The following is a 57671-nucleotide window of genomic DNA, read 5'->3' as shown; positions in this document are numbered from 1 at the left end:
GACCGCCCGCCGGGAGCGGCTTCGGCTTTTGCAAATCCCAAATCCCGAACCCGAATCCCCGTCCTAGTGATACCCCTCCCCCGCGCGCACCTTGCCGCGAAACACGCGGTACGAGTACGCGGTGTAGAACAGCACCACCGGGATCATGATCGCCGCGCCAACCAGCACGAAGCCTTGGCTGGACGGCGGCGAGGCGGCGTCCCAGATGCTCATCGTGGGTGGCACGATGTTCGGCCACATGCCGACCACCAGGCCCAGGAAACCCAGCGCGAAGAAACATAGCGCCAGCACGAACGGCGCCACCTCGCGATTGGCCAGCACGGCACGCCACAGCCATGCGGCCACCACCACGGTGAGGATCGGCAGCGGCGACAGGTAAAGGAAGTTGGGCCAGGCGAACCAGCGATCCATCAGCCGTGAATCCAGGAACGGCAGCCACGCGCTGACCATGATCATGAACGCGATCACCGCCAGCATCAGCGGCCGGGTCAGATCGCGCGCGATGCGTTGCGGTCGGCCCTCGGTCTTCAGTACCAGCCAGGTCGCGCCGAGCAGGCCGTAGCCGAACACCAACGCCATGCCCGTGAGCACCGAGAACGGGCTGAACCAGGCAAACGCGCCGTGCAGGTACTTGCCGCCTTCCAGCGGCATGCCCTCGACGATGGCGCCCAGCATCAGGCCCTGCGCGAACGCGGCGACGACCGAACCCAGGTGGAACCCCACGCCCCAGATGCGCCGCGAACGGTGCGCGCGGAAGCGGAATTCGAACGCCACGCCGCGGAAGATCAGCGCGATCAGCATGGCCAGCACCGGCAGGTACAGGCTGGACAGGATGACCGCATAGGCGCGCGGAAACGCGGCCATCAACCCGGCGCCGCCCATCACCAGCCAGGTTTCGTTGCCGTCCCAGATCGGCGCGGCGGTGTTCATCATCAGCTCCTGCTGCGCCTCGTCATCGGCAAACGGCGCGAGGATGCCGATACCCAACACGAAGCCGTCCAGCAGCACGTACATCATGATCGCGAAGCCGATGATGAGGAACCAGACCACCGGCAATGTCGTGGAAAGTTCCATGCTCAATCCTCCCTGCGGTCGTCGACCGCCGCCAGCGGCCGCGCGGCCGTGGCATTGAAACTCACCCGTTCCGGCGCAGTGTCCGGCCCGGTGCGCAGTACCTTGAACAGGTACCAGCTGCCGAAGCCGAACAGGATCATGTAGGTCACGAAGTAGACGATCAGCGAAGTCAGCACGCTGGACGCGTGCACCGGGCTGGCCGCGTCGACCGTGCGCAGCACGCCGTAGACAACCCATGGCTGGCGCCCGATCTCCGCGGTGTACCAGCCGGTAAGCAGGGCGATGAAACCGGCCGGCATCATCGCCATCCAGCAACGCAGGTACCAGCGGCTGTCGAACAACCGTCGTCGCCACCACAGCAGCAGGCCGACCACCGCCAGCGCCAGCATCAGCAGGCCGAGGCCCACCATGATGCGAAAGCTGAAAAAGGGTGCCGCCACCGGTGGCCGGTCTTGCGGCGCGAAGTCCTTCAGCCCCTGCACCTCACCATTCCAGCTGTGGGTGAGGATCAGGCTGCCAAGATGCGGCACGTCGACGGCGTAATCGTTGCGCTCGGCCTTTTCGTCCGGCCACGCAAACAAGGTCAGCGGCACGCTTTTTTCGGTAGTCCAACGCGCCTCGATCGCCGCCAGTTTGGCCGGCTGATACTCGCGCACCACCAGCCCCGACATGTCACCGACAAGGATCTGCAGCGGGATCACGATCGCCACGAACGCCAGCGCACAACGCAGCATCAGCTGCGCCTTGTCCTGCCACACCCCGCGCAGCAGGTACCAGGCCGACACGCCGCCAACCACCAGGCCGGTACTCAGGAAGCAGGCCAGCACCATGTGCACCAGCCGCGTCGGAAATGAGGGATTGAAGATCGCCGCCCACCAGTCGGTGGCCTGGATCACCCCATCGACCATCGTGTAGCCCTGCGGTGTCTGCATCCAGCTGTTCGCCGCAAGGATCCAGAAGCTGGAGATCAGCGTCCCCAGCGCCACCATGCAGGTGGCGATGAAATGGGTGCGGTGGCTGACCCGGTTCCAGCCGAACAGCATCACCCCGAGGAAGGTGGCCTCGAGGAAAAACGCGGTCATCACCTCGTAGTTGAGCAGCGGCCCCAGCACGTTGCCGGCCACCGTCGACAGACCGGCCCAGTTGGTACCGAACTGGAAACTCATCACGATGCCGGAGACCACGCCCAGCCCGAACGATCCGGCGAACACTTTCATCCAGAAGAAATAGAGATCGCGCAACATCGCACTGCGCTTGCGCAACCAGAGCGCTTCCAGAAACACCAGCCAGCTCGCCAGGCCGATGGTGAATGCGGGAAACAGGATGTGGAACGACATCACGAAACCGAACTGGATTCGCGACAGGAATTCGGCGGTCGGCACAGTCATCTCCCGCGGGACGAATGGGCGGACTATAGGCTTGGCGATGTGAAAGCCTCACCATCGCGACGATTCGCCACGCCGTTGGTCGGCAGGGTCGCTCCCTTCTCCCTTCGGGAGAAGGTGGCCCGCTGGGCCGGATGAGGGTACGGTCGAAGACGAGTTCCCCACTCCTGCCGAACCCTCTCCCCAACCCCTCTCCCGAAGGGAGAGGGGCTTCATATCAGCGCATCGCCAACAAGGCTTCGATCTCATCCGCCCCGCGCGGCAGCGCGGCACTGAGCACCTCGTTGCCCTCGCGCGTTACCGCCACGTCGTCCTCGATGCGGATGCCGATGCCGCGCCAGCGCTCCGCCACCGAGAGATCGTCCGGCGCCACGTACAGGCCCGGCTCCACCGTCAGCACCATGCCCGGCTCCAGCAGGCGCGAGTCGCCGCCCACGCGGTAATCGCCCACGTCGTGCACGTCCAGCCCCAGCCAATGGCCGGTTTTTGCCGGGAAAAAGCGCCGGTAGCTGCCGCTGGCCACCGCCGCGTCGGCGTCGCCTTTCAGCAGACCCAGCCGGCACAGGCCTTCGGTCAACACCTGCACCGCCGCCGCATGCGCCGCATTGAACGGCTGACCTGGCCGCACGGTGGCGATGGCCGCCTGCTGCGCCGCCAGCACCACGTCGTAGAGCGCGCGTTGCGCGGTGCTGTAGCGGCCATTCAACGGAAACGTGCGGCTGATATCGGACGCATAGCCGTCCATTTCGGCGCCCGCATCAATAAGCAACAAATCGCCATCGTGCAGCGGCGCGCGGTTGGCGCGGTAATGCATCACGCAGGCGTTGACGCCGGCGGCCACGGTGGGAGCGAACGAGGCGACCGCGCCGTGGCGGCGAATCGTCCGCAGCAGCTCGGCCTCCACCTCGTATTCGTGCGTGCCGCCGCGCGCCACCTGCCAGGCCGCGCGATGCGCCTCGACCGCGATAACGGCGGCGGCGCGCATCAATTTCAGTTCGCCGCGCGACTTGTACAGGCGCAGGTCGTGCAGCAGATGACCCAATGCCGCGAATTCCTTGGGTACCACGCCACCGCCGCGCAATTGGCGCAGCCGGCGCATCCAGCCCATCAGTTGCGCATCGAATTCCGGCTCGCGGCCGAAGTGACAATAGACGCGCGCGCGCCCTTCGATCATGCCGGGCAGGATGTCGTCGATGTCCTCGATCGGAAACGCGTCGTCCATGCCGAAGTCGGCGACCGCACGCTCGGTGCCTACCGACTCGCCGTGCCAACGCTCATGCTCCGGATCGCGCTCGCGGCAGAACATCACCGCCTCGCCGTGCTGGCGACCCGGCAGCAGGGCCAGCACCGCGGCGGGTTCGGGCCAGCCGCACAGATAATGGAAATCGGAATCCTGCCGGTACGGCCAGGCCGCGTCGGCGTTGCGCATGCGCTCGGGCGCGGCCGCCAGCAGCAGCACCGCGTCGTCGCCGGCCATGTCCATCAGCTGCCGGCGGCGCCCGGCAAACTCGGCAGGGCTCAGCGCCAGCGAACCATCGCGACCGCTCGCGATGCCACCCGTGGACGCCGGATTCAATGAAGCGTGATTCAATGCAGCGTGCCGCTGGCCGGATCGCTGCCGGCGGTGCATTCGGTGTGCAGCAGCAAGGCGCCCACACGCACGAATTCCTGCACTTCGATCAGCGCATCCTCGTCTTCCTCCTCGTTCTGGAAGTCGAACGCGGAACCGGCAATCGTGCCCAGGTCGCGCAGGATCTCCTGCGCCTCGTCCGACAGCTTGGCGTGGGCCGGCGCGCCGGCGAGGCCGAAGCCGCCCAGGAAGCCACGGCACCATTCCACCAGCGCCTCGGCGCGTTCGACCAGCGGGCGGTCGTCTTCGGGCAGCAGCGGCTCGAAGCCCAGCTCGGGATCGGCCAGCTCGGTTTCGCTCTGCCGCGCCAGTTGCCGCAGCAGGGCGACGTCGTTCGCTTCCGGTGTCTCCACCTCGGCATCCAGGTGCAGCGCCGCCAGCACCGAGGTACCGCGCAGCGAGCCGCCGCCGGCCAGGTAGCCGCACAACGAGCCGTGCAATTCGCTGGCATCGGTGCCCAGTTGCAGGCGCATGATCACCGCGTCCAGTTGGTCATGACTGACCAGTTCGGTGTCTGCCATGGCGTACTCCTCTGAAGATTTGGCGGCCAGTTTAGTGCAGCCCACCGCGACCGCTTCATTCGTGTCGGCGACCCGCTGACTTCGCTGGGCGTACTGCTATAGTTTCACGCATGAATACGCCTGATGCCGTTCAGCATGAGATAGCCGCCCTGGCCGAGCAGCTCGATCGCCTGCTGGAAACCGTGCGGCGCCTGACCGAGGAAAACCGCAGCCTGCGCCACAGCCAGGAACAGCTGACCGGTGAACGCGCGGGCCTGATGGCACGCAACGAACTGGCCCGCAGCCGGGTCGAGGCGATGATCCAGCGACTGAAATCCCTCGAGAGCAACGGTTGATGAACACCCCTGTCAGTGATCCGGTCGCACTGCGTCTGATCGATCGTGAGTTCCTGATCGCCTGCTCGCCAGAGGAGCGCGAGGGGCTGCTGGACGCGGCGGTTTTCCTGGACCGCAAGATGCGCGAACTGCGCGCCAACGCGCGCGCGCCGAGCTTCGAGCGCCTGGCCGTGCTGGCCGCCATCAGCGTCACCCACGAGCTGATGGCCCTGCGCAAACAGCATGAGACGCAGGAACAGCGCCTCAGCGAAGGCCTGGCCACGCTACGGCACAAGCTCGATGCGGCGTTCGAGGAAAACCTGGTCAAGCGCTGAACCGCGGCCGTGCGCCGCACTCGCTTTCCGGCGACCAGCCTTCTAGAATCAACCCCGGCGTTTTCTGTGATGTGCGCCAGCACACTCTTACATTTGCCTTGTTCCTAAATACGGCCCCGGGTCGGCTTCACATCGGTTGTTGTGCATGTCCGCCACGTGCGGAAAGCCTCGAGACCATGTAGCCCTCCCACCTGATCCTCGTGGATCAAGGTCGTTTGGTGGGCAGCGGCATTGCGGTTGACGCCACCCTTTCGCGCCCCGTTCGTCAACCGACGAACGGGGCGCATTTCGATCGGAGACACGCGACCCGTGGACGCCCCCGCCCAACGCCGCGAACTTCGCCAGCAATTGGCCGAGCGCCGCCGCGCACTCACGCCGCTGGAGCGCATCACCGCCGCGCAGGGCCTGCGGCGCACGCTCGAACAGCTGCCCGAATACTTTACCGACGCCCGCGTGGCCGGCTACTGGGCCAGCAATGGCGAGCTGCCGCTGAACGTGGTGATCCCGCCGCTGGCTGCGCGCGAGCAGCAATTCCTGCTGCCGGTGATCGGCGCCGACAAGCAACTGCGATTCGCGCCGTGGCAGGCGGGCGACGCGGTGCAACCGAACCGCCACGGCATCCCCGAACCGGTGGCGCCGGCGACCTGGTTCGCGCCGTTCCAGCTTGACCTGGTGCTGGTACCGCTGCTGGGCTTCGACCGCCGCGGCCACCGGCTCGGCTATGGCGGTGGTTACTACGATCGCAGCTTTGCTTTCCTCAAGGATCAGGTCCGGCCCACCGAGCCGTTGCTGGTCGGCATCGGCTACGCGTTCCAGGAGCTGGACGCGATCGACGCCGAGCCATGGGACGTGGCACTGGATTTCATCGCCACCGAGCGCGAATTGATCGACTGCAATGGCGAACCCGACAGCAAGGTGAGCGCATGAACTACTGGTTGATGAAATCCGAGCCCGATGCGTTCTCCATCGACGATCTGAAACGCAAGAAACAGGAAGCCTGGGACGGCGTGCGCAACTACCAGGCGCGCAACTTCATGCGCGACGGCATGCGCCCGGGCGACCGCGTGTTCTTCTACCACTCCAACTGCGCCGTACCCGGCATCGTGGGCATCGCCGAGGTAGCCACCGACGCCTACCCCGACCCCAGCCAGTTCGACCCGAAAAGCCACTATTTCGATCCCGCCAGCACCCGCGACAAGCCGCGCTGGATGCTGGTCGAGGTGAAGTTCGTGAAGAAGTTGAAGCGCACGATCAGTCTGGACGAGCTCAAGAACGATCCGGCGCTGGAAGGCATGCCGCTGGTGCGCAAGGGCAACCGGCTGTCGGTGATGCCGGTCGATGCCGCCGACTGGAAATACATCCTCGCGATGGAATGAAAGGCCCGCGGGTGCAGCGAAGCTCGCCGCGCCGCCGGACCGTCGTCATAATGGGGTTTTCGCCGAGACGACATGCCCATGAGCAACGCCAACGAGAAGCGCCAGGCCGGTGAGGCCGCCATTCGCTACGTGGAGGATGGCGCCATCGTGGGCGTGGGTACCGGTTCCACCGTGGCGTTTTTCATCGAGGCGCTGGCCGATCTGCGCGACCGCATCCAGGGCGCCGTCTCCAGCTCGGAACAATCCACGGCGCACCTGAAGAAGCTGGGCATCCCCGTGCTCGACCTCAACGCCGCCGGGCCGTTGTCGCTGTACGTCGACGGTGCCGACGAATGCGACCCGCACAAGCGGTTGATCAAGGGTGGCGGGGCCGCGTTGACGCGCGAGAAGATCGTCGCGGCGGCGGCGCAGAAGTTCGTCTGCATCATCGATTCCAGCAAGCAGGTGGACCTGCTGGGCCGGTTCCCGCTGCCGATCGAGGTGATCCCGATGGCACGCAGCCTGGTCGGCCGCGAGATCGTGAAGCTGGACGGCCAGCCGGTGTGGCGCGACGGTGTGGTCACGGACAACGGCAACTGGATCATCGACGTGCACGGCTGGCGCATCACCGACCCGGTCGAGCTGGAGGGCAAGCTCAACCAGCTGGCCGGCGTGGTTACCGTGGGGCTGTTCGCACGACGTCCGGCGGACGTGGTGCTGGTGGGCGACCGGGAAATCTGAGGCGACGCCAACCCGTCACCACCGGCGCGCGTTGGCGCGCCGGTGGCCGCCGCTCAGGCCGGCGACGCCGGGTGGCGATGTTTGCCGAGCTTGATGTGGCGATCCTTCAGGCGCGCCTCGCGCAGCCGCCGCGCGTGCGCGGACAGGATGTCGCCGCGGGTGAGGATGCCCACCAGCCGATGCGGTGCCGTCTGGCTCACCACGATCAGCCGACCCACCTGCTCGGCCACCATGTGGTCGGCGGCTTCGCGCAGGGAATGGCTCTCTTTCACCATCACCGGCGGGCGCGTGACCAGCTCGCCCACGGTCAACGTGTAGTGCCATTGCGGGTCGAGCAGCGAGCGGCGCGTGAGCACGCCACACACCTTGCCGCTGGCATCCACCACCGGGAAACCCTGGTGCTGCGCCTCGGGCGCACCCTCGCTCAGCCAGCGGCGCACTTCAGCCAGGGTCTGGTCCGCGCGCAGGGAGAACACGTCGCGGGCGCACGCCGTGCCCACCGTCACCTGGTCCAGGTAATCGGCCGCGTATTCCGACGGCACGCGCACGCCGCGACGGGCGATCTTCTCGGTCATGATGGTGTTGCGCATCATCACCGCCGAAATCAGGTAAGCCGCCGTGCAGCCGCCCAGTAGCGGAAGCAGCGCCGCGGGCTGGCGCGTGGTTTCGAACGCGAACACCACGGCGGTCAGCAGCGCCCGCGACGAGCCGGCGAAGATCGCCGCCATGCCCACCAGCGCGGCGATGCCCATGTTCACATGGATCCCCGGCAACCAGTGATTGATGCCGATGCCGACCACGGCGCCGAGCGAGCCGCCGATCATGAACAACGGCGCCAGCGTGCCGCCCGACGTACCGCTGCCCAGCGCGATCACCCACGAGATGAATTTCAACGCGCCGAAGCTGAGCAGCACGGTGAGGCCGAAATGCCCTTGCACCAGCGCATCGATGTTGTCGTAACCCACGCCGAGCGTGCGCGGCTCGATCCAGCCGATGAAACCGGCGATCAGCGCGCCGATCGCCGGCCACCACATCCAGTGGATGGGCAGCTTGGCGAACAGGTCCTCGACCCCGTAGACGGCTTTGGTAACCCATACGGAGGCAAAACCCACCACGGCACCGATCAGCACGAAGCTGATCAACGCCATGCCGCCTGGCTCGGCCACGTTCGGCATCGGGAACACCGGAGCGGCACCGTAGGTGGCGTAGCGGATGCCGACCGCGGTGACCGTGGCCAGCGCCACCGGGATCAGCGAACGCGGGCGCAGCTCGAACAACAGCAGTTCGACCGCCAGCACCAGCGACGCCACCGGCGCGCCGAACACCGCCGCCATACCTGCGGCCGCACCCGCGGCCAACAGCACCTTGCGCTCGTTGGCGGTCACATGCAGCAGCTGACCCAGCAGCGAACCCAGCGCGCCGCCGGTGGAAATGATCGGGCCCTCTGCGCCGAACGGGCCACCCGTGCCGATCGCGAACGCCGACGACACCGGCTTCAACCAGGTCATCCGCGCGGGAATGTTCGACTCATTGGTGAGGATCTGCTCCATCGCCTCGGGGATGCCATGGCCCTGGATCGCGCGCGAGCCCCAGCGCGCCATGATGCCCGCCAGCAAGCCGCCGATCGCCGGAATCAGGATCACCCAGGCGCCCAACTGGTTGCCTGCCGGCGACAGCACGAACGAGCCCTCGCGCGCCGTGGGGCCGATCACGTCGGACACGCGCCCGTAAAACGCCACATCGGTAATCACGTTGATCATGAACATCAGCAGCTGCGCCGCCCAGGCCGCCAGGGCACCGAGTGCGATGGCGAGCACGCTGATCAACAGGATGCGGTGCGTGACCAGGGTGGACTTGCGCGGCATCTGCGCCGCATCCAGCGACAAACCCAGCGCCGGCGCCACCGGCAGTGCGTCGGTGCTGCCAACAGTACGTACATCGGCTTGACCCGGTGGCTTGCTTGTATCTGGGTTGGTCATGGTTTTCGGCGAGGCAAAGGAGTGAATGTTACTTTGTTACGGAAGGGGAGCAAAGGTGGAGTGGCTTTCAGAGCCGGGCGCGGGAGGGATGACACGTACGAAAAATGGACTGGATGATGGTGGAGATGGCTCTATTGGAGCGGCCGTTGGGCCATCTATGGGGCAACCTTGCTGCGCAGGGCCAGCTGCGGTTGGCCTGTAAGTACCAGACAAATTTGTCGGTTGCGAAGGCAGGATGCTGAAGCGAACATCGGCGCAGCAGGTGGCCCGAAGGGCGAGGCACGGGACGTGCCGAGTAATGTGGTTGTCCCCTGTTTCGCAACAAGAAGCCGACCGGGGGACAAAGTCCTGGTTTGTGTGGCGGCCTAGGATTGTTTGGCCCATCCATGGGCCAAACCCCGCTTTGCGGGGCCAGCCTGCGGCTGTCCAACAAGTTCCAGACAAAATTGTCGAACGTGGTTTGCCTCCTGTGTCCCAGTCAAAACAAAAAGCCCCGCCATGGGCGGGGCTTTTTGTTTTGGCTGGGAGACTAGGATTCGAACCTAGATAGACAGCGTCAGAGGCTGTTGTCCTACCGTTAGACGATCTCCCAATAACACGCGGTTCGGTGGGCTCTGACTGGTGGCACCGGACCGTGAAGCGTGGGCCTTTCGGCTTAGCGCTTCGAGAACTGGGTGGCGCGGCGGGCTTTGTGCAGGCCGACCTTCTTGCGTTCCACTTCGCGGGCATCGCGGGTCACGAAACCGGCTTTGCGCAGCGGCGACTTCAAGGCTTCATCGTACTCGATCAGGGCACGGGCGATGCCCAGGCGGATCGCGCCGGCCTGGCCGGTGATGCCGCCACCGGCAACGGTGACCGTGATGTCGAACTTGCCGGTGTTTTCGGTCAGTTCGAGCGGCTGGCGCACGATCATGCACGAGGTTTCGCGACCGAAGAACTGCTCAAGCGCCTTGCCGTTGACGACGATGTCGCCCTTGCCCTTGCGCAGGAACACGCGGGCGGCGGAGGTCTTGCGGCGGCCGGTGCCGTAATTCTGCTGGATTGCCATATCGATTCCTTAGATTTCCAGCGCCTGCGGCTGCTGTGCGGTATGCGGATGCTCGGCGCCGCCATAGACCTTGAGCTTGCGATACATCTCGCGGCCCAGCGGATTCTTCGGCAGCATGCCCTTGACGGCGATCTCGATCACGCGCTCCGGGTAGGTCGCCAGCAGGTCTTTCAGGCTGGTGGTCTTCAGGTTGCCGACGTAACCGGTGAAGCGGTGGTACTTCTTGTCGTCCAGCTTGGCACCGGTGACGTGCACCTGCTGCGCGTTGATCACCACGATATAATCGCCGGTGTCGCAATGCGGGGTGTATTCCGGCTTGTGCTTGCCGCGCAGACGACGAGCGATTTCAGTCGACAGGCGACCGAGCGTCTTGCCCGCGGCATCAACCACGAACCAGTCGCGCTTGACGTTGTCTGCATTGGCGCTAAACGTTTTCATTTCAAATACCTGGTATGCCGCCATGGAGGCGGTACGCGTCATCGGTGGATCAAAGGCGCGAGATGATAGCGGAGCCATCACTCGTGGCGCAAGCCCACCGACCGGCGGGCTGTGAGCTGGCAATGATAGCATGATGGGCATGCCGCTTGAAAAGTCCCCCACTCCCGGTTCGGCCAGGCGCATCGTCGAACTGGCCGACCAGTGCGTGCAGTGCGGCCTTTGCCTGCCGGTTTGCCCCACCTACCAGATGGATCGCAACGAGGCCGAATCCCCGCGCGGCCGCATCGCCATCGCCGCCGCGCTGGCGCGTGGCGAGGTCGAGCCCACGGCGGCGTTGCGCCTGCACCTGGATCACTGCCTGGGCTGCCTCGATTGCGAAAAGGTGTGTCCGGCCCACGTGCAATACGACGAGTTGCTGATCGAGACCCGCGCCCTGCTGGGGCCTTCCACGCGGCGGCCGCGCTGGTTGCTGAAGCTGCTGCAGCGCCCGGCATGGATGCGCGCGCTGCGTCGCCTCGGCCACGCGCTGGCGATGGATCGCTGGAAAGGCTGGCTGGCGCGACGCCTGCCGCGCGATTCGACCACGCGCGCCGCCTTGCTCACCTTGCCGACCGGCGCGGTCGCCGCACCGATCGATACGGAAATCGACGAAACCCGTTCGGGAACGCCGACGCTGGCGCTGTTCCCCGGCTGCGTGGCCAGCGTCGAGGACGCCGAAGCGCAGGCCGCCGCCGTAGTCCTGTTGCGTGCGGCCGGCTTCCAGGTGAGCGTGCTGCCGGCGTTCTGCTGTGGTGCGATGGATCTGCATGGCGGTGAGGCGCAATCCGCGGAAAAGGCGGCGCAGCGCGTGCGCGAGGCATGGCAATCCAGCGGCGCCAGCGGGCTGGTTTCGGTGACACCCGGCTGCCTCGGCAGCTTGCGTCGCGCATTGCCCGGCGTGGCGGTGACCGACCCCTTCGAGCTGCTGGCTACGCGCGCCAACACGCTGCGGTTTCGCCCGCTGGCACGGCGGATCGCGGTGCACCTGCCATGCACGCAGGTCAACGTGGCGCGCAGCGAGTCGGCGATGCTGTCGTTGCTGCGACAGGTTCCGCTGCTCGACGTGCAGCCGCTGCCACGCCCGCCGTACTGCTGCGGCGCGGCCGGCAGCCACATGCTGGAGTTCCCCGCCCGCGCCGCCAAGTTGCGCGACGACACGCTGGAGCAAGTCGCCTTGCTGGAGCCACAGGCTTTGCTGTCATCCAATATCGGTTGCCGCCTGCACCTGGCCGCCGGAGCCGACGGGCAGTGGCCGACGCAACATCCGCTGACCCTGCTGGCGCAGCAACTCGATACCGATCATTCCGCTACCGATACCCCGGATAATCATTCCCATGAATGTTCGCACCCTGAGCCCCTTCGATCGCCTGCTTGACCGCTGCGAGCGCGCGCTGGAAGCGATCGCCGGCATGCCCATGGCCGAGCGCCCGTCGCCGGCCAGTGGCATTGCCGAAGCCGATCTCGACGATGCTGAGCGCCGCCACGCCGCCGGGCTGATGCGCGTCAACCACACCGGCGAGGTCTGCGCGCAGGCGCTGTATTTCGGCCAGGCCGCGCTGGCCCGCGACGCCGACAACCGTGCCCATCTGTTGCACGCAGCGGCGGAGGAAACGGACCACCTGGCCTGGTGCGCGCAGCGCCTGCAACAACTGGACAGCCGCCCCAGCCTGCTCAATCCGCTGTGGTATGCGGGCAGCTACGCGATCGGCGCGGCGGCGGCTCTGGTCGGCGATCCGGTCAGCCTGGGCTTCGTGGTGGAAACCGAGCACCAGGTGGAAGCGCACCTGGCCGAGCATCTGGAAAAACTGCCTGCCGCGGACGAACGCTCGCGCGCCGTGCTGACGCAGATGCAGGTTGACGAAGTCCGTCACGCCGACGCCGCACAGCAACGCGGCGGCATCGCCCTGCCCTTCCCGCTGCCGCAACTGATGCACGCCAGCTCGATGGTGATGAAAACCGTGGCTTACCGCATCTGACCCGAGCCGCCTCCTGGGCAATAGCCCCAGCCCGTGGCCTCGATGTGGAAATGCGTGCGGTGGGCGGCGTTGTAATCCGGCCCCAGCAGCATGCCGGCGACCGCGCAGCCGCGACCATGCACCTGGCGCAGAAACCGGCCCGCGGGCCCGGCATCGTCCCAGTCCTTGCCGATCTCGACGCGCCGGCCATCGGCCAGCCGAAACCCGGTGATATCGATGGCCTGCGCGCGGGCATGCCGGCTCAGCGGCGCATCGTTGCGGTGATAGACATTGCGGCAGGCATAGCTGCCCACGTGGTCGATGCGCACCACCGGCTGATGAAACGACGCGTGCGCCGCCGGTTGCAACGCATCGCGGTCGAACAGCACCAGCGTGGCGGCCAACGGGCACGACATCACCGCCGGGCTGGACAGCGTGGCCACGCCGGTACCGCGCAAGCGCACCGCATCATGCCAGCCGCAACCGCCTGGACCCGTGCGATCGGGCACCAGCGCAAACCGCACGTCCGCCTGGCGCAACGCCGCCAGGCAACGCGCTGGATCGGCCGCGAGGCGGCGCATCTTGTAACGCAGGAAGCGGTCCGGTTCAGCGCGCAGATCCAGCGGCGCCCAGGGGTTGTAGCGATCCGGCGGACGCCAGCCGCGAACCCAGACCAGGGCGGCGAGGGAACCGAGAAGTAGCAGGAGCAGCCACGCACGCATGGCCAAAGCCTAGGGCGGCAGGCGTGAAGGCATCCGCCGCCTGTCCGTATACCCGCGTCAGCCAGCGCTCGCCACGCTGTCCAGTTCACGCCGCACCTCGTCCGACAACACCAGATCGGCCGCCGCCAGGTTCTCGTGCAAATGATCGACCGACGACGTACCGGGGATCAGCAGGATGTTGGGCGAGCGCTGCAGCAACCAGGCCAGCGCCACCTGCATCGGTGTGGCACCGAGGCGCGCGGCCACGTCGGACAGGGTCGACGATTGCAGCGGACTGAAACCGCCCAACGGGAAAAATGGCACGTAGGCGATGTCGTCGCGGGCCAACTCATCGATCAAACCATCGTCGTCACGATGCGCGAGATTGTATTGGTTCTGCACGCAGGCGATGTTGCAGATGCCGCGCCCTTCCGCGATTTGCGTGGGCGTGACGTTGCTCAGGCCGACATGGCGCACCAGGCCCTGTCGTTGCAGGTCGGCGAGCACCGAGAGCGGCTCCGCGATCGAGCCTTCGGCCGGCCCATGCGTGTCGAACATGATGCGCAGGTTGACCACGTCGAGCGCCTCCAGGCCCAGGTTGCGCAGGTTGTCGTGCACGGCGGCCGTCAGCTCCTCGCGTGAAAACGCGGGCAACCAGCCGCCCTTGTCATCGCGCCGCGCGCCGATCTTGGTAACGATGACCAGATCGTCCCGATACGGATGCAGGGCGTCGCGGATCAGTCGGTTGGTGACGTGCGGGCCGTAGAAATCGCTGGTGTCGATATGGTCCACACCGCTTTCGACCGCGGCACGCAGCACCGCCAGCGCCGCGTTGCGATCGCGAGGCGGACCGAACACGCCGGGGCCGGCCAACTGCATCGCGCCGTAACCCAGCCGATGGACGCGACGGTCGCCGAGCTGGAAGGTGCCGGACTTCGTGATGTGGGACATGGTCAATCTCCTGTCAGGGGGGAATCCAAGCGTAGAACCTGCCGGATAGCGCGATAAGCGGTAACAATCCGCACGACTTGTACCGTTTTCCGCACAATGGAGATCCGGTGGAGAAAGCGATGAAACCCAACCTGGCCGATCTGAACGCATTCGTGACCGTGGCGACCGCCGGCGGTTTCCGTGAAGGCGCGCGCCTCAGCGGCGGCAGCGCATCCATGCTCAGCGAGGCGGTGCGCCGGCTCGAAACGCAGCTGGGCGTACGCCTGCTCCATCGCACCACACGCAGCGTGGCGCCAACCGAAGCCGGCATGGGCTTGCTGGAACGGCTGCGCCCGGCCCTGGCCGAGGTGGAAGGCGCGCTGGACGTGGTCAACCGCTTTCGCGAGCGCCCCGCGGGCACCTTGCGGCTCAACGTACCGATGAGCGCCTCGCGGCTGGTGTTGCCCGCCATCGTGCCGCCGTTCCTGGCGGCCTATCCCGAGATCCGTCTGGAAGTGCTCACCGACGAAAGCTTCGTCGACGTGCTGGCCGCCGGCTGCGATGCGGGCATCCGCTACGACGAACGGCTGGAGCAGGACATGATCGCGGTACCGATCGGGCCCCGCGTGCAGCGCTTCGCCACGGCCGCGTCGCCGGCCTACCTGGACCTTCACGGCCGCCCGCAGCATCCGCGCGACCTGCTCGCCCACGCCTGCCTGCGCGGCCGCTTCGCCAGCGGCAACATGCCCGCCTGGGAGTTCGAGAGGGACGGCGAAACCGTACTGGTGGAACCGACCGGGCCGCTGGTGGTGCGCATGGGCGGCGCCTCCGACCTGGCCGTCGACGCAGCGGTCGCCGGCTGCGGCATCGTGGCGATGTTCGAGGACTGGATCCGCCCGCAGCTGGACAGCGGCGCGCTGGAAGCGGTGCTGGAGCCGTGGTGGCTGTCCTTCCCCGGACCCTTTCTTTATTACCCCGGACGGCGGCTGGTGCCGGCACCGCTGCGCGCCTTCATCGATTTCATCAAGGCGAACGGCTGACACAAAAAAACCCCGCTTTCGCGGGGTTTTTCATCACAACGTGCGGACAGTGCGGATCACTTGCCGCCCTTGTCGGTCGAGAAGCGATAGACCATGCGGTTTTCATACACCTGTCCCGGCTTCAACACGGCCGAGCCGAACTCCGGATGGTTGGGCGTGTCCGGGAACAGCTGCGGCTCCAGCACGAACGCGTCGCCCTGGCGATACGTGTGCCCGGATTTGCCCACCGTGGTGCCGTCGAGGAAATTGCCGGAATAGAACTGCAGGCCAGGCTGATCCGAATACAGACGCAGCACGCGACCGCTGTCGGGCGATTCCACCTGCGCCACCAGTCGCGGCTGGGCGCTCTTCGCGTGGCTGATCACCCAGTTCATGTCGTAACCCTTGCCGGTCATCAACTGGTGTGAATGGCCATCGCGGACGTCCTTGCCGATCGCCTTGGCCTGGCGGAAATCGTAGGGCGTGCCGGCCACCGCAAGGAAAGCGCCGGTCGGGATCAGGGTGTCGTCCACCGGCGTGATTTCGTCGGCCGGGATCATCAGCCGTTGATCCATCGCCGTGCCCGAGCCCTCGCCGTTGAGGTTCCAGTAGGTGTGGTTGGACAGGTTGACGATGGTCGTCTTGTCCGTGGTAGCGCGGTGATCGATGGTCAGCTGATTGTCTTCATCCAGCGAGTACGTGACCGTGAGGGACAGGCGGCCGGGATAACCCTGGTCGCCGTCGGGGCTGACGTCGCTCAGCGTGACGCTGGCCGTGGGGCCCTGCTTCACGGAAGTGACTTTCCACAACCGCGTGTCGAGACCGCCGATTCCCCCATGCAGGGAGTTGGGGCCGTCGTTGAGGGTGAGCTGGTGGTGCACGCCGTCAAGCGTGAACTGGCCCTTGTCGATGCGGTTGGCGAAGCGGCCGACGGTGGCGCCGAAGAACTGGCGTTTGGACAGATAGCCGTCCATCGTGTTGTAGCCCAGCGCCACATCCGCCAGCTTCCCGTTGCGGTCGGGCGTGATGAGCGACTGCACCCGCGCGCCGTACGCGATCACCGTGACGCTGGTGCCGTGCCCGTTCTGCAACTTGACCGCCTCGACCTTGCTGCCGCCGGGCATCGAGCCAAAACTGGAACGCGTGGCGGTCGTGGCCAGCGCGGCGCTCGGCAGCAACAGCGCGCAGGCGAGGCTCAACATCAGGTGGCGATGGGGATTCTTCACGGACAGGCTCCTCGCAGTGGAATGGAACGGCATCGTGCGCGCCTCGCGAACCAGCCGGCCGCGAGGCGCACGCCGTCAGATGCCGATATCGCGCAGGCGTACACCGGACATCAGCTTGCGTTCGATGTTCTCCAGGGTCACGCCCTTGGTCTCCGGCAACAGTCGCCAGACCAGGCCGATGAACAGGAAGTTGAGCACCGCATAGAGGGCGAACGTGGGCCCGGTACCCAGCGCCGTCAGCAGCGACAGGAAGGTGGCGCCGACGACGAAGTTGCTCACCCAGTTGGTCACCGTCGAGCAGGACACGCCGAAGTCGCGACCGTTCAGCGGCTGGATCTCCGAGCACAGGATCCACACCACCGGCGCGGCGGACATCGCGTAGGCGATCACGAACGCGACCAGCAGCGCGATGGCAATGGCGGCGGAATATCCGGACCCCAGCCCCACATGGAACAGTGCCGCCATGCCCAGCATGCACAGCCCCATGACGGAGTAGCCGATGTACAGCAGCGGCTTGCGGCCCAGGCGATCGACCTGGTTGATGGCGATGAAGGTGGCCAGCACCATCAGCGCGCCGATGGCGACCGTGCCCCACATGCGATTGGCCCCGGTGGCGATACCGGCCAGGCCCAGGATCTTCGGCGCGTAATACAGGATCACGTTGGCGCCGGTGAATTGCTGCATGAACTGCAGCAGCATGCCCAAGAAGGTGGAGCGGCGGAAATTCGGATTCGTGCGGAACAACTTGAAGCCGTTGCCCTCCACCTGCAGGCTCACGCTGATGGCCGCCATTTCCGCCTCGGCGACGCTGAGGTCGTTTTCCCTCAGTTTCAGCAAGACGGCGCGCGCCTCGTCATCCCGCTTCTTGGACATCAACCAGCGCGGGCTGGTCGGCAGGAAGAACATCGTGATCACAAGGATGGCCGCGAACGGTGCCATCGACCCCAGCATCAGGCGCCAGTTGCCGGAATAGCTGAGCCCCGCACCGATCAGGTAGGCGAGCAGGATGCCGATCATGATCGACAACTGGTAACCGGCGATCAGCGCGCCGCGATTGCGTTCAGGCGACATCTCCGACAGGTAGATCGGCGCGATGTAGGACGAGATGCCCACCGCGATACCCAGCAGGCCGCGCATGACGATCAGCGTGGTCGACGACATCGCCACGGCGCAACCGACCGCGCCCACCACGAAGATCACGCCGCTGATCAGCAACGTGACCCGGCGACCGAAGCGGTGCGACAGCCAGCCGCCGCCGATCGCACCCACCGCCGCGCCGGCCATCATCGCGGCGACGATCATTTCCTGGACCAGGTCGGAGGCGTGGAACGCTTCGGCGATCAGCGGCAACGCGCCCGAGATCACGCCGATGTCCATGCCGAACAGCAAGCCGGCAAGGGCGGCGATGGGCCCCACGATGTAGATGATGGGCAGGGGCTTCCTGTGCTGCCCCTTGGGTACATCGAGAGGCGTCACGGCGGTTGCCTCACTGTCGGACTGATACATGCTCTTCCCCTTCGAAACCGGTTATGTGGTGCTGTCGATACAGGTGCCGCCCCGCTCCCCGCGGGATGCACACGCAACTCCGATCTGCGGTATCAGGTCGCCATGCAGGCCGCCTTCACCGCCGTGTAGAACTCCGCCGCGTACCGTCCGTGTCCCTTGCGCCGTCTCTCGATCCCTTGCCGGCCATGAGGCGCCGGCATGTCTTCGTCGTGGCTGTCGTCACAGCCTACAGTGGCTGCACGCCACCGATCGAAAAGTCGTCCTCGACGACCTGCAACGTATTGCGCAGTGGCGCGCCCATCGCCGGCAGGTCGATCTCGAACTCGTCGCCCGGCTCCACCCGGATGCCGTCGGCGAAGCTCAGCGTCGCCGTGCCCATGAAGTGCAGATGGACGTCGCCCGGGCGGCGGTGGGCGGCGTACTTGAAGTGATGGTATTCAAGGTTGTCGAGCGTGTGGCACATGTTCGACTCGCCGGTGACGAAGGGCTTTTCCCAGATCACCTTGCCCTGCCGGCGGATGCGGCTCTGCCCGCGCAGGTCGTCCGGCAGTTCGCCGGTCCACAATTCCGGCCCCACGGCGCACTGGCGCAATTTCGAGTGGGCCAGATAGAGATAATTCTGACGCTCGGTCACGTGGTCGGAAAATTCGTTGCCCAGCGCGAAGCCCAGGCGCCGCGGCGTACCCGCGTCGTCGATGAGGTAGATGCCGACCAACTCCGGCTCCTCGCCCCCGTCCAGCGCGAAGCCGGGCGACGACAGCGCCGCGCCCGTGCCCACCACGATGTGGCCATTGCCCTTGTAGAACCACTCCGGCTGCACGCCGGGGCGACCGTCGGTCGGGCGGCCGCCTTCCAGGCCCCAGCGGAAGATGCGCATCGAATCGGTCAGCGTTTCCTCTTCGACCTTCGGCTTGGCTTCCTGCTGATGCATCGCGTCGCGGGTGGCGGCGCTGCCGGTGTGGGTCAGACCGGTGCCGGTCACCAGGCAGTGCGCCGGGTCCGGGTGCTGCAGCGGTGGCAGCACGCGGCCATTGGCGAGCAAGGTGGCGTAGTCGAACGACTCGTCGCGCGGCCGCGCGCCGATCAGCGCGGCCAGCGACTGGCCCGAAGCCAGCGCCTCCTGCGCCAGGGCGTACAAGGTCTGCGCACCGGCCAATGCCTTCACGGTGGCGCCACTGGCATCGACCTCGCCCACCCGGGGCGTCCGGGCATCGTCGACGAACTGGATCAATCGCATACAAACATCCTGACAGCTGGGGAATGCGCCCGGCCAAGGTCGGGCAGCGGGAGCAAGCCAAGCCTGGCTGTCCCGGATCATTGCCCATTCTGCCGGGGCCATGTATACACAACAAATATGGCTTTTAGGTCAACTGATACCTAAACGCGTATGTTGTTTTTAGTGCAGGAGTGCCCGTTGTGTCCCAGGAAAAACCGTGGTTTCTGCGCGCGCGGCTGAAGACGCGGCAGTTGCTGCTGCTGGTCGCCATCGATGAGCAGGGCAATATCCACCGCGCGGCGGAGTCGCTGGACGTGTCGCAACCGGCGGCCTCGAAACTGCTCAAGGACCTCGAAGACCTGATGGAGGTGCCGCTGTTCGAACGCATGCCGCGCGGCATGCGCGCCACCTTGTACGGCGAGGTGATGATCCGCCATGCGCGCATCGCGCTGGCCAGCCTCGGCGAAGCCGGCGACGAGATCGAATCGCTGAAGGAAGGCTACGCCGGCACCGTGCGCGTGGGCGCCATCCAGGGGCCGGCGGTCACGCTGATTCCCGAAGCCATCAAGCGCGCCTTGCAGGAGCGCCCCCTGCTGCGCGTCTCGATGCTGGTGGAGAGCAGCGACGTGCTGATGGAGCGCCTGGCGCAACGCAAGCTGGACATCCTCGTGGCCCGGCTCTTTGCCCGGCACGACAAGAGCCAGCTGCATTACCAGGCGCTGGCCGAGGAACAGATCTGCGCCATCGTCAGCCCCGACCACCCGATCCTGGCTCTGAAGAAACCCTCCCTGGCCGACATGGCGCGATACGGCTGGATCGTGCCGCCACCCGGCAGCGTGCTGCGGCACCGGTTCGAGCTGCTGTTCCACAATACCGGGCTGGCCCTGCCCGAGCGGCTGATCGAATCGACGGCGCTGGTGTTCGTGCTCAACATGTTGCGGCGCACGGATTACATCAGCGTGATCCCCACCGATGCGGCCGAGTACTACGTGGCGCACGGCGTCATAGCGCAGGTGCCGGTGGAGCTGGCCTGCAAGATGGACGACTTCGGCATCATCACGCGCAAGGACTGGCTGCTGTCACCGGCGGCCCGATGCATGCTGACGGCGCTGAAGCAGGCCGCCAGCGACGTCTACGGGTTGCCACGGCTCGATTGACGGACGTGGCCGGTCAGGTCCAGCCGGCGTCGACCACGAACTCCTGCGCGGTGCAGGCGCGCGACGCGTCCGAGGCGAGAAACAGCGCCATCGCGGCGATGTCCTCGGGCATCACCTTGTCGGGAAGGCACTGGTTTTTCATCAGCTCCTTCTCGCTCTCGGCATCCAGCCACTGCGTGATCTGGCGTTCCGTCATCACCCAGCCGGGGCTGAGCACGTTGATGCGGATGCGATGCTCGCCCAGCGCCTTGGCCATGCCGCGCATCATGCCGTTCATCGACGACTTGGCGGTGGCATAGCAGGGGTAGCCCGCGTTCTTGGTCTGCCAGCCGGTCGAACCCAGGTTGATGATGGAACCGCGCCCCTGCTCACGCATGCCCGGCACCACCGACTGGATCGCAAAAAAAGCCGCGCGCTGGTTGACGCCGATGCGCTGGTCCCAATAGTCGGGCGTGACATCCTCAAGCGCGTGGCGATCGTCGCTGCCCACGTTGTTCACCAGCACATCGAACGTGCCCAGCGCCTGCGCCGCGTCGACGATCGCCTGCTGCAGCGACGGCACATCGGTGACATCGCAACGGCGCCACCACGGCGCGGGGCCGAGACCCTGCGCGCGCAACCGCTCGACCAGGGCCTCGCTCACCGCGGCATTGATGTCGACGAACGCCACCTGCGCACCCTGGCGCACGAACGCTTCCACCAGCGCTTCACCGATGCCGCTGCCGCCACCGGTGATGAACACCCGCCGCGAGCGCAGGTCCGGATAAAGCGTGTCGCCAAGGGCCGCGCCACTGCCCTGCTGCCGAGCGGATGATGCCTGCATGGGTAACGATCTCCACCGTTCTTTCGATACGTTTACGTGTATCAATAACGCTATAAATATTATTTTATTTGTATCAATATGCCCTGTAGTCTGCCGCCTGTAAAGCCAGTTTTCACAGGCGCGCCAGCGGATCCACGGATCCCCCAGCAAAGGACATCGCTAACCCATGACTTCTCCCAAAGACACGAAAAGACGCAGCCAATCCTGGTTCGGCCACGAAGGCAAAAGCGGCTTCCTCTACCGAAGCTGGCTGAAAAACCAGGGCTATCCCAGCGATCTTTTCGATGGCCGGCCGGTGATCGGCATCTGCAACACCTGGTCGGAACTGACGCCGTGCAACGGGCATTTCCGCGAGCTGGCCGAGTACGTCAAGCGCGGTGTCTACGAGGCGGGCGGCTTCCCACTCGAATTCCCGGTGATGTCGCTGGGCGAGACCCAGATGCGCCCCACCGCGATGCTGTTCCGCAACCTGGCCAGCATGGATGTCGAGGAATCCATCCGCGCCAATCCGATCGACGGCGTGGTGCTGTTGATGGGCTGCGACAAGACCACGCCGTCGCTGATGATGGGCGCGGCCAGCTGCGACTTGCCGACCATCGGCGTGTCCGGCGGCCCCATGCTCACCGGCCGCTGGCGCGGGCAGAAGATCGGCTCGGGTACCGGCGTGTGGAAAATGTCGGAAATGGTTCGCGCCGGCGAAATGGAGCAGGAGGATTTCGTCGAGGCCGAGTCCTGCATGCACCGCTCCAAGGGCGGCACCTGCATGACGATGGGCACCGCCTCCACCATGGCCAACATGGTCGAGGCGCTGGGCATGTCGCTGCCCGAGAATGCCGCCATTCCCGCCGTGGATTCGCGCCGCTATCGGCTGGCGCAACTCAGCGGGCGGCGCATCGTGCAGATGGTGCACGAGGACATGCGCATGTCGAAGATCATGACGCGCAACGCCTTCGAGAATGCCATTGTCGCCAACGCGGCCATCGGTGGATCGACCAATGCGGTCATCCACCTGTTGGCCATGGCCGGACGCATCGGCGTGGAACTCAATCTAAAGGACTGGGATGACCTTGGCTCGAAGCTCCCGTGCCTGGTCAACCTGCAGCCCTCCGGCGAACACCTGATGGAGGACTACTACTACGCCGGCGGCCTGCCTGCCGTACTGCGCGAAATGGCTCCTCACCTGCACCTGGATGCGCTGACCGTAAACGGCAAGACATTGGGTGAAAACGTGGCGTCGGCGCCGTGCTGGAATCGCGACGTCATCACGACCGCCAGCGAACCGTTCAAGCCCGATGCCGGCATCGCCGTGCTGCGCGGCAACCTGGCGCCGGATGGCGCGGTGATCAAACCCTCGGCGGCGTCCACGCATCTGCTGCAGCATCGCGGCCGCGCCGTGGTGTTCGAGAACATCGAGGACCTGAATGCACGCATCGACGATGACGCGCTGGATATCGACGAGCACTGCGTGATGGTGCTGAAGAACTGCGGCCCGCGCGGCTACCCCGGCATGGCCGAAGTGGGCAACATGCCGCTGCCGCCCAAGCTGCTCAAGCGCGGCATCACCGACATGGTGCGCATTTCCGACGGCCGCATGAGCGGCACCGCCTACGGCACCGTGGTGCTGCACACCTCGCCCGAGGCCGCCGCCGGCGGTCCGCTGGCGCTGGTGCAGAACGGCGACATGATCGAGCTCGACGTGGCCGCGCGGCGCATCCACCTGGATGTGACCGACGAGGAACTGGCACGGCGGCGCGCGCTGTGGAAAGCACCCGAGGTGCCGAAACGCGGCTGGTACAAGCTCTACGTGGACCACGTGCAGCAGGCCAACCTCGGTGCCGACCTGGACATCCTGGTCGGCGGCAGCGGCAGCGAGGTGCCGCGCGATTCGCACTGAGCCGGCCTGGCGCCGAGCGCGCCACGCCGCAGAAAAAAACCCGCCTTTCGGCGGGTTTTTTCGTCACATCAGGTTGCGGCCGTGGAACAGTTCCTCGATCTCGCGGCTGACCAGCGACTCGATCCGCTGGCGCTCCTTGAACGACAGGTCGTCGGCGTGCGACTCGAACAGATAGGTGTCCAGGTCGAAGTCCTTGATGTGCATCTTCGTGTGGAACATGTTTTCCTGGTACACGTTGACGTCGAACATCTCGTATTTCTGGCGGATGTGCTTGGCCAGGTAGTCCTGCACCGAGTTGATCTTGTGGTCGATGAAGTGCTTCTTGCCCTTCACGTCGCGGGTGAAGCCGCGCACGCGGTAGTCGCACACCACGATGTCCGACTCGAAGCTGTCGATCAGGTAGTTCAGCGCCTTCAGCGGCGAAATCACGCCGCAGGTAGCCACGTCGATATCGGCGCGGAAGGTGGCGATGCCGTTGTGCGGGTGCGTTTCCGGATAGGTGTGGACAGTGATGTGGCTCTTGTCCATGTGCGCCACGACGGCGCCCGCGATCGAGTCGCGGCCCAGCTTCTCCACCACCGGCTCTTCGGAAATCAGCATCGTCACCGAAGCGCCCTGCGGATCGTAATCCTGGCGTGCGATATTGAGGATGTTGGCGCCGATGATCTCCGCCACGTCGGTGAGGATCTGGGTCAGGCGGTCGGCATCGTACTGCTCATCGATATACTCGATGTAGCGGCCGCGCTGCTCCTCCGACACCGCGTAGCAGATGTCGTAGATGTTGAAGCTCAACGCCTTGGTCAGGTTGTTGAAACCCTGCAGGCGCAGACGGGGAAGTGGTTTGACCACGGGCGGCTCTCCATGACCGAAAGGCTCGGTCAGCTGTAGAGGCGGGTTAGCGACAAGGGTCCCCGCTGAATCGTATTGAAGCGCAGGCTGAAACCTGACGCGACCCTCGCAATCGGCGGGCACAGGCTCAGCGCCGCCGAAAGACCGCGAAGTATGGGGCAAACGGCAGTAAAACAGAACCTCCGCAAGACGTTCTTGTTTGCCATAATGTTCAGCTGGCGGCAGGGGACGGAAACGGCACCGCGACAGATGCGTGAATTTACCAGTAGGGGAAAACTGAATTGGCCCAGCTCAAATATCAACTTCAGCAAGCTTTCGAAAGCTCGCAGGCGCCACTAGGTTTCGCACCCGATCCGGCCTCGATGGAGCGCTTCCTGGCGCTGTGCCATCGCCGCCGCTACCCGGGCAAGACGGCGATCATCCGTCCCGGCGATCCGGCCAATACGCTGTACTACGTCGTCGAGGGATCGCTGGCCGTCTGCACCGAGGATGAGCAGGGGCGTGAACTGATCCTGGCCTACATCAACCGCGGCCAGTTCATCGGCGAGATGGGGCTGTTCGTGGCACAGGCGGCGCGCGAATCGGTGGTGCGCACGCGCACGCCCTGCGAGATGGCCGAGGTCAGCTACGAGCGGCTGTTCCAGCTGATGGAAGGCCCGCTGCGCGAGGAATGCCCCAAGATCCTCTGCGCGATCGGCTCGCAACTCACCCACCGGCTGCTGCGTACCTCGCGCCAGGTCAGCCGCATGGCGTTCATGGACGTCAACAACCGCATCTCGCGCACGCTGCTGGACCTGTGCCAGGAGCCGGATGCCATGACCCATCCCGACGGCACCCAGATCCGCATCTCGCGTCAGGAAGTGAGCCGCATCGTGGGTTGCTCGCGCGAGATGGTGGGGCGCGTACTGAAGCAATTGGAAGAGCAGCGGATGATCGACGTGTCCGGCAAGACCATCGTGGTGCGCGGTACGCGCTGAGGCCCTCCCGCGGAACGGCTACCGGAGCGCGCTTATTGCAGGAGCGGCTTCAGCCGCGATGCTCTTTCTTCGGGCATCAGCAGAAGCATCGCGACTGAAGTCGCTCCTGCATTCAGTCGTTCAGTACCAGGCCACCCGGGTCACGGCGCGGCCCAGCGCCTTTTCCACTTTCTTGCACAGCCGCGGCGTGCCGTTGACCAGCACGGCTTCGTCCGCCGGCTTCAGCATCGGCGCATCCTGCAGCGAATCGCTGTAGGCCAGCTGCCACGCGCTGACGCCGTATTGCGCAAGCGACTTCACCTTGCGTGCGCCCACGTTGTGGCGCAGCAGGCGCATGCCGATCGCGCTGGGACGCAGCTGCGAGGCCACGATCTCGATGTCGGTCAGACCCAGCTCGCTCAGCATGCTGTTGACAAGGTGGTGCTCGCAGCCGGTGACCACGATGACCCGATCACCGGCCGCCTGGTGCTGCCGCAACGCGCGCACGCCGTCGCGGCAGAACTGGCGCGGGCGACGTACCAGCACGCCGGCGAACGCTTCCGCCTTGCGCTGGTAGGTGCGCTCGCTCATGCCCAGCAGGGCAATCCGCGCCAGCAGGCGCATCGGCCAGTTGCGCGAAAACGGCAGCAGCAGGATCAGCACCGGCGAGCACAGCAGGGCCATCAGCTTGCAGCCCAGCGAGCGCGCATAGCGTTCGCGCGCGAACAGCGCGAACGCATCGCCATGCATCAGCACGCCGTCGAAATCGAACAACACCACGCGCGCAGCGGCAGTATCCGGCGATGCCGCCGGGGGTTGGGTTTCATCGGGGGACATGGCGATCAGGCGGTGGCGAACAGCCGCTGCAATTCGCTGCCGGGGTTCTCCGCCCGCATGAACGCTTCGCCAACCAGGAACGCCTGCACGCCACCCTCGCGCAAACGCGCCACGTCATCCGGCGTGTGGATGCCCGACTCGGCCACCATGATGCGGTCGTATTCCATCAGCGCCTGCAATGACAGCGTGGTTTCCAGCGAGGTCTCGAACGTGCGCAGGTTGCGGTTGTTGACGCCGATCAGCGGCACCGGCAAGGCCAGCGCGCGCTCCAGTTCGTCCTCGTCGTGCACTTCGCACAACACGTCCAGATCCAGCTCGGACGCCAGCAGCGAAAGTTCCAGCAGCACGTCGTCATCCAGCGCGGACACGATCAGCAGGATGCAGTCGGCGCCGATCGCGCGGGCCTCATGCACCTGGTAGGGGTCGATGATGAAATCCTTGCGCAGCAGCGGCAGCGAGCAGTTGGCACGCGCCTGCTGCAGGAACGCCTCGCTGCCCTGGAAGAAATCCTTGTCGGTAAGCACGGACAGGCAGGCGGCCCCGGCGGCCTCGTAGCTGCGTGCGATGGCGGCCGGATCGAAATTGGCGCGGATCACGCCCTTGCTGGGGCTGGCCTTTTTCACCTCGGCGATCACCGCCGGCAGGCCCGCATCGATCTTCGCCTCCATCGCCGCGGCAAAGCCGCGCGTGGCAGGCAGATCCGCGATGCGCGCGGTCAGCTCGGCCACCGACAGCTGGGCGCTGCGCTCGGCGATTTCTTCCTGCTTGCGGGCGAGAATCCGGTTGAGGATATCGGTCATGGCGTGCTCGCTATTCGGGTAAGGCGCTAGGACAAACCGGCAAGGCGGCGGGTCGTGGCGATGAACGCGTCCATTTTCGCACGGGCGGCGCCACTGGCAATCGTGGCTCGGGCCTGTTCGATGCCGGCGCCGATACTGTCGGCCACGCCGGCGGCGTACAGCGCCGCGCCAGCATTGAGGCAGACAATGTCATGCGGTACGCCCGGCTCGCCGGCGAGCGCCTGCAGCAGCATCGCCTTCGATTCCTGCGCGTCCTCCACCTTGAGGTTGCGGCTGGAGGCCATGGCCAGGCCGAAATCCTCCGGCTCCACCTCATACTCGCGCACCACGCCATCGCGCAGTTCGCCCACCAGCGTGCAGGCGCCCAGCGAGATCTCGTCCATCCCGTCGCGGCCCCACACCACCAGCGCCTGCTGCGCGCCCAGCGCCTGCAGCACGCGGATCTGGATGCCAACCAGGTCGGGATGGAACACGCCCATCAGGATGTTCGGCGCGCCGGCCGGATTGGTCAGCGGGCCCAGGATGTTGAACAGCGTGCGCACGCCCATTTCCTTGCGCACCGGTGCCACGATCTTCATGGCCGGGTGATGGTTGGGCGCGAACATGAAGCCGATGTCGGTCTCGGCCATGCACTGGGCGACCTGCGCGGGATTCAGGTCGATCACCGCACCCAGCGCCTCCAGCACGTCGGCGCTGCCGGATTTCGACGACACGCTGCGCCCGCCATGCTTGGCCACCCGCGCGCCGGCCGCCGCCGCCACGAACATCGAGGCGGTGGAGATGTTGAAGCTGGACGCGCCGTCGCCGCCGGTGCCCACGATGTCCAGCAGGTGGCGATCGTCAGTGCCTGCCAGCGGCACTTTCAGCGACAGCTCGCGCATCACCCGCGCCGCGCCGGTGATCTCGCCGATAGTTTCCTTCTTCACCCGCAGGCCGGTGATGATTGCCGCCGTCATCAGCGCGCTCACCTCGCCGCGCATGATCTGGCGCATCAGCGAGATCATCTCGTCGTGGAAAATCTCGCGGTGTTCGATCGTGCGTTGCAGCGCTTCGCGTGGCGTGATCGCCATGTCCTCGGCCGGCATGCTCATGCCGCCAGCTTCAGCGGCAGGCCGAGGAAATTGCGCAGCAGGTCGTGGCCGTGCTGGGTCAGGATCGACTCGGGATGGAACTGCACGCCTTCGATCGGCAGCGCCTTGTGGCGCAGGCCCATGATCTCGTCGATCGAGCCATCCGCATTTTCCGTCCACGCGGTAACGTCCAGGCAATCGGGCAGCGACGACTGCTCCACCACCAGCGAGTGGTAACGCGTGGCCTCGAACGGATCGGGAAGACCCGCGAACACGCCCTGCCCGCGATGGCGCACCGGCGAAATCTTGCCGTGCATGATCTGCTTGGCGCGAATCACCTTGCCGCCGAACGCCTGTCCGATCGCCTGATGCCCCAGGCACACGCCGAACACCGGAATCTCGCCGGCCAGGCCGCGCAGCAGATCCAGCGTCACCCCGGCGTCGTCCGGCGTGCCCGGCCCCGGCGAGATCATGATGTGCTCGGGCCGCAGCGCACGGATGCCGGCCACGTCCAGCGCATCATTGCGCACCACCTTCACCTCCTGCCCCAGCTCGCCCAGGTACTGCACGAGGTTGTAGGTAAAGCTGTCGTAGTTGTCGATCATCAGAAGCATTTCGAGCGCGTCCCAGTGATTGCCTGTCTATCTTTACCACGGTCTCGCCGCAGCCGCCGATCCCGCCAGGACCGGCGCGCCTGCTGATCGCAAAGTCCGTGCAAGACGGCCATTTTCGCATGCATCCGGCCTTGAACGTAGTCACGGGACTCCCCCGGCCCTCACCGCCGGCTTGCTGATGCCTCATGGCGCGCCGCAGGGAAGCGCGGTTTCATTTCATGTTTCAGCGCATCGGCACAAGCCAGTTCGGGCTTCGCCTTCAGCGATCCTGATCGTGGTGCCGGTGGTGCGGCGCATCCGATGCAGGCGCCGGCCGTGAGGTCGGCAGGTGCCAGCCATGCCGGATCGCCATGAAACGCAGCGCGAAACAGACGCCGCCGCCGGCCACGGCGGCCAGCATCGGCGAGAGGTGCAGCAGGTGGGCGCTCACCACCACGCTGGCGCCGGCCAGCGCCGCCAGCGCATACAGGTCGGCGCGCAACACGGTGGGGATGCCGGACACCAGCACGTCGCGCAGCATGCCGCCGCCGATGCCGGTCACCATGCCCAGCAGCGCCGCCATCACCGGATCGATGCCGTGGGCCAGCGCCTTCTGCGCGCCGGCTACGGCGAAGAACGCCAGCCCGACCGCATCCAGCCACAACACGTCATTGCGCAGGCGGTTGGTCATCGGATACCAGAAGAAGGTGATCAACCCGGCCAGCGCGGACACGCCGGCATACTTCAGGTCGGCAATCGCCGCCGGTGGCACCGCGCCGATCATCAGGTCGCGCGTGATGCCGCCCGCATTGCCCGCCGCGAATGCCAGCACCAGCACGCCGAAGATGTCGAGCCGATGCCTGACCGCGACCATCGCGCCGCTGATGGCGAAGACGAAGGTGCCGCCCAGATCCAGCAGCTGCAGCAGGATGGGCAGCACGGCCTGGGTGGCGAGCGTCGCGTGTTCCATGCTCAGCGTGCTGTCGACAACCACGCCCGCGCGGCCACCATCAGCGTTTCCACGCCGACCTCCAGGGTCGGGTGGAGTACCGGCAGGAAGCGCGGGTTGTGGTTGGTCGGGATTTCGTTGAGCCGGTTCTCGACCTTCGCCTTCGCGTAGACGTCCGGGTCGGTGCTGCCGACGAACCAGAACACCGACGGCACCTTCCACGCGGCACCGAACGAGCCGAAATCCTCGCTGGCCGAGGTGGGCCCGGTCTCGCGGATGCGCCCGGCCGGGAAGTGCTTGCGGAACGCATCGACCACCCTGGTGGTGGCGTCGTCGTCGTTGGTCACCAACGAGTAATTGTCCAGCGGCGTGATTTCCGGCGGCTTCGGCGCACCCGAGGCCGCCGCCTCGGCGTTGACGATGCGGGTGATCGCGGCCAGCACGCGCTTGCGCACGCCTTCGTCGAAGGTGCGCACGTTGAGCTTGATGATGGCCTCGTCGGGGATCACGTTTTCCTTGGTGCCGGCCTGCAGCGAGCCGATCGTGAGCACCGCCGCCTCGGTCGGCGCCAGCTCGCGCGCCACGATGGTCTGCAGCCGCAGCACCGTCGATGCCGCCATCACCACCGGGTCGATGCTGGCCTGCGGCATCGAGCCGTGCGCGCCGCGCCCGAACAGGCGGATCTGCAGGCTGTCGGCGGCCGAGGTGATCACGCCCTTGCGCCCGCCGATGGCACCCGCCGGGCCCACCATCACGTGCTGGCCCAGCACCACGTCGGGTTTCGGGAAACGCTGGAACAGGCCGTCGTCGATCATCGCCTGCGCCCCTTGCGCGGTTTCCTCCGCCGGCTGGAACACCGCCATCAGCGTGCCCTGCCAACTGTCGCGATGCTGCGCCATCAAGGTGGTGGCGCCGACCAGCCAGGCGACGTGCATGTCATGGCCGCAGGCGTGCATCACCGGCACGGTGTTGCCTTCGTGATCGACCGCCGTGACCTTGCTGGCGTACGGCGCGTCGGTGGCTTCCTGCACCGGCAGCGCATCCATGTCCGCGCGCAGCATCACCACCGGCCCGTTGCCATTGCGCAACAGGCCGACCACGCCGGTCTTGCCGACGCCGGTGGTGACTTCATAGCCGGCCGCGCGCAGGTGCTCGGCGGCCAGGCCCGCGGTGCGGGTTTCCTGCATCGACAATTCCGGATGCGCGTGGATATCGGTGTACAGCGCCTCCAGCCGCGGCAGCAGCGCGCGGAGATGGTCCTGCAGCGTTTCGTCGGAGGGGACGGGGTGGTCGGTCATGGCGTTGGCACTCCTGGCGCGAAACGTGAGGAAGCATCATGGGCGGCTGACGGCGCTGAGCCCACGGATGGCGGTGATCTGTTGATTAGGCGGCGGCCCAAAAACTGAAGTGGACGTCATAAGGATGATGCGCCCGGCCTGCGTTTCGAATGGGTGAACTCCCGCCCTCACGCCGTCGGGTACGTACTCCACGCAACAGTTGACGATGCGATCGCGATCCAGCGCCTTACAGCAGATCGGGCGCCGGCGCCGTGTCGTTGCGCGACTGCCGCGCCACCACGCTGGTGGCGGTCAGGTCGCCGGTGACATTGCCCAGCGTGGCCAGCGCATCAGGGATGGTGTCCACTGCCAGCATCAGGCCCAGCGGGCTCAGTGGCAGGCCCATTGCCTGCGCCACGGGCAGGTTGGTGGCGATGAAGGTGACCTGGCCGGGCAGGCCCACCGAACCCAGGCTCACCACCACCGCCAGCAGCGCACCGGCGATGAGTTGCGCGGTGGACAGGTCCACGCCGTAGGCCCAGGCGATGAACGCGGCGGAGGTCATGTACTGCACCGGGCTAGTGAGGCGAAACAGGGTGACCGCCATCGGCAGCACCAGGCCGGCCACCGCCTTGGGATAGCCCAGCCGGCGATCGGCGCTTTCCAGCATCGCCGGCAGCGAGGCCAGCGACGACTGCGTGCTGATCGCCACCACCTGCGGCGGCACCAGCGCCAGCGCGAAGCGGCGCCAGCGCTCGCCACCGAAACCCACCGCCAGCGGCAGCATCATCACGGTAACCGACAGGTACAGCAGGCACTCCACCAGCACGTACATGCCCAGCGCGCTGAGCATGCCCAGACCCGAACGCGCGCACACCGACAGGATCAGCGCGAACACGCCCAGCGGCGCCGCCCACAACACCCAGCGCACGATCACGATCATTGCGTCGGCAATCGCCTGGAAGAAATCCAGCAGCAACGCGCGGCGCTCCACCGACACATGGGTCAAGGCAAAACCCAGGAACAGCGCAAACACCACCAGCGGCAGCATCGCACTTTGCGCCGCGGCCATGATCGCGTTGTGCGGCACGATGGCGGTGAGCGCATCCACCCAGTCGACCGGCGCGGCCTGCGCCGCCGTGGGCAAGGCCGCGTGGCCCAGCGCGGCGGTCAGCGCCGGGTCGTGCGCAAACAGCGAAAACACGAAAGGCGCGGCGAACGCGGCAAACAGCGCGCCGCCAGTCAGCACCACGATGAACACCACGATGGCGCGCCGCGCGATGCGGCCCGAAGCGGCCGCGTCGCTGGCCGTGTTCACGCCCAGCACCACCAGCGCCAATACCAGCGGCACCACTGTCATCTGCAACGCGTTCAACCACAGCTTACCGATCGGCTGCACTACATTGGCCACCTGGATGGCCACGGCCGGATGCCAGCCTGCGAGCACCAGGCCGATCACCGCGCCGGCGGCGAGGCCGATCAGGACGCGGGCGGTGGCATTCACCGCGCCTCCCCGGCGGCAAGCGCCGGCAATTGCCAGCTGGAACGCAGACGCCGGTACTCGGCCTGCGGCAACAACACGAACACCGGATGATCCTGCGGCTTCAGCCAGGCCAGCAGCGACTGCATTACCGCCGGCGTCATCGCGGTGCAACCGGCGGTGGCCGCGGTGGGTGATTTCCACAGGTGGGCAAAAATGCAGCTACCCGCCTGTGGTTTCGCGTCGGGGTTGTGTTCGATCACGAAGCCCTGGCGATAACGCTGGTCGCCATTGAAATGCAGGTCGCGCCGCATCGGCTCGCTGGCGCCTTTCACCGCCGCGGCGCCCACCACCTTGGCGTCGACGATGCGGTTGTATTGCGGCGAGGTGCTGACATCGACGCACCAGTCGCTGGCGCTCAGCGCGCGATACGGCATGGCGGTGTCGGCATGGGCCGCGTAGCCGAAGGCCTCGCCGATGCGGAACACACCGGCCGGACTGCGGTTATCGCCCTCGCGCTTCACCGGCCCGCCACTTTGCGCCGCGTTCAACCCCAGGCCCCAGCCCGCGCCGTTCTTGCCGATCGTCACCGGCATGGCGCTTTTCGCCATCTGCCAACGGCCGTGCCTTCGTTCGAACGTACGCAGGATGCCGTGGTCGGCGTTCCAGTCGGCGGTGGTCACCACGATCATCTGGCGGGCGTCGTGCCAGGGGACGCTCGACGTGCCGGCATGACCCGCACCGATGAGGGCGAACGCAAGAACGGCCGGCAGGGAAAAGTGGCGCATGGGCTACGGCGACCTCGCTTGAAGGAACCTCTCTCCCTTCGAGAGAGGGGCAGGGGTGAGGGTTCGGACGGAGCGGAATGTGCGGACTTGCCGAACCCTCACCCCAACCCCTCTCCCGGAGGGAGAGGGGCTCAAGCGGAGGGTCAGCAGGGAGGCATGGACGGCCAAATCAAGGCTCCAGCATCAGCTGGATGCGGTCGAGGTTGGCCAGCAATTGGGCATGGCGATCGTCATGGCCTTCGCACAGCAGGACGAACAGGCCATCGAGCAGGTGCTGCAACGCCGATTGGTACAGCAGCGGCTGGATGTACGGCAGCTCGTCATGCGCCGACACCACCAACGCGATGTCGGCCAGCGTGCGCAGCGGGTTGGCGGTGTGCCGCGTCACGGTGATCACCTGGCCACGGCGTTCGCGGAAATAGCGCGCGATCTTGCACAAGGCCTGATGGTTGCCGTGCTCGGAAAACACCAGCAGCACGTCGCCCGCGCTGGCGGCGGACACGTTGGCGGTCATCCGCGCGGTGTCGAAGTTGTGCACGGTGAGGATGCCCAGCAGCGACAGCTTCAGCGCAAAGCCGCGGGCGTAGATGTCGTCCTCGCCCAGGCCGATGATGAACACCTTGCCGTTCTGGCCGGCCTGGCCGATGGCGGCGGCGACGGCCTCGATGGTTTCCGCCGGATTGATCAGGCGGGTGGCCTCCTCCGCCTCCGACTTGCGCCGCCACAGGTTGCCGGCAAACACGCCGGGCGATTCGCCATCGGGTGCTGCGGCATGTGCCGGCGCATCGCCGTTGTCGGCGCGGGCATTGGCCTCGCCCACGGAATACTTCAGGTCGGGATAGCCCTTGTAGCCCAGCTTCTGGGTGAACTTCACCACGCTGGACTGGCTGATGCCCAGGGCATTCGCCAGCTGCTGCGAGGAGTAGTCGCGCAGCAGTTGCGCGTTTTCCAGGATGAAGTCGGCGATGCGCCGCTCCACCGCCGACATCCGGTCGCGCTCGGAACGGATTTTGACCAGTGGCGACATCAGGCTTCGATCTCCTCCAATCCCCTGATCTCGCGAATGCCCAGACCGGGCGCGTCCGTCACCGAGATCTCCGATTCGTTGAAGGTTACCCCACCGTCGACCGGGTTGAATTGCGACAGCGACGGGCCGTCCAGGTCGATCTTGGTGATCACGCCGGACTTGGCCACCGCCACGTGCACGGCGGCGGCCACGCTGATGCTGCTTTCCAGCATGCAGCCGATCATGCATTCCACGCCGTACATCGCGGCGATGTCGGCGATCTTCACCGCGTTGGAGATGCCGCCGGTTTTCATCAGCTTGATGTTGATGATGTCGGCCGCGCGCAGGCGGATCAGCTCGATCACCTCCATCGGGCCGAACACGCTTTCGTCGGCCATCACCGGTGTGTGCACGCGCTCGGTGACGTAGCGCATGCCGGCCAGGTCGCGCGCCTTCACCGGCTGCTCGATCAGCTCCAGCTTGATGCCGGCATCCTCCAGCGTCTGCAGCGCATACACCGCCTGTTTGGCCGTCCATCCCTGGTTGGCATCCAGCCGCAACAACGCGCGCCCTTCCACCGCCGCGTAGATCGCCTTGACCCGGTCGATGTCCACGCCGATGTCCTTGCCCACCTTGATTTTCAGCGACTCGAAGCCGCGCTCCACCGCCTCCACCGAGTCGGCCACCATCTTGTCGATGTAGTCGACACTGATGGTGATGTCGGTGGTGATCACCGGGTCGCCGCCGCCCAGCAACTTGTACAGCGGCGCGCCGTAGAGCTGACCCCACAGGTCGTAGATGGCGATTTCCACCGCCGCCTTGGCGCTGGTGTTCTTCTCCATCGCGCCCTGGATCAGCTGGGTGAGGTGGTTGAGGTCGGCGATGTCCTGGCCGATCAGCCGCGGCGAGATGTAATGGCGGATCGCGTCGATGATCGAGCCGTGCGTGTCGCCGGTGATCACGGCCGTGGCCGGCGCCTCGCCGTAGCCGACGTTGCCGCTGTCGGTGTGCACCATCACCACGATGTCCTCGACCATGTTGACGGTGCGCAACGCGGTCTTGAACGGCGTTTTCAGCGGCACCCGCAACATGCCGAACTTGATGTCGGTGATCTTCATTCGTAAGCCTTCATGGAATCCGTGTCCTCGAACTTTTCTTCGTGATGCGGCTAGGGGCGGATGCGCACGATGCTGGTCATGCGATCGACAAACGTCTGCTTGTCGTTGAACAGCAGCGGCAGCAGCGGTGTCACCGAGACCGCGTTGAGCTTGACCCGCGCCCGGCTGCCGTCGGCCTTGCGGTAACTCATGCCGCCCACGTCGTGGATCACGTACGGCTGGCCGTTGAACTGACCCAGCACCATCATCACGTGGCCGGGGATGTAGACGAGGTCGCCCGTCTGCAGCGCGTACGCCGCCGCGATGCGATCCTGGCGGCTGTCCTTGTCGGTGAACACGCGATGCGCCAGCGCGGGGCTGATCGCCTGCTTGCTGGTGTTGCGCGGCATCTGCACGCCCATGCTGCGATAGACGTCCGACACGAAACCGCTGCAGTCGCGGCCGTCGTAGGCATGACCCCAGCCGTAGCGTTCACCCAGGAACTTGAACGCCTGGCGGATCAGGTTGGCGCGGGTCAGCGGCAGGTAGTCGGCGGCGGTGTCGGTGTTTTTCTGCAGCAGCGCGGGAGCGAATTGCAGTTTGCCGTCGGCGCCGCGCAGCGGCAGTTGCAGCACGTGCGAGGTGTATGGCGTCTGCCCGTTCACCGGCTGGTCCGGCGGCAGGCCGGTCAGCAGCGGCACGCGCGTACCCATGTCCAGTTGCAGCTGCGACAGCGCCGGCTGCTCGCGGGTGAAGACGGTGCGCACGCTGGCGCCCGTCACCACGCGATACGGTTTCTTGTCGGCATAGCCGAACACTTGCGCCGCGCTGCCTTCGGCCACGTTCTCCTTCCCGGTCCACGCCGCGTAGCGCGGGCTGACCACGAACAGCCACTTGCCGTCGGCGCTGGTGTGCGCGATCACCACCGGAGTGCCGGGGAATTCCGCAGTCTCCTGGAAGCGGTCGATGTCGGTGTCGTCGTCGGAACTGAACACCCGCAGCGTGGTGGGAAAGCCGCGCAGCGCGGCACGGTGCACCACCAGGCCATAGCGGGTTTCCTGTTGCGCGGGGATCGCGTCCAGCGCCGCGTTGGCAGCTATCGCCTGCAGCGCAGAGGCGGGTACCGGCTTGCCATTGACGTCGTACAACGGATGCGCGGGCAGCGTGGACAACGGCTTGATCCAGCCCGTCACCCGCGCGCGATCCAGTGTGGTCGGCAGGGCGCGCAGGTCGTGCATCGACGGATCGCGCTGCAGCAGCTTCGCGTTCTGCGCCGCGATCGCCGCGCTATCCAGGATCACCCGGTCCGGCTGGGCTTGCAGACCGATCCAGAACGCGGGCGTCAATTGCGCCTCGCCCACGCCCAGCACGCCCGAGGGCGGCACCGTCAAGGTGGATGGTGCCTGACGCGCCGGCACCGGCGTAGCAACGAAGGCGAACGTCAGCAGGGAAACGAGTAAGGGCAATCGCATCATCCGGGTCCTGTAGAAGTTCAACCGAGCGCCATCATCGACATCAGATGCGCCACCACAATGCCAAAGCCGGTACCGAGGATATAGCCCAGCAGAGCCAGCAGAATCCCCACCGGCACCAGCGATTTTGAGTAACTGGCCGCCAGGATCGGTGTGGCCGCCACGCCGCCGATATGCGCCAGCGAAGCGATGCCGCACAGGAACAGATCGAAGCGGAACAGCTTGGCGAAACCCACCAGCAGCACCGCGTGGATTGCGATGACGGTGACACCGCACAGCAGGTACAGCGGCGCGGCGGCGATGCCATGGAAGTTGCTTTGCGAGGCCAGCACCGCCACCACGCTGATCAACAGCGCACCGGAAATCGTGCCCGCACCGGGGTAGCGCGCCAATGGCGTATGCGCCACCACCAGGCCCGCGCCGGTGGCCAGCAGGATGGTCCAGGTGGTGGCGCTGAGCATGCTGGAGGTGGGCAGTTTCGTTGCCAGCCAGCCGGCCAGCGCGGCCGCCAGCAAGGCCATGCCCAGCCACAGCAGCACGCTTTCCGGCGTGGTGGGCCCGGTCGGTTTCGCCGCCGCCACCTCCAGATCGCCACTGGATTTCGCGCCAGTCCAGCGGTTGAACGCCGGCGCCAGCCGTGCCACCGAAAACAGCACCACCACCCACATCGAGTAGCACAGCGCATCGGTCAGCAGCGACATCGCCAGCAGCGCGTCCGACATGCCGATCGACTGCTTCACCGCGATCATGTTGGCGGTGCCGCCCACCCAGCTGCCGCTCAGCGCCGCCAGCGGCTGCCAGGTATCGCCCGGCAGCCAGCCACGGTAGATCAGGAAAGTGCTGATGAACGCCACGAACAGGCTCACCGACGTGCAGGCAAACACGGCCAGCACGCGAGGGCCCAGCGCCCAGATCGCGCGCAGGTCGCAATTGATCATCAACAGGAACAGCAGCGCCGGCACCAGATGCGACACCAGCATCGATTGCGCCGCATGGATCTCCGCGTTGACCTGCCACAGCCCCGACACCGCCAACGCGGTGACCAGCAGGTAGGTCAGCACGATCGGCGGCAACACCGAAAACAGCTTCCAGCCGGTACGCCGTTCGACCGCCGGAAACAGCCCGGCGGCCAACAGCATCACCGCCAGGTAGGGCCAGACCGTTTGGATCACATGCGTCCCCTTGTGGGCCGTTCGCCGATGCGCGGCAACGGGCCGGTTTGCGCCGCCAAGGAATAGGTGATTCTTTTCAAGTTCAATCGAAGCATAAATTATTGACCAGCATTTGCAAGCGTGTTACACAGCCGCATCTGGGGTCTTCAAGGCGGGCATGGCGCGATGCACTCACGGTTACCTGTCGCAGTGAAACCACGTGGGCGGCGTCTGGCGCTGGCGCTGCTCGCGCTGCTGTTCGCCGGCCCGCTGCTGGCCAGCTCGCAGGATGACAACCGCGCAATGGCGCCCATCATCGCGCAGATCGACGCCGGGCATTTCCACGAGGCGCAGGCGGCGATCGACCGCGCGCTGGCCCAGCCGCAGCTTTCCACCGAGCGGCGGCACGCGCTGGCGTTCCAGCGCGAACGCATGCGCCGCATCCTGCTCGACTTCACCCTCGACGCCGACGACGTCGAGGCGCGCGTACGCAAGCAGATCCCCGACCTCACCGACGCCGAGTTCGCCAAATGGAACGCGGCCGGCCTGTTCGAACACCAGGTCATCGACGGCCGCACGCTGTACTTCAAGCGCTCGCCGGGCAACCTGTTCCGGCTCAGCCCCGAGGCGGTGGCGCGGCGCGCGGTGCAGACGCCGATCACCGACGGCCCGATGGAATCGTTGAACGACGCGCAGCGCGCGATCTACCACGCTGCGCTGGCCGAACACCGCAGCAGCGTGCTGCCGCGCCGCGTGCGCATGACGCAAACGCTTACCGTGGATGTCGACGCCGTGCCCGCCGGTGAAACCGTGCGCGCGTGGATTCCCTACCCGCAGGCGGTGCCGGGCCAGCAGCAGGACATCCGCTACATCGCCAGCATGCCGGCGCAGCATCGCATCGCGCCCGCGTCCGCCCTGCAGCGCACGGTGTACCTGGAGCAGCCCGTGGTGGCGGGAAAGAAGACCGCATTCTCGGTGACCTACGAGCTGACCCTGTTTGCCCAATACCACGCCATCGACCCGGCCAGGGTGACACCGCTCTCCGCCGCCAGCGCGGAAGCCGTGCAGTGCAGGGATGGTCACGACGATGCAGCGCCCTGCTCCATCTTCCCCGTCCACGGCACGGCCCACGCGGAGGCCGAACTGGCGCCGTACCTGGCCGAGCGTCCGCCGCACATCGTGTTCACCGATGCGATGCGCGCGTTCTCGCGCAAGGTCGTTGGCGACGAGAAGAACCCGTACCGCATCGCGCAGAAACTGTTCGCCGCGGTCGACAGGATTCCCTGGGCCGGCGCGCGCGAGTACTCCACCATCAGCAACATCAGCGACTACGCGCTGCACGCCGGCCACGCCGATTGCGGCCAGCAGGCCCTGCTGCTGATGACCCTGCTGCGGCTCAACGGCATCCCCACGCGCTGGCAGTCCGGGATGGTGTTTTCGGACGACGGCACCGATTACAGCAACATCCACGACTGGGGCTATCTGTACCTGGCGCCGTACGGCTGGGTGCCGATGGACGTGACCACCGGCCGGCTGCAGCCCGGCGCCGGCGACGACCAGGCGCTGGCGTGGTTCTACCTCGGCGGCCTCGACAACTACCGCATCGCATTCAACAACGACTACGGCCGCACGTTCGTGCCGCCGAAGCAGCATTTCCGGTCCGACAACGTGGACTCGCAGCGCGGCGAAGTGGAGTGGCGCGGGGGCAACCTCTACTTCGACCAGTGGGATTACGGCTTCGATTGGCAGATCCAGGCAGCGACGCAGGGACGCAAAAGCAACTAACCAGCAGCTTTCATAAAGAGGCATCGACGGCGTCGATGGGGAGAAGGGGTATGAACAGCAACAACCGCAAGCTACGCAGGACCGTGCTGTGCATGGCGCTGGGCCTTGGCCTGGCGTCGCTGGCCGTGCCGGCCGCCTTTGCCGGCAGCAACGACGGTTCCGTGGTGGGCCATACCGCCGCCGGTGCCGTGATCACGGTGAACAACACCGCCACCGGCTTCACCCGCTCGGTCACCGCCGACGCCAAGGGCAACTACCGCTTCCCGTTCCTGCCGGTGGGCACCTATACGCTGGAGAGCAGCAAGGACGGCGCACCGGTGGGGCACCCGGTGAATGTCACCGTCAGCCTGGGCAATGCCACCACCGTCAACGTGGGCGCCGCGGACAACGCGACGGCGCTGGAAGCGATCAGCGTCAGCGGCACCATCCTGCCCGGCGTGGACGTGAGTTCCACCGAATCAGCCACCAATGTCACCCGCGAGCAGTTGAGCCGCATCCCGGTGGACCAGAACATCACCTCGGTGGCGATCCTGGCGCCGGGCGTGAATCGGGGCGTGGCGGGTTTCGGCGGCATCTCCTTCGGCGGCTCGTCGGTGGCGGAGAACTCGTTCTACGTCAACGGCCTCAATGTCACCGACTTCTACAACCGCAACGGCTTCTCCTCGGCGCCGTTCGCGTTCTACCAGGAGTTCCAGGTCAAGACCGGCGGCTACTCGGTGGAGTTCGGCCGCACCACCGGCGGCGTGATCAACGCGGTGACGCGCTCGGGTACCAACGACTTCCACTTCGGCACCGAGATGACGCTGGAGCCGGGCAACTGGCACTCGCGCGCCGACGACCACTACCGCGCGGACGGCACCCGCTACATCACCGCCGGCAAGGACCGCGACTCGCTGGTCAAGCTCAACGGCTACGTGTCCGGCCCGATCGTCAAGGACAAGCTGTTCTTCTTCGCGATGTACGAGGCGCGCGGTGCCACCCCGCGCAACACCAACGACGACGGCACCGTGCTCACCAGCAACGGCTCGGACACCGGCTTCTGGGGCGCCACCATCGACTGGCACGTCAACGACAGCAACCTGCTGAGCGCCATGGCGTTCTCCGACAAGGACAAGAACATCGGCGACGTCTACGACTACGACTACGCCACCGACACGATCGGCAGCAAGACCAACGAGATCTATACCGACACCGGCGGCAAGAACTGGGCCCTCACCTGGACCAGCTACCTCACCAACGACTTGTCGATGAAGCTGATGTACGGCCGCAACAACCGCGAATCGTTCAACCGTGGCCTCAGCGACCTGGAGTGCAACCGCGTGGCCACCGATGGCGACATCCCGCTGCCGGGCATCGGCCTCGGTTGCACCACCAACAGCGCGGTGAGCCAACGCAATGACGTGCGCAAACAGGCGCGCGCCGACTTCGAATGGACGCTGGGCGATCACCTGCTGCGCTTCGGCTACGACAGCGAGAAGAACACCTCCGATTACGACCGCTACTACCCCGGCCCCGGCGCGATCTACTACAACGTCTACCAGGCCGCGCCCGGCTCCTCGATCCCCAACCCCAGCGGCGGCGTGGTGCCGGCCGGCTACACCGGCTACGTGCGCGCCCGGCGCTACGAAATCTCCGGCACGTTCGAAACCACCAACTCCGCCTATTACATCGAGGACAACTGGCAGGTCACGCCCAACGTGCTGCTGAACCTGGGCCTGCGCCGCGACGGCTTCGACAACAAGACCGGCGATGGCGACAGCTACATCAAGATGGAAAACATGATCGCGCCACGGCTGGGCTTTTCGTGGGACATGCACGGCGACGGCACCACCAAGCTGTTCGGCAACCTGGGTCGCTATTACCTGCCGGTGGCCAACGTGATCAACATCAAGCAGGCCGGCGGCCTGCTGGACGAGCGCACCTACTACGCGTTCGACGGCTGGGAAACGCGCGACCGCAACGGCTCGCCCTACGCGATGCCGATCCTGGGCCCGCAACTGGGCGGCGTGGATGTGTCGCAGGGCGACGGCAGCGTGGGCGACCTGCGCTCGGAGGTCGACCACGACATGGACCAGGTCTACCAGGACGAGTTGATCCTGGGCTTCCAGCAGATGCTCAACGACAAATGGTCGTGGGGCGTCAGCGGCACCTACCGCCGCCTGCACAACGCCATCGACGACATGGGCATCACGCAGACGCCCTGCGGCCCGCTGCTCGACAGTGATGGCGACCCGAGCACGCAGTGGGTGATGGCCAACCCCGGCTCCAAGGTCTCCATCTGGGGCGACACCAACTGCGACGGCACGCCCGACGGCTACGTGGACATCGACACCGCCAAGCACGGCTGGGCGATGTACGACAGCGACGGCAACTACCTGGGCGAGCGCGGCTGGGTGAAGCCCAAGCGCACCTACACCGCGATGGAATTCCAGATCGACCGCGCGTGGGACGACAAGTGGGCGTTCAACGCGTCGTACACGCTATCGTGGAGCCGCGGCAATGCGGAAGGCCCGGTCAACTCGGACACCAACTTCGACGACACCGGCCGCACCGAGAACTTCGACGACCCGTGGGTCAACTTCGGCGGCGATGGCTACCTGCCCAACGACCGCCGCCACCAGATCAAGCTGCGCGGCACCTATGCCATCACGCCGCAGTGGCAACTCGGCGCGGATCTGCAGATCCTCTCCGGCACGCCGGTCACCGGCTTCGGCAGCGGCAATCCGTACGACGCCACCTCGTACCACAGCTATTACATCTGCGTGCAGAACTGCGGCTTCATCCCGGGCGAGGTGGACGCCGATGGCGACCCGGTGCCGTATCCGTCCGAGCAGCGCGTGTACGAACGCTCGCCGCGCGGCAAGTACGGCCGCACGCCATGGAACTACGACTTGGGCGCAAGCATCAGCTGGCAGAAGCCGATCGGCACCGACGGCCGCATCAAGGCCAAGTTCGCGGTGTACAACCTGCTCAACTCGCAGCGCACGCTGGGCGTGAACCAGGACCTGCAGACGTCCATTTCCGACAGCACCAGCGACACCTTCGGCGAAGGTATCCGCTTCCAGTCGCCGCGCTTCGCCCAGCTCACGGTGAGCCTGGATTTCTGACGCATCTCCCCCTTGGCGACCCGCCTGCGCTGCAGCGGGTCGCCATTTTTTCTTTCAGGGTGCGGCCATGCCAGGGCCACACACACTGCAAACACCATCGGGGCTATGGTCGAAGCCGGCCCGTGACCGGGAAACCGCATGAAGACGATCGCAAGCCTCGCCATCCTCGCCGCACTGGCTGCGGGCGCCGCCCAGGCGCAGGACCCGCCGATCACCATCGACAGCCACGTCGACATCCCGTTCGACTACATGGGCGAGCCGCGCTTCGACGTGGGCAAGCCCACGCCGCTGCTGGTTGACCTGGGCAAGATGGAGCGCGGCGGATTGGACGCGGCGTTCTTCGTGGTCTGGGTGCCCCAACACAAGCTCGACGCCGCCGGCTACGCTCAGGCGGTGAAACAGGCCAGCCAGAAATACGACGGCATCGGCCGCATGCTGATGATGTATCCCGACCGCATCCGCCTGGCCACCACACCCGAGCAGTTGATGGACAACCATCACGCCGGCCTGCTCTCGGCGACCATCGCGATCGAAAACGCCTACTCGCTCGGCCACGACATCCATCGCCTGGACGCCGCGTTCGATCGCGGCGCGCGCTCGGTAGGCCTGGTGCATGTCGGCGACAACGACCTGTGCACCAGTTCGCAGCCCGATACCAGACACGGCGAGCCGGCGATGAACGACGCCGCCGATACCGGCATGAGCGACTTCGGCCGCGCCGTGGTGAAGCGGGCCAACCAGCTGGGCATGATGGTGGACGTATCGCACGCTTCCGACGCCTGCGTGCGCGACGCCTTGAAGGTGTCGACGGCGCCGATCATCGCCTCGCACTCCGGCGCGCGCGCCGTGCTCGATCACCCGCGCAACCTGCCCGACGACCTGCTGCGCGCGATCGCCGCCAAGGGCGGCGTGATCCAGGCGGTGGCGTACAAGGAGTTCCTGAAGCACGACCCGGCCCGCGAAGCCGCCGAGGAAAAACTGCAGAAGGCCGTGGCGAAAGCCGCCGGCGACACGAAGTACGACAGCGACAAACACGACTACCTGCCCGCGATGGCCGTCGGCATGGCGCAGATCCAGCAGCAGCATCCGCTGCCCACGCTGGACGAGTACCTGGAGCAGATCCGGCACATGGTGCAGGTCGCTGGCATCGACCATGTCGGCATCGCGTCGGACTTCGACGGCGGTGGCGGCATCACCGGCTGGGCCGACGCCAGCGAAACCCGCAACCTCACCACCGCGATGCGCCGGCACGGTTTCAGCGACGCCGACATCGCCAAGCTGTGGGGCGGCAACCTGTTGCGCGTATGGGGCGAGGTGGAGCGCGATGCAGCAAAGCATTGAAGGTCTGGCCGCGGGCCAAACCACCACTCGCCCGGAAAGCCCCCCGCCCGTCATCCCAGCGAAAGCTGGGATGACGGGAATGCTTCGATATTCCCGCGCCTTCCTCGCCGCCGCGCTTCTTGGGCTGGCCGCGGCGCTGGTGCCGGTACACGCCGAAGTTTCCTCTGCGCGTTCCCGTGCCACCTACGACCCCATCGTCGATGCGGCGATCGCCCGCTACCGCCTGCCCGGCATTGCCGTCGGCGTGATCGAAAACGGCAAGGTCGTCTACACCCGCACCGCGGGCGAAACCGTGGCCGGGTCGGGCGAAAAGATCACCCCGCAAACGCTGTTCAAGATCGCCTCCAACAGCAAGGCGATGACCACCGCCCTGCTGGGCCGGCTGGTGGATCAGGGCAAGCTGCGCTGGGACGATCCGGTGACGAGGTACCTGCCGCAGTTCCGCATGCACGACGCCTGGGTCACCGCCAATATGCGCGTGGCCGACCTGCTCACCCATTCCAGCGGCCTGCCCGAGGGCGGCGGCGACCTGATGCTGTGGCCGGAACCGAACACATTCACCCGCGCCGACATCATCCACGCGCTGCGCTATATCGAGCCGGGTTACAGCTTTCGCTCGCAATACCAGTACGACAACCTGCTCTACGTGGTGGCCGGCGAAGTGGCCGCCGCGGCCGGCGGCGCGCCGTACGAGACGTTGATGCGGCGCGAGGTGTTCGAACCGCTGGGGCTGGACCGCTGCCAGGTCGGCAGCTGGAATCGCGACGGCGTGGGCAACGTGGCGCAACCGCATTACCGCCACGACGGCCGCAACGTGCCCATGCACGAGGACGGCGCCACCATTCCCGCGATCACCTCGGCGCCGGCCGGCGGCATCCGCTGCGATCTCACCGACATGCTGGTTTGGGCGCGCAACTGGCTGGTGCCCACGCCGGCGCAATTGCAGTGGCTGTCGTGGCCGCAGCGCACCACGCTGCAGGCGCCGCACATGCTGATCCCCGTATCCACCCAGCGTCGCCAGTGGGACAACACGCATGTGATGGCCTACGGCTACGGCTGGCGCATGGCCGACATCGATGGCGCATGGGCCGTGTGGCATACCGGTACGCTCGGCGGCATGTATTCGATGCTGGCGCTGCTGCCCGACCGGCAGAGCGGTTTCGTGTTCATGATCAATGGCGAGGCGGAGGACGCGCGCACGGTGCTGGGCGAAGTGCTGATGAAACACTTCACCGCACCGCAAGAACGCCGCGGCGTGGCGTGGTACGCGGACGCGCTGGACGAGCAGGTGAAACAACGCCCGGCGTCGGCTTCGGCGCCGGACACCTCGGCGCGCCAACCCGTCGGACCGGCCGAACTGGCGGCGTTCACCGGCATCTATCGCGATCCCTGGCTGGGCGAGGCCGCCGTGTGTCCACGCGGCGGCCAGGTGCGTTTCACCGCGAAGAAATCGCCGCGTCTGGCCGGCACGGTGATGCGGCTGGGTACCCGCTATTTCGTGCACTGGGACGATGATGGCGTCGATCCCGATGCGTGGATGGACTTCCGTACCCCCGGTGATGGGCCAACCATGATGCGCATGGCCAAGCTCGACCCGCAGGGCGACTTCAGTTCGGACTATGAAGACCTGCGCTTCGAACGCGTGGGAGATTGCCCATGAGCTACTTCTTTTTCCTTCCCCCGCTTGCGGGGGAAGGTGCCCGGAGGGCGGATGGGGGCCAACCGGAGCATGCAACCTCTGACCTTCGAGGCTTTCGACAAAAGCGCCCCCATCCGCCTTTGGCACCTTCCCCCGCAAGCGGGGGAAGGAAGGCGATGGCGCTGTTGGCGTGCCTGCTGATAGGGAGCGCCCATGCAGCCGCGCAAGTCACGCGCTCATCCGCCCGCACCGCCGCCGAAGCCGGCCTGGTCGATATCCGCACGCGGGTGCCCGACATCGCCGAGGACATCAAGTACGCCGGCCGCGACAATTTCGTGGGTACACGTATAGACGGCTATCTCGCACCCAAATGCCTGCTGCTGCAACCGGTGGCCGATGCGCTGGCACGCGTCGAGCATGAGCTGCGCTCCCGACATCTGCGTCTGAAGATCTGGGATTGCTACCGCCCCGCCCGCGCCGTGGCGCATTTCGTGCGCTGGGCGCACGGCCTGGACGACCTGCGTACCAAGCCGCAGCATTATCCCGACCTGCACAAATCGCAGCTGCTGGGCGATTACATCGCGCCGGTGTCCGGGCACAGCCGTGGTGCTACCGTCGATCTCACGCTGCAGCGTTGCACCGCCGACGACGCTTGCGCGGCGCTGGACATGGGTACGGATTTCGATTTCTTCGGCACGCGTGCGCATACCGACGCTGCCAACGTTACCGCCAAACAACGCGCCAACCGTCAACTGCTGCTCGATACGATGGCACGCGAAGGCTTCAGGAACTACCCGCTGGAATGGTGGCATTACACGCTGCAACCTGAGCCGACGCCGCACACGCTCTACGACGTACCGGTGCAATGAGCGCCGCATGAGATCGCCATGCCGATTCACGCGCTTTCCGCGCCGTCGACGGGATGATGCATCGATGCCCAGGCCCTTCGATTCCCGACGCTGGCGTAGCGCCACGCTGCTGCTCCTGATCGCGCTGCTGGCCGCCTGCGCCCATGCGCCGCCGCGCAACCCGCTGGCCACCTGGGTGCCCTCGCCCAACCACGACATCCGCCGGCCGGTGCTGATCGTGCTGCATTACACCGACCAGGATTCGGTGCAACAGAGCCTGCACACGTTGCGCACCGCCAACAGCGGCGGTCCGGTGAGCGCGCATTACCTGATCGGCGCCGACGGGCACATCTACCAGTTGGTGTCCGACCAGCTGCGCGCCTGGCACGGCGGACCGGGACGCTGGGGCACGATCACCGACATCAACTCCGCCTCGATCGGCATCGAGCTGGACAACGATGGCGCCACCCCGTTCGCCCAGCCGCAGATCGCCGGCCTGCTGCGGCTGCTCGCCGACCTCACCACACGGCTGCACATCCCGCCCACGCAGATCGTGGGGCACGAGGATTTCGCGCCCACCCGCAAGGTCGATCCCGGCTCACTGTTTCCCTGGCAGCAACTGGCCGCCGCCGGTTACGGGCTGTGGCCGCGGGCGCCGCTGATCGACCCGCCGGCCGGCTTCGACCCCTGGATGGCGCTGGCGCTGGTGGGTTACCCGCTGGACGATCGCGCCGCCGCGGTACGCGCGTTCCACCACCACTATCGCGGCATCGAGGGCGAGACGCTGGATGCGACCGATCTGCGCGTCCTCTACAGCCTGGTGCAGACGATCGAACGCGGCGACGACGCGCACTGACTCCCACCACGGCGTCGAGCCGGATCGGCGTGGGAATCCACAACCCTGTGGCGATTGCGTTGCGCAGGCACACCTGCGCGGACCGCGTGCGCTACCCTCGCATGCTGGTTCGACACGACGAGTCACCCTACCTGGAGAGGACGCCATGACACCCATCATCCGCACGACCTTGCTGCGCGGCTCGGCCTTGCTGCTGGCCTTCGGTTTGCCGACGCTGCATGCCACCACCTACGTGTACGTCTCCAACGCCACCGACGGCACCATCTCGACGTACCAGCTGGCCGAGCAGACCGGCAAGCTCACCCCCGGCGCCACCGTGACCGCGGGCGGCAACGTGATGCCGATGGCAGTCAGTCCCGACCATCGCTACCTGTACGCCAGCGTGGACAAGCCCACCCACGCGGTGCAGACCTTCACCATCGATCCCGCCACCGGGGGCCTGGACAAGGTTTCGCAATCGCCGGTGTGGCATCCGATGGCCTATATCTCGCTGGACCGGACCGGCAACTACCTGTTCGCCTCATCCTACGACGACGACGTGGTGACGGTGACGCCGATCCACGCGGGCAAGCTGGCCGACCAACCCACGCAGACGCTGAAGACCGACCGCAACACCCACTCGGTGCACATCGACAACAGCAACCGCTACCTGTTCGCGCAGACCCTCGGCGGTGCCAAGGTGTTCCAGTACCGCTTCGATGCGAACACCGGCAAGGTCACCGCGAATGATCCGCCCGCATTGCAGTTGCCGACCGGGCTGGGCGCACGCCATATCGCCTTTTCACCTGACGACCGCTACGTCTACGTGCTCGACGAACTGCAAGACAAGGTGATCACCTACGCGCTCGATCCCGCCACCGGCCGGCTCACCCAGCAGGCCGTCACCAGCGCGATGCCGGCCGACACCACCCTGGTACCCGGCGCGCCGCGCTTCGTGCGCAACCCCACGCCGGCGCAGCGGCCGCACGCGGACACCAGCAACGATATCTGGGCCGCCGATATCCACGTCACGCCGGACGGCAGGTTCCTCTACACCTCCGAACGCACCAGCAGCGTGCTGAGCGCGCTCAAGGTCGACAAGGCCAGCGGCGCGCTGACCCTGGTCGGCACCTACCCCACCGAGAAGCAGCCGCGCGGCTTCGCCATCACGCCCGACGGCAAATACCTGATCTGCTCGGGCGAGAAGTCGGATCACATCTCCGTGTTCGACATCGACCCCACCAGCGGCGCGCTGAAACTCAACGGCCGTTATCCCGTCGGCCAGGATGCGAACTGGGTCGAGGTGGTGAAGTTCTGACGGCCGCCGCGGTTGGGTGGCTTTTCGTTTCGGCGCGTATTGCCAAGCCGCTGCAAAGCCCAACCGCTTGCTTCCCCCGCTTGCGGGAGAAGCTGCCCGGAGGGCTGAAGGGGGCCTTTCGTTCGCGCGGTAAAAGCCCAATCAAGAGCGCCCTCTTCCGCCTTACGTGCCGCTCCTGCGGCACGCCCTTCGGGCCGGCTTCGCCGTTCGCTTCGGCATCCTGCCTTCGCAGTCGAGCACCTTCTCCCGCAAGCGGGAGAAGGGACAGCGCCCCCATCCGCCCTATCGGGCACCTTCCCCCGTAAACGGGGGAAGGAACATCTCGCGCAGTAGCACCCAAGCTTGCTTCCCCCGCTCGCGGGGGAAGCTGCCCGGAGGGCTGAAGGGGGCCTTTCGTTCGCGCGGTAAAAGCCCCAATCAAGAGCGCCCTCTTCCGCCTTACGTGCCGCTCCTGCGGCACGCCCTTCGGGCCGGCTTCGCTGTTCGCTTCGGCATCCTGCCTTCGCAGTCGAGCACCTTCTCCCGCAAGCGGGAGAAGGGACAGCGCCCCCATCCGCCCTGTCGGGCACCTTCCCCCGTAAACGGGGGAAGGAACTTCTCCCGCATGCAGGGAAGGGAAAGCGCGTTTTCAGCCGCGCGGCGGCGGCGCCGAGGACTCGCGTTTGACCAGCGAATACTTCATCACCTGGTGATTGCCGGCTTTGGGTTTGCCGCTGCGCTTGCAGCGGATTTCCTCCAGCATCAGGCGCACGGCGGTGCGGCCCATCGCCGTTACCGGCTGGTGGATGGTGGTGAGCGTGGGCCAGATGGTGGTGGCCACAGGAGTGTCGTCGAAGCCGGTGACCGACAGATCGCCGGGCACGCGCAGGCCCATGCCATGGGCCACTGCAACCACGGCCGCGGCCATGTCGTCGTTGCTGGAAAGAATCGCGGTGGGCCGGTTTTTCAGCTTCAGCAGCGTGCTGGCCGCCGCCAGGCCGGAGCGGTAGGTGAACAGCCCCGGCACGATGTGCTCGGCCGGCACCGTGAGACCCGCACGCGCCATGGTGTCGATGAAACCCTGCGCGCGCAGTACCGCCGGCGTGTGCTTGGGGTCGCCCTTGATCAGCGCGATCGCGGTGTGGCCCAGATCCAGCAGGTGCTGGGTCATCGCGCTGGCGCCCTGGTAGTCATCGATGCGCACGGAACTGACGTCCGCTACCGGTGCGCCGGTGGCCACCGCCACCACGGTGATGTTGGCCAGGTCCAGCTCGCGTTTGGTCTGGCGCGAATCGCACAGCGGCGGCGGCAGGATGACGCCGTCCACGCCGGTGTCCAGCAGGCGCTGCATCGCTGCGCGCTGGCTGCGGATGCCGCTGCATTTTTCCACCAGGATCTGCGCACCGCTGAGGCTGCCCTCTTCCAGCACGCCGATCATCAGCTGGTTCAGATAGGCCGCGCTGGGGTTGCTGTAGAGCAGGCCGATCCGCGCCGCGTTGGACGAACGCAATGAACGCCCCGCCAGATTGGGCCGGTAGTTGAGCTCTGCCGCGGCGGCCAGCACGCGATCGCGCATCGCCTCGCCCACGCGCGGGTTGTTGTTCATCACCCGCGAGGCGGTCATCGGCGAAACGCCGGCGCGGCTGGCGACATCGAGGATGGTGACGGTTTGCGAAGTGCGACGCTTGGTCTTGGCCATGAAGCCTCCTGAGCGTCCAGTTTACCCGGCGTGCGGCGAAACGGCGGCACCCGCGGCCACGTGTCCGACGAGGAAGCGGCGCACCTCGGACATGTCCGGCATGGCAGAGAACGAACCGCGCCGACCGACCGCCAGCGCACCGCAGGCGGCGGCGAAACCCAACACCGCGTCGCGCGTGTCCGCGTCGACCATCAGATCGGCCAGTGAATTAGGCTGCGCCTGATGCTCGGCGAGGCTGTAGAGCAAGCCGCCCACGAACGCATCGCCCGCGCCGGTGGTGTCGACGGCAGCTACGGCATGCGGTTGGAAACGACCCGCCTGGGTGGGCGTCAGCCAATGGATCGCGGCCGCGCCGTCGGTGACGATGAGGCAGCGGGCGTGGCCCTGCCACAGGCGTTGATATACCGCCTCGCGGCTGCCCGCCTCGGCGGCCATGAAATCCAGCTCTTCCACGCTCAGCTTGACCAGGTCGGCGGCGGCCAGCGTTGCCCACAAGCGTGGATGTGGCTTCTCGCCCGCCGGCCACAAGGCCGGACGCAGGTTCATGTCGAAGCTCACCAGCGCGCCCGCCTTGCGAGCCCGCACCATGCCTTCCAGTGTCACCGCCGCGATCGCCTCCTCGGTGAGGCTGTTCGAGCACACGTGGAAGATCGCCGCGTCGGCGAAGGCGCGTTCGTCGAAGTGACGGCTGCGAAACAGCAGGTCGGCCGACGGCGGTCGATAGAAACTGAAACTGCGCTCGCCGCTGGCATCGAGCGACACGAACGCCAGCGCCGTGTTCGCCTTGTCGGTGCGCTGCACGTAACGCATGTCCACGCCCGCATCGGCCAGGCTGCGCAGCAGCAGGTCACCGAACGCATCGGCACCCAGCATGCCGGCGAACGCCGCGTGTCCGCCCAGCTTCGCCACCGCCACCGCCACGTTCGCCGGCGCGCCGCCGGCATGCGGCAGGTAGGCCGGCGGCGACGACGGATCGGTGGGCGGCTGGGCGTGGAAATCGATCAGCGCCTCGCCGAAACAGAGGATGCTCTTCATGCCAGGCGCGATCCCTTGAAGCCGTAGTACAGGATGTAGACGTAGCACAGCAGCGGAATCACGAACGCATGCTGGATGCCGATCTGGTCAGCCAGCGCGCCCTGCGCGATCGGCAGCACGGCCCCACCCACGATGCCCATGATCATCAGCCCCGAGGCGCGACCGGTCAGCGGGCCCATGTTGTCGATGCCCAGGGTGAAGATGGTGGGGAACATGATCGAGTTGAACAGGCCGATCGACACCACCGCCCACACCGCCACGTTGCCGTGCGAGGCCATGGTGCCGATCACCATCAGCCCGGCGATCAGCGCGAACACGCCCAGCAGGGTGCGCGGGTCGAGCACCTTCATCAGCAACCAGCCCACCGCACGGCCCACCACGGCGCCGCCCCAGTACAACGCCACGTAATGGGCGGCGGCGGCTTCGCTGATGTTGCCGATGTCCGGCCGGGCGATGAAGTTGATCAGGAAGCTGCCGATCGACACTTCCGCGCCCACGTAGACAAAGATGGCCACCACGCCCAACGCCACGCGCGGATGGCGCAAGGCGTCGATGAAGCGATGCTCGCTGGCCGCCGAGGCGTCCTCACTGGTGGCCAGCGGCGGCAACCGGAACAGCCAGATTGCCAGCGCCAGCAGCACCAGCACGACGGTCAGTACCAGATAAGGCCCCTGCACCAGCCGCGCCTGCGACATCCGGTAGGCGACCTGTTCGGCTTCCGGCAGCGCGGCCAGCGCGGCGGCCCCCAGCGTGGCGCCGGACAGGATCAGCGGCCCGATGATGTACGGCCCCAGCACCGTGCCCACCGAGTTGAACATCTGCGCCAGGTTCAGCCGGCTCGACGCCAGCCGCGGCTCGCCCAGCAGGCTCACGTACGGGTTGGCCGCCACCTGCAGCGCGGTGATGCCGCTGGCCATGATGAAGAACGCGAACAGGAACAGCGGATACGACGACACCGCGGCCGCCGGCAGAAACAGCACGGCGCCCACCGCGGTCACCAGCAAGCCGGTGATGATGGTGGCGCGGTAGCCGATGCGCGCCAGCAGCGCGCTGCACGGCACCGACATGATGAAATACGCCCCGAAGAAGGTGAACTGCACCAGCATCACCTCGAAATAATTGAGCGTGAAAAGGCCCTTGAGGTGCGGGATCAGGATGTCGTTGAGTACCGTCATCAAGCCCCACATCAGGAACACGGCATTGATCACGATCAGCGCGGTACGGGTACTGGCGTTGCTACGAGGCATGGCGCGGCTACCTTGGTGAAAAACGATGGGTGGGCAGAATCGATGTCGATACCACGCGGAGCTTCCGCCATCCGCGCCGTGGGCGGCAAGCACGGTGACGCTGACGACGCCACGTTGCCTGATCCCCCGGCTGCCGACGAATCACTCGCCGACCCGTGTGATAACGTTACCCGCAAATCGCGATCAGGAAAAGCCTGCCGCCACATGGGCACGAATCCGTCGTCTGCGTCTAGGGCAACGCTGATCAAGTATCGCCACCGTCATGATGACTGGAAGGCTCGCAGGTGGTGGTGCGTGGCGCCGGCAAGACTGGCCGTCTTGCCAAGCCGCGCGGCATCGCCTGCGAGCCTTCCAGTCATCACCTCGTCGTTTCAGATTCAACACGTTGAGGCCCATCCTCTCTGTCCGCATGCCTTCGGTCCGCCGCCTCGACAGACGGCCAGTCTGCCTTCGCCGACGGCCCTGTGGCCTGCGAACAGAGAGAATGGGTGACGGCGGTGATACTTGATCAGCGTTGCCCTAGGCCCCTCTCGGAGAAACCCGCATGAACCTCACCCACGTTGGCCGTGCAGCACATCGATCAAGCCGACCCTGGATCGGACTTCCAGCCGCCCTTGCGCTGTTGCTGCTGGGTATCGCCGGCTCCGCGCTGGCGGCGCCCACCGCCGGCACATGGGTGGAAACCTGGGGCCAGGCGATGGTTTCGCATGTCCAGCCTTCGCCTGGTCACGAGGGCGTTTACGCCGCACCGCATCTGCGCGATGCCACTGTTCGGCAAATCGTGCGGGTCAGCGTGGGCGGCCAACGGGTGCGCGTGCGGTTGTCGAATGTGTACGGCTCGGCGCCGTTGACCATCACCGCGGCCAGCGTGGCGCCGGCCGCCGATGCGGCGGGCGATCACACCGCCATCGAACCTGCGCATGGCCACGCGCTGCGTTTCGGCGGCAAGCCCACGCTGACCATTCCCGCTGGCGCCACGGCGCTGAGCGACCCGATCGCGCTGGCTGTGCCGGCATTGTCCAACCTGGTGGTGAGCCTTTATTTCCACGACAACAGCGCCATCGCCGATTACCACGCCGCCCAGACCACGACCACCACGGCGGTGGTGGCGGGCAACGCGCTGCGGGCAGCATCGCTGGCGTCGCGGCCGCCGCTTGCGGCGCTCGACAAGGATGCGGCGTCCCATATCTATGTGCTCGAAGGCGTGGAAGTCGAAGCGGCGCAGCCCACCCGCGTCATCGTGGCGTTCGGCGATTCGATCACCGACGGTGCCTATGCCACCGCGCCTGACAAGACCTGGCCGGGCGTGCTGGCCACGCTGGCAAACCGGACAACGTCACCCGGCGCCGGCGTCATCAACACCGGTATCGGCGGCAATGAACTGACCAGCGACCAGACCTGGCTGCCGTTCGGCCCGGCCGCGCTGAAGCGTTTCGAGCGCGATGTGATCGACCGCGCCGGGGTGACCGACGTGATCGTGCTGCTGGGTACCAACGACCTCAACCGTGGCATCGATGCGGCCGGCCAGCCGCGCGGCGCGGCCGCCCACGACATCATCGACAGCTTGCGCATGCTGGCCGATGCCGCCCACGCGCATCACCTGCGCATCCACGGCGGCACCATTCCGCCGTTCGCCGGATTCACCGGGGACGGCTGGTATTCACCGGCCACGGAAGCCACGCGCCAGAGCGTCAATCAATGGATTCGCAGCGCCGGCGCGTTCGACAGCGTGGTGGATTTCTCGCCGGCATTGGCCGGCGCGTACAACCCATCGCCGCTGGCCGCGCAACAGCCGACCTTGCCGGAAGGCATGGCCCAGGTGTGCGCCGGCGATACCGGCCTGCATCCGAACGATCGCGGTTACGCGGTGATGGGCACGCTGGCCTACAACGTGTTGTTCCATGCGCAGGAGCAGCCGGCCGCGCGCTGCCATTGAGGCAGGTTACACACCGTCGAACAGATCGCAGATCGACCCGCCCAGATGGGTGCCCGCGTGCACGCCAGCGGCGCTCATGTCGACATAGGCCCCGGTGTCTGGCGTGAAGCGGGGCCACGACGGCAACCCCGCGCCGTTGGGATCGCCGGTCCTGATGAAGTTGATGAAGTAGGCCTGCGGGCTCACCGCCGGCCGCGCGGCGTTCAATGGCGTGCCCTCGTACAGGTAGGGCAACTCGGCGCTGTGGTGCGATGGTTCGAAGGAGAACTGCGCCCGCCACGCCGGCGCGCCGTGCGCCGCGTAGCGCGCCAGCACGTGATTGCCCGCGCAGCGGAAATCGGTATCGGTGCCGATGCGCTCGGCCAGCGTTCCCAGGTTCGCCGCATCGGCAGCGGCGCCTGCGTTCCCGTCCACACCGTAATGTCGCGCGGCGGCGGCGTAATGCTGGCCAAATACCTGATGCAACCGGCGTTCGATCTTCGAGCTGCCGCCGGGCACCTGCAGTTCGATGCGGTTGGTCGAGAGCACGTAGGGAACCGCCGTTGCTGGAACGTCGGCGAGACTCGATGCCGGCGGCTCGGTGACGACTTTTCCGTCGACCACGGCCTGCAGCCACAGATAGCTGTCGTCGGTGATGGCGTCGGTGTGCAGTTGCAGGTCGGCCGCCAGCAGCGCCTTCAGCGGAGCGTTGCGCAGTTGCTGCAGGTTGTCCACATGCAATCGTTGTTCGAGCTGCGTGCCCAACGCCGCGTTCTGCGCAAGGCTGCGCACACTCTGGCCGAAAGCGGGCGTACCGCCGGTGGCCCATGCGCCGGCGAACAGGTGCTGGTCGCGCGCTTCCAGCGTCAGCAAGCCCACGTCCATGCCGCCGGCCGATTGACCGGCGATGGTGACGCGCCGCGGATCGCCGCCGAAGCGACCGATCTCGCGTTGCACCCATTCCAGCGCCGCCAGCTGATCCATCAAGCCGTAGTTGCCCGAGTGACCGCCCTGCTCGGCCGACAACGCCGGCAGCGAAATGAAGCCGAGCACGCCGAGCCGGTATTGCACCGACACCACCACGATGCCCGCGTGCGCCAGCTTGATCCGATCGATGTCCGCCGCCGAGCCGGCACGGTTCGAGCCACCGTGGATCCACACCAGCACCGGCAGCGGCTGCGACGGGTGCAGGTTCGGCGTATTGAGGTTGAGGTAGAGGCAGTCCTCGCTGGAATGCTTGGCGTCGGCCTTGTTCCAGCCGTAATCGTTCTGCGCGCAGGCCGATGGTGCATGGGTGGCATCGCGCACACCGGACCACGCCGCGACATCCTGCGGCGCCCGCCAGCGCAGTGCGCCGGTGGGCGGAGCCGCGAACGGTACGCCGAGAAACACTGCGCCGCCCTTGCCATCCGACTGCCCGGCCAGCCTGCCGTTATCGGTGGAGACGGTGACCTTCGCGGGCGCGGCCAGCGCCGACAGCGACGTCAGCAGCACCAGCCCGAAAAGCAGGCCTCGCAGGCGATGCGGCCTGGAGCCAACGGCGCGCGATGCGCGATGGGAATACGGGTTCCGCATGCGTTTCTCCGGCAACGGTGCGCCTTGCGGCGATGTTCTGGTAACCTTACCACGACATCGCCGCGTGAACCCTCAGTCGCGCGCCGCGGTGCCCGTCCACCGGTCCGGTTTGTGGGAAAGATAGACATGACACTCAGCGAAAGCACTGCCCGTCAGGCGCTCCCCGATTTTCGCTCGCGCGAATTTCTGCTTGGGCATGCCGCTGGCATCATGCGTTTCTATCACCCGCGGTGTATCGATCCGGCGGGCGGTTTTTTTCATTACTTCCGCGACGACGGCAGCATCTACGATCGCGGCGGGCGGCACCTGGTCAGCAGCACGCGCTTCATCTACGACTACGCCATGGCGTGGAAGGCGTTCGGCGACCCGGCGTACCAGCAAGCGTTGCAGCACGGCCTGGATTACCTGCGGCAGGCGCATCGCAACCCGCAAACCGGCGGCTATGCGTGGGAGCTGCGCGATGGCGTGGTCACCGACGCCAGTCAGCATTGCTATGGCCTGGCGTTCGTGGCGCTGGCCTACGCCAAGGCGTTCCACGCCGGCGTCATCGAGGCCGAGGACTGGCTCGACGAAACCTGGGAGCTGATGGAGCAACACTTCTGGGACGCCGACCACGGCCTCTACGCCGACGAGGCGGACGCGGAGTGGAAGCTCAGCGACTACCGCGGGCAAAACGCCAACATGCATGCCTGCGAAGCGTGGCTGGCCGCCTATGCGGCCACCGGCAAGCCACGCTACCTGGCGCGTGCGAAGCTGCTGGCCGAGCACATGGTCAATCGCCAGGCCGCGTTGACCGGCGGGCTGGTGTGGGAGCATTACCGCCCCGACTGGTCGGTGGATTGGGAATACAACTTCAACGACCGCAGCAACATCTTCAAGCCGTGGGGTTTCCAGCCCGGTCACCAGACCGAGTGGGCCAAGCTGCTGCTGATCCTGGAGAGCTACGCCCCCGAGCCGTGGTACCTGCCCAAGGCGCAGCAGCTTTTCGACTACGCGCTCACGCAAGCCTGGGATCACGAACACGGCGGCATGGTCTACGGCCTCGACCGTGACGGCGCGTTCTACGACACCGACAAGTACTACTGGGTGCAGGCCGAATCGCTGGCGGCGGCGGCCGTATTGGCCACCCGCACCGGTGAGGAGCGCTACTGGCAGGCCTACCAGAAGCTGTGGCAATACAGCTGGCAGCACATGGTCGACCACCGCTACGGCGCCTGGTACCGCATCCTGAGCCGCGACAACCAGTCGTACAGCGACGAGAAGAGTCCGGCCGGCAAGACCGATTACCACACCATGGGCGCCTGCTACGACGTGCTGGCCTGGATCAGCTGAGCCTCACCAGGCGTCGCCTCCGGCGGGCATGACGCCCGCCTGTCGGGTCGGTTACGGCGTGGCCTCGAACTTCAGATGCTTGCTGAAGAACGGCAGCGCCTCGTCCTGGAAGCGGAAGGCCACGTTGCTGACGTGGGTGCCGGGATAGATCGTGAAGCTGTTGCTGATGCCGTAGCTGTCGAGCACCTCGTGCAGCTTGCGCGCGTCGAAGCGCAGCCCGTCCTGGTCGCCCACGTCGATGGCGATCGCGCCATAGCGACGCAGGTTGCCGATGTACTGGTCGATGAAAACCAGCGGCGCATTGGCCGTCCATTTAGCCAGCACGTCCGGCTGCAGTTCCCCGTTTTTGGTAGGCAGGTCGAAATAGAACGGCGGCTTGGCCGGGTCGGGCGACCACGCCGCGGC

General features: G+C 66.3%; 51 protein-coding genes, 1 tRNA gene and 1 other RNA gene (1 of these 53 cut by a window edge). 21 read left to right on the top strand and 32 right to left on the bottom strand.

Annotation, left to right across the window (positions count from 1 at the left end; all coding sequences use genetic code 11):
* Window positions 1-63 precede the first annotated feature (63 nt).
* From cydB to ASD22_RS14030, 4 genes are all read right to left on the bottom strand, one after another.
* Window positions 64-1074 (bottom strand): cytochrome d ubiquinol oxidase subunit II, encoded by a 1011-nt coding sequence (gene cydB / locus ASD22_RS14045; protein ID WP_056084896.1) that lies wholly within the window; start codon window positions 1072-1074, stop codon window positions 64-66.
* Window positions 1075-1076: 2 nt separating this feature from the next.
* Window positions 1077-2462, bottom strand: a complete 1386-nt coding sequence (locus ASD22_RS14040) for a cytochrome ubiquinol oxidase subunit I (RefSeq protein ID WP_056084895.1) — start codon at window positions 2460-2462, stop codon at window positions 1077-1079.
* 214 nt (window positions 2463-2676) lie between these two features.
* Window positions 2677-3987, bottom strand: a complete 1311-nt coding sequence (locus ASD22_RS14035; protein ID WP_200946376.1) for an aminopeptidase P N-terminal domain-containing protein — start codon at window positions 3985-3987, stop codon at window positions 2677-2679.
* Between the two features lie 59 nt (window positions 3988-4046).
* Window positions 4047-4610: a UPF0149 family protein gene (locus ASD22_RS14030; RefSeq protein ID WP_056084892.1), complete on the bottom strand. Its 564-nt coding sequence runs from the start codon at window positions 4608-4610 to the stop codon at window positions 4047-4049.
* 110 nt (window positions 4611-4720) lie between these two features.
* On the opposite strand from ASD22_RS14030, the gene ASD22_RS14025 reads away from it, so the two are divergent.
* The 6 genes from ASD22_RS14025 to rpiA all read left to right on the top strand — a co-directional run bounded on the left by ASD22_RS14025 (window position 4721) and on the right by rpiA (window position 7355).
* Entirely contained in the window at window positions 4721-4945 is a 225-nt protein-coding gene (locus tag ASD22_RS14025; RefSeq protein ID WP_056084889.1) for a TIGR02449 family protein, read from the top strand.
* Window positions 4945-5259 carry a cell division protein ZapA gene (gene zapA / locus ASD22_RS14020; RefSeq protein WP_056084886.1) on the top strand — a complete coding sequence of 105 codons (315 nt, stop codon included), beginning with the start codon at window positions 4945-4947 and terminating at the stop codon, window positions 5257-5259. The genes ASD22_RS14025 and zapA overlap by 1 nt, the downstream gene beginning before the upstream one ends.
* Before the next feature lie 58 nt (window positions 5260-5317).
* Window positions 5318-5503: non-coding RNA, 6S RNA (gene ssrS / locus ASD22_RS16470), on the top strand.
* Window positions 5504-5568: 65 nt separating this feature from the next.
* Window positions 5569-6186, top strand: coding sequence for a 5-formyltetrahydrofolate cyclo-ligase (locus tag ASD22_RS14015; protein WP_056084880.1), 618 nt, complete (start codon window positions 5569-5571; stop codon window positions 6184-6186).
* Window positions 6183-6635, top strand: coding sequence for an EVE domain-containing protein (locus ASD22_RS14010; RefSeq protein ID WP_056084877.1), 453 nt, complete (start codon window positions 6183-6185; stop codon window positions 6633-6635). The genes ASD22_RS14015 and ASD22_RS14010 overlap by 4 nt, the downstream gene beginning before the upstream one ends.
* Window positions 6636-6713: 78 nt before the next feature.
* Complete coding sequence (rpiA, locus tag ASD22_RS14005) at window positions 6714-7355, top strand: ribose-5-phosphate isomerase RpiA (protein ID WP_056084873.1); 642 nt, start codon at window positions 6714-6716, stop codon at window positions 7353-7355.
* 53 nt (window positions 7356-7408) lie between these two features.
* Here the strand turns inward: rpiA and ASD22_RS14000 are convergent, their stop codons facing one another.
* The 4 genes from ASD22_RS14000 to rplM form a co-directional block, all read right to left on the bottom strand.
* The gene (locus ASD22_RS14000; RefSeq protein ID WP_056084870.1) at window positions 7409-9334 is read right to left on the bottom strand and encodes a chloride channel protein; all 1926 of its coding nucleotides are present in this window, start codon (window positions 9332-9334) and stop codon (window positions 7409-7411) included.
* Between the two features lie 518 nt (window positions 9335-9852).
* A tRNA-Gln gene (locus ASD22_RS13995) sits at window positions 9853-9926 on the bottom strand.
* Window positions 9927-9989: 63 nt separating this feature from the next.
* Entirely contained in the window at window positions 9990-10382 is a 393-nt protein-coding gene (gene rpsI, locus ASD22_RS13990; protein ID WP_056084867.1) for a 30S ribosomal protein S9, read from the bottom strand.
* 9 nt (window positions 10383-10391) lie between these two features.
* Window positions 10392-10820 carry a 50S ribosomal protein L13 gene (rplM, locus tag ASD22_RS13985; RefSeq protein ID WP_056085180.1) on the bottom strand — a complete coding sequence of 143 codons (429 nt, stop codon included), beginning with the start codon at window positions 10818-10820 and terminating at the stop codon, window positions 10392-10394.
* Between the two features lie 139 nt (window positions 10821-10959).
* Between rplM and ASD22_RS13980 the strand changes: the two genes are divergently transcribed.
* On the top strand, window positions 10960-12234 hold the full coding sequence (locus tag ASD22_RS13980; protein WP_235577649.1) for a (Fe-S)-binding protein: 1275 nt from the start codon (window positions 10960-10962) through the stop codon (window positions 12232-12234).
* Complete coding sequence (coq7, locus tag ASD22_RS13975; protein ID WP_056084862.1) at window positions 12194-12835, top strand: 2-polyprenyl-3-methyl-6-methoxy-1,4-benzoquinone monooxygenase; 642 nt, start codon at window positions 12194-12196, stop codon at window positions 12833-12835. Before ASD22_RS13980 ends, coq7 begins: the two co-directional genes overlap by 41 nt.
* Here the strand turns inward: coq7 and ASD22_RS13970 are convergent.
* Both ASD22_RS13970 and ASD22_RS13965 read right to left on the bottom strand, forming a co-directional pair.
* On the bottom strand, window positions 12823-13536 hold the full coding sequence (locus ASD22_RS13970; RefSeq protein WP_056084859.1) for an extensin family protein: 714 nt from the start codon (window positions 13534-13536) through the stop codon (window positions 12823-12825). The two genes, coq7 and ASD22_RS13970, sit on opposite strands and share 13 nt — an antisense overlap.
* Window positions 13537-13593: 57 nt before the next feature.
* On the bottom strand, window positions 13594-14466 hold the full coding sequence (locus tag ASD22_RS13965; protein ID WP_056084857.1) for an aldo/keto reductase family oxidoreductase: 873 nt from the start codon (window positions 14464-14466) through the stop codon (window positions 13594-13596).
* Window positions 14467-14606: 140 nt separating this feature from the next.
* Between ASD22_RS13965 and ASD22_RS13960 the strand changes: the two genes are divergently transcribed.
* Window positions 14607-15485 carry a LysR family transcriptional regulator gene (locus ASD22_RS13960; RefSeq protein WP_200945417.1) on the top strand — a complete coding sequence of 293 codons (879 nt, stop codon included), beginning with the start codon at window positions 14607-14609 and terminating at the stop codon, window positions 15483-15485.
* A gap of 56 nt (window positions 15486-15541) precedes the next feature.
* On the opposite strand, the gene ASD22_RS13955 is transcribed toward ASD22_RS13960, so the two are convergent.
* The 3 genes from ASD22_RS13955 to araD1 all read right to left on the bottom strand — a co-directional run bounded on the left by ASD22_RS13955 (window position 15542) and on the right by araD1 (window position 19433).
* Window positions 15542-16690: an aldose epimerase family protein gene (locus ASD22_RS13955; protein ID WP_200946372.1), complete on the bottom strand. Its 1149-nt coding sequence runs from the start codon at window positions 16688-16690 to the stop codon at window positions 15542-15544.
* Between the two features lie 75 nt (window positions 16691-16765).
* The gene (locus tag ASD22_RS13950) at window positions 16766-18196 is read right to left on the bottom strand and encodes a sugar porter family MFS transporter (RefSeq protein WP_082520278.1); all 1431 of its coding nucleotides are present in this window, start codon (window positions 18194-18196) and stop codon (window positions 16766-16768) included.
* Between the two features lie 226 nt (window positions 18197-18422).
* On the bottom strand, window positions 18423-19433 hold the full coding sequence (gene araD1 / locus ASD22_RS13945; protein WP_056084850.1) for an AraD1 family protein: 1011 nt from the start codon (window positions 19431-19433) through the stop codon (window positions 18423-18425).
* A gap of 179 nt (window positions 19434-19612) precedes the next feature.
* On the opposite strand from araD1, the gene ASD22_RS13940 reads away from it, so the two are divergent.
* Window positions 19613-20569, top strand: a complete 957-nt coding sequence (locus ASD22_RS13940) for a LysR family transcriptional regulator (RefSeq protein WP_056084848.1) — start codon at window positions 19613-19615, stop codon at window positions 20567-20569.
* A gap of 13 nt (window positions 20570-20582) precedes the next feature.
* Here ASD22_RS13940 and ASD22_RS13935 read toward each other — a convergent pair whose 3' ends face one another.
* Window positions 20583-21392 (bottom strand): SDR family oxidoreductase, encoded by an 810-nt coding sequence (locus tag ASD22_RS13935; protein ID WP_056084846.1) that lies wholly within the window; start codon window positions 21390-21392, stop codon window positions 20583-20585.
* 166 nt (window positions 21393-21558) lie between these two features.
* Between ASD22_RS13935 and ASD22_RS13930 the strand changes: the two genes are divergently transcribed.
* Window positions 21559-23286: an IlvD/Edd family dehydratase gene (locus ASD22_RS13930; protein WP_056084844.1), complete on the top strand. Its 1728-nt coding sequence runs from the start codon at window positions 21559-21561 to the stop codon at window positions 23284-23286.
* A gap of 63 nt (window positions 23287-23349) precedes the next feature.
* Here ASD22_RS13930 and speD read toward each other — a convergent pair whose 3' ends face one another.
* Window positions 23350-24135, bottom strand: coding sequence for an adenosylmethionine decarboxylase (gene speD, locus ASD22_RS13925; protein WP_056084842.1), 786 nt, complete (start codon window positions 24133-24135; stop codon window positions 23350-23352).
* A 281-nt stretch (window positions 24136-24416) separates the two neighbouring features.
* Here speD and crp point away from each other — a divergent pair, with 281 nt between their 5' ends.
* Entirely contained in the window at window positions 24417-25112 is a 696-nt protein-coding gene (gene crp / locus ASD22_RS13920; protein WP_056084840.1) for a cAMP-activated global transcriptional regulator CRP, read from the top strand.
* Between the two features lie 120 nt (window positions 25113-25232).
* Here the strand turns inward: crp and ASD22_RS13915 are convergent, their stop codons facing one another.
* The 12 genes from ASD22_RS13915 to ASD22_RS13860 form a co-directional block, all read right to left on the bottom strand.
* Entirely contained in the window at window positions 25233-25928 is a 696-nt protein-coding gene (locus ASD22_RS13915; RefSeq protein WP_056084837.1) for an HAD family hydrolase, read from the bottom strand.
* A gap of 5 nt (window positions 25929-25933) precedes the next feature.
* A complete protein-coding gene (gene trpC, locus ASD22_RS13910; RefSeq protein WP_056084834.1) occupies window positions 25934-26728 on the bottom strand; it encodes an indole-3-glycerol phosphate synthase TrpC in 795 nt (264 codons plus the stop codon).
* Window positions 26729-26754: 26 nt separating this feature from the next.
* The gene (gene trpD / locus ASD22_RS13905; protein WP_235577648.1) at window positions 26755-27819 is read right to left on the bottom strand and encodes an anthranilate phosphoribosyltransferase; all 1065 of its coding nucleotides are present in this window, start codon (window positions 27817-27819) and stop codon (window positions 26755-26757) included.
* Window positions 27816-28412, bottom strand: a complete 597-nt coding sequence (locus ASD22_RS13900) for an aminodeoxychorismate/anthranilate synthase component II (RefSeq protein WP_007081216.1) — start codon at window positions 28410-28412, stop codon at window positions 27816-27818. Before ASD22_RS13900 ends, trpD begins: the two co-directional genes overlap by 4 nt.
* A gap of 259 nt (window positions 28413-28671) precedes the next feature.
* Window positions 28672-29328 (bottom strand): trimeric intracellular cation channel family protein, encoded by a 657-nt coding sequence (locus tag ASD22_RS13895; protein WP_200945418.1) that lies wholly within the window; start codon window positions 29326-29328, stop codon window positions 28672-28674.
* A gap of 35 nt (window positions 29329-29363) precedes the next feature.
* Window positions 29364-30638 carry a M20 family metallopeptidase gene (locus tag ASD22_RS13890; protein WP_056084826.1) on the bottom strand — a complete coding sequence of 425 codons (1275 nt, stop codon included), beginning with the start codon at window positions 30636-30638 and terminating at the stop codon, window positions 29364-29366.
* 226 nt (window positions 30639-30864) lie between these two features.
* Window positions 30865-32121 carry a dicarboxylate/amino acid:cation symporter gene (locus ASD22_RS13885; RefSeq protein ID WP_056084823.1) on the bottom strand — a complete coding sequence of 419 codons (1257 nt, stop codon included), beginning with the start codon at window positions 32119-32121 and terminating at the stop codon, window positions 30865-30867.
* Complete coding sequence (locus tag ASD22_RS13880) at window positions 32118-32885, bottom strand: L,D-transpeptidase family protein (RefSeq protein ID WP_056084821.1); 768 nt, start codon at window positions 32883-32885, stop codon at window positions 32118-32120. The genes ASD22_RS13885 and ASD22_RS13880 overlap by 4 nt, the downstream gene beginning before the upstream one ends.
* 169 nt (window positions 32886-33054) lie before the next feature.
* A complete protein-coding gene (locus ASD22_RS13875) occupies window positions 33055-33912 on the bottom strand; it encodes a MurR/RpiR family transcriptional regulator (RefSeq protein WP_056084819.1) in 858 nt (285 codons plus the stop codon).
* Window positions 33912-35009, bottom strand: coding sequence for a dipeptide epimerase (locus ASD22_RS13870; RefSeq protein ID WP_056084813.1), 1098 nt, complete (start codon window positions 35007-35009; stop codon window positions 33912-33914). The genes ASD22_RS13875 and ASD22_RS13870 overlap by 1 nt, the downstream gene beginning before the upstream one ends.
* 50 nt (window positions 35010-35059) lie before the next feature.
* On the bottom strand, window positions 35060-36460 hold the full coding sequence (locus tag ASD22_RS13865) for an SH3 domain-containing protein (protein WP_056085173.1): 1401 nt from the start codon (window positions 36458-36460) through the stop codon (window positions 35060-35062).
* Window positions 36461-36480: 20 nt separating this feature from the next.
* Window positions 36481-37632, bottom strand: coding sequence for a DUF819 family protein (locus tag ASD22_RS13860; protein ID WP_056084811.1), 1152 nt, complete (start codon window positions 37630-37632; stop codon window positions 36481-36483).
* A 165-nt stretch (window positions 37633-37797) separates the two neighbouring features.
* Here ASD22_RS13860 and ASD22_RS13855 point away from each other — a divergent pair, with 165 nt between their 5' ends.
* From ASD22_RS13855 to ASD22_RS13825, 7 genes are all read left to right on the top strand, one after another.
* Window positions 37798-39396 (top strand): transglutaminase domain-containing protein, encoded by a 1599-nt coding sequence (locus ASD22_RS13855; RefSeq protein ID WP_056084807.1) that lies wholly within the window; start codon window positions 37798-37800, stop codon window positions 39394-39396.
* A 50-nt stretch (window positions 39397-39446) separates the two neighbouring features.
* Window positions 39447-42503 (top strand): TonB-dependent receptor, encoded by a 3057-nt coding sequence (locus ASD22_RS13850; RefSeq protein WP_056084804.1) that lies wholly within the window; start codon window positions 39447-39449, stop codon window positions 42501-42503.
* Between the two features lie 138 nt (window positions 42504-42641).
* Window positions 42642-43844, top strand: coding sequence for a dipeptidase (locus ASD22_RS13845; RefSeq protein WP_056084801.1), 1203 nt, complete (start codon window positions 42642-42644; stop codon window positions 43842-43844).
* Window positions 43845-43923: 79 nt separating this feature from the next.
* A complete protein-coding gene (locus ASD22_RS13840; protein WP_235577647.1) occupies window positions 43924-45504 on the top strand; it encodes a serine hydrolase in 1581 nt (526 codons plus the stop codon).
* Window positions 45505-45659: 155 nt separating this feature from the next.
* The gene (locus ASD22_RS13835; RefSeq protein WP_056084798.1) at window positions 45660-46352 is read left to right on the top strand and encodes a M15 family metallopeptidase; all 693 of its coding nucleotides are present in this window, start codon (window positions 45660-45662) and stop codon (window positions 46350-46352) included.
* Between the two features lie 64 nt (window positions 46353-46416).
* Window positions 46417-47187 (top strand): N-acetylmuramoyl-L-alanine amidase, encoded by a 771-nt coding sequence (locus ASD22_RS13830; RefSeq protein WP_056084795.1) that lies wholly within the window; start codon window positions 46417-46419, stop codon window positions 47185-47187.
* Window positions 47188-47332: 145 nt separating this feature from the next.
* Window positions 47333-48484, top strand: coding sequence for a beta-propeller fold lactonase family protein (locus tag ASD22_RS13825; protein WP_056084792.1), 1152 nt, complete (start codon window positions 47333-47335; stop codon window positions 48482-48484).
* A 628-nt stretch (window positions 48485-49112) separates the two neighbouring features.
* Here ASD22_RS13825 and ASD22_RS13820 read toward each other — a convergent pair.
* From ASD22_RS13820 to ASD22_RS13810, 3 genes are read right to left on the bottom strand one after another with little or no spacing between them, the layout of a single operon-like run.
* Complete coding sequence (locus tag ASD22_RS13820; protein WP_056084791.1) at window positions 49113-50162, bottom strand: LacI family DNA-binding transcriptional regulator; 1050 nt, start codon at window positions 50160-50162, stop codon at window positions 49113-49115.
* A 21-nt stretch (window positions 50163-50183) separates the two neighbouring features.
* Entirely contained in the window at window positions 50184-51197 is a 1014-nt protein-coding gene (locus ASD22_RS13815; protein ID WP_056084788.1) for a carbohydrate kinase, read from the bottom strand.
* Entirely contained in the window at window positions 51194-52444 is a 1251-nt protein-coding gene (locus tag ASD22_RS13810; protein ID WP_056084785.1) for a sugar MFS transporter, read from the bottom strand. Before ASD22_RS13810 ends, ASD22_RS13815 begins: the two co-directional genes overlap by 4 nt.
* Window positions 52445-52988: 544 nt before the next feature.
* Between ASD22_RS13810 and ASD22_RS13805 the strand changes: the two genes are divergently transcribed.
* Window positions 52989-54380, top strand: coding sequence for a GDSL-type esterase/lipase family protein (locus ASD22_RS13805; protein ID WP_056084782.1), 1392 nt, complete (start codon window positions 52989-52991; stop codon window positions 54378-54380).
* A gap of 6 nt (window positions 54381-54386) precedes the next feature.
* Here ASD22_RS13805 and ASD22_RS13800 read toward each other — a convergent pair whose 3' ends face one another.
* Window positions 54387-55934: a carboxylesterase family protein gene (locus tag ASD22_RS13800; protein ID WP_056084779.1), complete on the bottom strand. Its 1548-nt coding sequence runs from the start codon at window positions 55932-55934 to the stop codon at window positions 54387-54389.
* A 126-nt stretch (window positions 55935-56060) separates the two neighbouring features.
* Here ASD22_RS13800 and ASD22_RS13795 point away from each other — a divergent pair, with 126 nt between their 5' ends.
* Window positions 56061-57266 carry an AGE family epimerase/isomerase gene (locus ASD22_RS13795; protein ID WP_056084776.1) on the top strand — a complete coding sequence of 402 codons (1206 nt, stop codon included), beginning with the start codon at window positions 56061-56063 and terminating at the stop codon, window positions 57264-57266.
* A gap of 51 nt (window positions 57267-57317) precedes the next feature.
* Here the strand turns inward: ASD22_RS13795 and ASD22_RS13790 are convergent, their stop codons facing one another.
* Window positions 57318-57671 carry the 3' end of an alpha/beta fold hydrolase gene (locus tag ASD22_RS13790; protein ID WP_235577646.1) on the bottom strand. The gene runs 792 nt beyond the window's last position, so the window shows 354 of its 1146 coding nt (coding positions 793-1146); its start codon lies beyond the right edge, outside the window; it ends in the stop codon at window positions 57318-57320.

Origin of the sequence: Rhodanobacter sp. Root480 (assembly GCF_001426645.1) — a bacterium.
In the GTDB taxonomy this organism is placed as follows: domain Bacteria; phylum Pseudomonadota; class Gammaproteobacteria; order Xanthomonadales; family Rhodanobacteraceae; genus Rhodanobacter; species Rhodanobacter ginsenosidimutans.
This window is presented reverse-complemented; position numbering and strand designations above follow the sequence as displayed.

Bases quoted from the DNA above. Each gene is read 5' to 3' on its own strand.
- ASD22_RS13820 (WP_056084791.1), bottom strand. From the start codon at position 50,162: ATGGCCAAGACCAAGCGTCGCACTTCGCAAACCGTCACCATCCTCGAT.
- ASD22_RS13980 (WP_235577649.1), top strand. From the start codon at position 10,960: ATGCCGCTTGAAAAGTCCCCCACTCCCGGTTCGGCCAGGCGCATCGTC.
- ASD22_RS14040 (WP_056084895.1), bottom strand. From the start codon at position 2,462: ATGACTGTGCCGACCGCCGAATTCCTGTCGCGAATCCAGTTCGGTTTC.
- ASD22_RS13850 (WP_056084804.1), top strand. From the start codon at position 39,447: ATGAACAGCAACAACCGCAAGCTACGCAGGACCGTGCTGTGCATGGCG.
- coq7 (WP_056084862.1), top strand. From the start codon at position 12,194: ATGAATGTTCGCACCCTGAGCCCCTTCGATCGCCTGCTTGACCGCTGC.
- ASD22_RS13935 (WP_056084846.1), bottom strand. From the start codon at position 21,392: ATGCAGGCATCATCCGCTCGGCAGCAGGGCAGTGGCGCGGCCCTTGGC.
- ASD22_RS13795 (WP_056084776.1), top strand. From the start codon at position 56,061: ATGACACTCAGCGAAAGCACTGCCCGTCAGGCGCTCCCCGATTTTCGC.
- ASD22_RS13965 (WP_056084857.1), bottom strand. From the start codon at position 14,466: ATGTCCCACATCACGAAGTCCGGCACCTTCCAGCTCGGCGACCGTCGC.
- araD1 (WP_056084850.1), bottom strand. From the start codon at position 19,433: ATGCGATTGATCCAGTTCGTCGACGATGCCCGGACGCCCCGGGTGGGC.
- ASD22_RS13865 (WP_056085173.1), bottom strand. From the start codon at position 36,460: ATGCGATTGCCCTTACTCGTTTCCCTGCTGACGTTCGCCTTCGTTGCT.
- ASD22_RS13825 (WP_056084792.1), top strand. From the start codon at position 47,333: ATGACACCCATCATCCGCACGACCTTGCTGCGCGGCTCGGCCTTGCTG.
- ASD22_RS14000 (WP_056084870.1), bottom strand. From the start codon at position 9,334: ATGACCAACCCAGATACAAGCAAGCCACCGGGTCAAGCCGATGTACGT.
- ASD22_RS13875 (WP_056084819.1), bottom strand. From the start codon at position 33,912: ATGTCGCCACTGGTCAAAATCCGTTCCGAGCGCGACCGGATGTCGGCG.
- ASD22_RS13900 (WP_007081216.1), bottom strand. From the start codon at position 28,412: ATGCTTCTGATGATCGACAACTACGACAGCTTTACCTACAACCTCGTG.
- ASD22_RS13845 (WP_056084801.1), top strand. From the start codon at position 42,642: ATGAAGACGATCGCAAGCCTCGCCATCCTCGCCGCACTGGCTGCGGGC.
- ASD22_RS13805 (WP_056084782.1), top strand. From the start codon at position 52,989: ATGAACCTCACCCACGTTGGCCGTGCAGCACATCGATCAAGCCGACCC.
- ASD22_RS14010 (WP_056084877.1), top strand. From the start codon at position 6,183: ATGAACTACTGGTTGATGAAATCCGAGCCCGATGCGTTCTCCATCGAC.
- cydB (WP_056084896.1), bottom strand. From the start codon at position 1,074: ATGGAACTTTCCACGACATTGCCGGTGGTCTGGTTCCTCATCATCGGC.
- ASD22_RS13880 (WP_056084821.1), bottom strand. From the start codon at position 32,885: ATGCGCCACTTTTCCCTGCCGGCCGTTCTTGCGTTCGCCCTCATCGGT.
- ASD22_RS13855 (WP_056084807.1), top strand. From the start codon at position 37,798: ATGCACTCACGGTTACCTGTCGCAGTGAAACCACGTGGGCGGCGTCTG.
- zapA (WP_056084886.1), top strand. From the start codon at position 4,945: ATGAACACCCCTGTCAGTGATCCGGTCGCACTGCGTCTGATCGATCGT.
- rpsI (WP_056084867.1), bottom strand. From the start codon at position 10,382: ATGGCAATCCAGCAGAATTACGGCACCGGCCGCCGCAAGACCTCCGCC.
- ASD22_RS13800 (WP_056084779.1), bottom strand. From the start codon at position 55,934: ATGCGGAACCCGTATTCCCATCGCGCATCGCGCGCCGTTGGCTCCAGG.
- ASD22_RS13870 (WP_056084813.1), bottom strand. From the start codon at position 35,009: ATGAAGATCACCGACATCAAGTTCGGCATGTTGCGGGTGCCGCTGAAA.
- ASD22_RS13950 (WP_082520278.1), bottom strand. From the start codon at position 18,196: ATGTATCAGTCCGACAGTGAGGCAACCGCCGTGACGCCTCTCGATGTA.
- ASD22_RS13970 (WP_056084859.1), bottom strand. From the start codon at position 13,536: ATGCGTGCGTGGCTGCTCCTGCTACTTCTCGGTTCCCTCGCCGCCCTG.
- trpC (WP_056084834.1), bottom strand. From the start codon at position 26,728: ATGACCGATATCCTCAACCGGATTCTCGCCCGCAAGCAGGAAGAAATC.
- ASD22_RS13915 (WP_056084837.1), bottom strand. From the start codon at position 25,928: ATGTCCCCCGATGAAACCCAACCCCCGGCGGCATCGCCGGATACTGCC.
- rplM (WP_056085180.1), bottom strand. From the start codon at position 10,820: ATGAAAACGTTTAGCGCCAATGCAGACAACGTCAAGCGCGACTGGTTC.
- ASD22_RS13830 (WP_056084795.1), top strand. From the start codon at position 46,417: ATGCCCAGGCCCTTCGATTCCCGACGCTGGCGTAGCGCCACGCTGCTG.
- ASD22_RS13890 (WP_056084826.1), bottom strand. From the start codon at position 30,638: ATGACCGACCACCCCGTCCCCTCCGACGAAACGCTGCAGGACCATCTC.
- ASD22_RS13835 (WP_056084798.1), top strand. From the start codon at position 45,660: ATGGCGCTGTTGGCGTGCCTGCTGATAGGGAGCGCCCATGCAGCCGCG.
- ASD22_RS13810 (WP_056084785.1), bottom strand. From the start codon at position 52,444: ATGCCTCGTAGCAACGCCAGTACCCGTACCGCGCTGATCGTGATCAAT.
- trpD (WP_235577648.1), bottom strand. From the start codon at position 27,819: ATGAGCATGCCGGCCGAGGACATGGCGATCACGCCACGCGAAGCGCTG.
- ASD22_RS14030 (WP_056084892.1), bottom strand. From the start codon at position 4,610: ATGGCAGACACCGAACTGGTCAGTCATGACCAACTGGACGCGGTGATC.
- ASD22_RS14025 (WP_056084889.1), top strand. From the start codon at position 4,721: ATGAATACGCCTGATGCCGTTCAGCATGAGATAGCCGCCCTGGCCGAG.
- ASD22_RS13930 (WP_056084844.1), top strand. From the start codon at position 21,559: ATGACTTCTCCCAAAGACACGAAAAGACGCAGCCAATCCTGGTTCGGC.
- ASD22_RS13840 (WP_235577647.1), top strand. From the start codon at position 43,924: ATGCTTCGATATTCCCGCGCCTTCCTCGCCGCCGCGCTTCTTGGGCTG.
- ASD22_RS13815 (WP_056084788.1), bottom strand. From the start codon at position 51,197: ATGAAGAGCATCCTCTGTTTCGGCGAGGCGCTGATCGATTTCCACGCC.
- rpiA (WP_056084873.1), top strand. From the start codon at position 6,714: ATGAGCAACGCCAACGAGAAGCGCCAGGCCGGTGAGGCCGCCATTCGC.